This window comes from Streptomyces sp. A01 (assembly GCF_059026195.1).
In genome coordinates this window covers 171,654-229,324 of the sequence record NZ_JBWLKN010000001.1, presented here as the reverse complement: position 1 = coordinate 229,324, position 57,671 = coordinate 171,654, and the positions used below count along the sequence as shown (strand labels likewise).

The following is a 57,671-nucleotide window of genomic DNA, read 5'->3' as shown; positions in this document are numbered from 1 at the left end:
TACCTGAGTACGTGCCTGAGCGACGGAACAGCTGCCGACGCCCTGTTCGACCTCACCCCGCCCGCCCAGGTCACCGACATCCTCCAAGAGCTCGGCCTCCGCGGCCTCACCGTCCGGCACTGTGTGCATGAGCTGTCCGACACCCCCGTGGAACGCTTCGGCGCCGCCCAGGCCCATCTCGCCCACGCCCTCGCCATCGACGCCGGCACCAGCGGCCGCGGACACCGGGTGCCCCAACTCGACACCACCCGCGCCAACACCGGCAGCGCACGCGCCTGCGTCGAACTGCTCCAGGCCCTGTGGACCCCCTCGAAGATCCACCCCGAAGTGGCCGAGCGCGTGCGCGGCCTCATGGCCCACAACGTGCTCCGGCACCGGCTCGCCCCTGACTTCAGCTCCGACGCCACCACCTGGTCCTCAAAGACCGGCACCCTCCTCAACCTCCGCCACGAAATGGGAGTCGTCGAGCACTCCGACGGCCAGACCTTCGCCATCGCCGTCCTGACCGAGTCCCTCGTTCCCGCCAGCACCCAACCCGGCGCCGACGCCCTCATGGCCCACATAGCCCGCATCCTGCGCGACCACCTCCGCCAGCTCTGACAGCTCTGACAGCCGGAGCCTTGTCCCCCGGTCCGCTCAACCACCATGAGGCGGGCCGGAACTGGGCCACGTCCGGGCCCAGCCCCCAAGGCCGCTCGCCAACGAATCCCGGGAGAGCCCTCGTCTCGGAGAAGATGTTCGGGGAGGGTGTCGATCTGGCCGCGTCCCGATCGTCGTCATGGTGTACGGCGACCCGCCGCACGAGGAAAAGATCAGGACCTGACAGGAGTCGGACCATGAAGTACATGCTGCTGATCAACGCTGGTGCGATCGACGAGAAGGGCGCGGCCGCCGAGTGCGGCGTCGAGGACTGGATGGTCTACGACAAGGAGGTGAAGGACGCGGGAATCTGGGTCTCCGGGGAGTCCCTGGCCGATCTGGTCACCGCCACGGCCGTGCGGGTCGGCCAGGATGGCAGGCGGACCGTCACGGACGGGCCGTTCGCCGAGAGCCGGGAGGTCCTCGGCGGGTTCTACGTCATCGACGTGCCGGACCTGGATGTCGCGCTCGACTGGGCCGCCCGCTGTCCCGGCGCCCGCGGCAGCGGATCGGTCGTGGTGCGTCCGATCGCCGAGTTCGGGGTCTGACCGTGCCGGACGAGGGAGTCTCCGGGCCGGGCGTGCCCATCGAGTCGTCCGGCCGGTTGTCCGCGGAGTCGTCGGTGGAAGCGGTGTTCCGTGAGGAACGCGGTCGGCTGCTCGCCTCCCTCGTCCGCCGCTTCGGTGATCTCGACCTGGCCGAGGAGGTCACCTCCGAGGCCGTCGAGGCCGCTCTGGTGCACTGGCCGGCCGAGGGGGTGCCGGCCAAGCCCGGGGCCTGGCTGCTGACCACCGCGCGACGCCGGGCCGTCGACCGCCTGCGGCGGGACCAGGCATACGCCGCCCGCCTCGCCGTCCTCCAGGTAGAGGCGGACCGTGCCGATCCCGCCCCGCCCGCGGACGCCGACGACGACTTGCCTGACGACCGGCTTCGGATGTTCTTCACCTGCGCCCATCCCGCTCTCGCGGCCGAGGACCGTGCGGCACTGACTCTGCGCTGCCTGGCCGGTCTGACAACGCCCGAGGTGGCGCGGGCATTTCTGGTCCCGTCCACGACGATGGCCCAGCGGATCGTGCGGGCGAAGAAGAAGATCCGCCAGGCTCGTATCCCGTTCCGCGTGCCCGGCACCGACGAGTTGCCGGAGCGCCTGCCCGGAGTGCTCCAGGTCATCTATTCGATCTTCACCGAGGGTTACGCGGCCAGCTCCGGCCCGCGGCTGCAACGGCTCGACCTCGCCGAAGAGGCCATCCGCCTGGCGCGGATACCGCGTCGGCTGATGCCCGCCGAGCGGGAGGTCACCGGGCTGCTCGCCCTGATGCTGCTGGTCTACGCCCGACGGGATGCCAGGACCGGCCCGGACGGTGAGCTCGTACTGCTCGATGACCAGGACCGCGGCCGCTGGGACCGCACGATGATCGAGGAAGGCCGCGGCCTCGTGGTCTCCGCGCTGACCGGCGGGCCACCCGGCCCGTACGGGGTGCAGGCCGCGATCGCCGCTCTCCACGACGAGGCCACCGATGTCGCGACCACCGACTGGCCGCAGATCGTAGCGCTCTACGACGTGCTGCTCGCGCTCACCCCGTCCCCCGTCGTCAGCCTGAACCGAGCGGTGGCCGTGGCGATGCGCGACGGCCCGCAGGCGGGCCTGTCACTGCTCGACGCACTGGCCGACGAACCGTCACTGCGCCGCTACCACCCCTACCCGGCCGCCCGGGCTGACCTGCTCCACCGGCTCGGCCGGTTCCCCGAGGCCGCGGCGGCCTACCGGCAAGCGCTCGACTTGGCGGGCACCGAGCCGGAACGGGCTCACCTGAGGCGCCGCCTCCGTAGCCAATCCGGCCGGTGACCGCCACCGTGTGGGCGGGCTCCGTCCACACGGTGGCGGGCCTCGCCCTGTGGGCGGGCACCTCTTGAGCAGTCTGGGAAGCCCGGACGCGCGCCAACGGGCATAAGGGCCGATGAGAGTGGACGACAGTCACCGGTGAACCCGCGCCCGGCACCATGCCCCCAGTACTCAAGCCAGCACTCAAGCGCGGCCGTACCGTTCCTTGACCTGTTGCCGCACGGGCTTCCCCGTAGCGGTATGGGGAAGTTCCGCCGCGAGCACGGCGGAGCGGGGGATCTTGTACCCGGCCAGTCGGCCGGCCAGGGAGGCGAGGACCTCGTCCGCGTCGAGGGACACGCCGGGTGCCGCCACCAGGACCGCGCGGCCGACCTCGCCCCAGGCGGTGTCGGGCACCGGGACCACCACGCACTCGGCGACACCGGGGTGGGCCAGCAGCGCGTGCTCGACCTCGGAGGGGTAGATGTTCTCGCCGCCTGAAATGATCACTTCCTTGACGCGGTCCACGATGGTCACACAGCCGTCGGCGTCGATGCGGGCCGCGTCTCCCGTACGCAGCCAGCCGTCCGCGAACGCGGCCTCGGTCTCCTCCGGCCGGTTCCAGTACCCGGCCATGACGTTCGGACCGCGCACAAGTAGTTCGCCGGTCTCCCCTGTGGCGGCGTCGGCGGCGGTCCCGGTGGGGCCGGGGCGCGCGACGCGTACGTCGGTGAACAGGTGCGGCACCCCGGCGGCGCCCGGTCCGGCGTCGGTGTGCCCCTCGTGTGTCAGCAGGACGCCGGGGGCCGCCTCCGTCATGCCGTAACCCCGGCGCAGGACGAGCCCCCGCCGCGCGTACGCGGTCACCAGGGACGCGGGCACCGGGGCGCCACCGCAGACGACGGTGTGCAGGGTGGAGAGGTCGGCGCGGTGCCAGCGGGGGTGGTCGGCGATCCGCCGGAGCATCGTGGGCACACCGAACATGGACGTGACGCGATGCCGTTCGACCGCTGCGAGCGCCGCGCCCGCGTCGAAGGATTCCATGAGCACGCAGGTGCCGCCCTTCAGCAGGACCGGGAGGGCCTGCATGCCCAGCGCCGCGGCGTGGTACAGCGGTGCGGCGACCAAGGCGACCTCGTCGGACGTCAGGTCCTCGTCGACCAGGACGTTGACCGCGTTCCAGGTGAGGTTGGCGTGGGTCAGCACGGCTCCCTTGGGGCGCCCGGTCGTGCCCGAGGTGTAGAGGATCACGCAGGGGTCGTCCGGCGCCACCGGCTCGGCGGGCGGCTCGGCCGGCCCGGCCGTGGGCGTGTCGTACGCCGCTCCGCCCACCTCGATCCGCGGCACACCGGTGACGGTCGGCGGGACCGGGCGGGGCCCCGCGTGCAGCAGCAGCCGGGCCTCGCAGTCCGCCAGCTGGTAGGCGAGCTCCGGAGCCGCGAGCCGCGTGTTGAACGGCACGAACACCGCGCCCAGCAGACCGGTGGCGAACAAGGACGCCAGGAAGTCGGGGTGGTTGGGGCCGAGGAATCCCACCCGGTCGCCCCTGCGCACACCGCTGTCCCGCAGGACCTGGGCGAGCCGGGAGGCGCGCCCGCACAGACCGCCGTACGTGATCCGCTCCTCGTCACACACCACCGCGGTGCGGTGCGGGGTGCGCCGGGCCCGCCGCGCGGGCCAGGAGCCGATGCCTTCGTTGCGCATGCGCTGCCCCCTGCGCGGTCCGCCTCGGTGGTGCGGGGCATCGCGCTGCCGCACGGGTGAAGAGGAGACGGAATAGGACGGTGAGTGTGAAGAAGGAGTAGAAAGGGTGAGCATGCGACGATTTGTTACTAATGGTAGTATATGAGTAACGCAAGGTGTTCAGCAAGTGGGGAGTCGCGGTGATCGCTGGTCCAGGCACGACGCTTCTCATGGACGTGCGGGTGCGCCACAGCCCTGCGGCCGAGCGCATCGACACCCGCGGCGAACCCCCGGTGTGGCGCACAGCCCTGCCCGACGGCTCCTCGGCCTGGGTCGTGACCGGGTACGACGCCGCGCGCCACGTCGTGACGGAGGCGACCTTCGTCAAGCCGGTCGTGCAGGGCGGCGAGCGCTGGAAGCGCTACCTCGGCTTCACCGGGCCGCAGGTCACCGACAGCATCATCCGCAGCATGCTCAACACCGACGGGGACCTGCACCGGAGGCTGCGCGGCCTGGGCGCGCTGGCTCTCTCACCCGAGCGCGTACAGACCGCCGCCGCCCGCGCGGAGCCCCTCGCCGAGGCCCTGCTCGACGGGATCGCCGACCACGGCCACGCCGACCTCGTCCACGACTTCGCCCACCCCTTCGCCGTCAGGTCGATCACCGAACTGCTGGGCTACCCGCCCGACTTCGTCCAGCGCGCGCTGGACCTGCCGCGCTGGGGCCCGTCGCCGCTCTTCGATCCGCCCGGCTCACCGGCGCGCGAGCGCTACGCCGCCGAGCGGGAGGCCATGAGCGAGCTGATGCACGACCTCGTCGCGTACAGACGGGGCCACCCGGGGCCTGACGCCGTCAGCGAGATGATCGCGCACGCCGACGCCACCGGCCTGGACGAGGGGCAGCTGACCTCCACCCTCTTCCTCCTGCTCGTCTCCGCCTACGAGCCCGTCACCGACTTCCTCACCGCCAGCCTGTACGCGCTCTGGCAGCGCCCGGACCTCCTGGCCGATCACGACCTCGTGACCGCGGGCATGGACGAACTCCTGCGCTACACCTCGCCGTTGGCGGCCACCATGCCGCGCTTCGCGACCCGGCCGACCGAGTTGCACGGCGTGGGGATCGAACCGGGTGACGCGATGATCGTCCACATCGCCCTCGCCAACCGCGACCCGGACCGTTTCACCGACCCCAACCGCCTCGACCTGAACCGGCGCGTCGGCCAGGACCTCACCTTCGCCCACGGGCACCACTTCTGCCTCGGCAGCCACCTCGCCGTGCGGCTGTGCCGCACGGCCCTCGGCGCGGTCCTGCGCCGCCTGCCCGGGATCGCCGCGGCCCAGCCGCTCGACACGCTGCCCTGGCAGCGCGGCTCGACCGGTGACATCACCCACCTGCACGTCACCGCGGGCCTGACGGCGCTGCCCGTCACGTTCGAGCCTCAGCCCGTGGCGGTCTCCTGATGGCCCGCGTCACCGGCCTGTCGGTCCTCACCGCGTACGGCCGCGGCCACGAGGCGCTCTGGGAGGGCCTGGCGTCCGGCACACCGGCCACCACACCGGTCACCCGCTTCGACACCGCGCGGCACCGGGCGCACCACGCCGCCACTCTCCCCGGCACCCCCGATCCGTACGCGGAACTGGAACACCTCATCAACGAGGCCTGCGACCAAGCCGGGCTGTCACCCGCCGACCGGGCCACCACCCCTGCCGTCCTCGCCCTGCACGCTGGTCCGGACACGACCGGCCTGGCCGCCGCGCTGGCGGACGCCTGCGGTCTGCGCGAGGTGCTCACCGTCCATACCGCCGCCTGCGCGGCCTCCACCACCGCCGTCTCCGAAGCGACCCACCTCATCGGCACGGAGGCCGAACCGCGGGTCGTCGTCGCCGGCGCCAGCTTCGTCGACGCGAGCATGTTCGCCGCCTTCGACAGCGCGGGCATTCTCGCCCCGGGGGGCGTCTGCCGCCCGTTCAGCGCCGGGCGCGACGGGCCCGTACTGGGCGACGGCGCCGCCGCCGTGGTCCTCGAACGGACCGGCACCGCACGGCCATGGGCGGACATCCGGGGCTGGGGCAACGCCGCCGAAGCCCACCACGTCTGCCGGCCCCACCCCGAGGGGCGCGGTCCCGCCGCCGCCGTCGCCACCGCCCTGCGCCGGGCCGGCATCGAGAGCCATCAGGTCGGCTACGTCAACGCCCACGCGACCGCCACTCCCGCCTTCGACACCGGCGAGGCCGCCGCCATCCTGAGCGCGCTCTCCCCGCACGGCGCGCGGGTTCCCGTCAGCTCCACCAAGGCCCTGCACGGTCACTGCCTGGAAGCCTCCGGCCTGGTCGAACTGGCTGTCTGCGCCCTCGCCTTCCGCCACCAGGAACTGCCCGTCAACGCCAACTACCTCGCCCCCGACGAGGACTGCCCCCTCGACCTCGTACTCGATACGGGCCGCGCCCCGCAGTCCCGCTACGCGCTGAGCCTCAGCACCGGTTTCGGCGGCGTCTGCACGGCCCTCCTCCTGGCGATGCCGTAGAACCGACCGCCCCCGTGCCCACAACGCCCTGAGTGCGGGACGGGCCTCATGGAGGACGCCATGGAACTGATAGTCCACACCCAGGCCCAGTGGCCGCCCCCGGACGACCCCTCGGCGAGTCTGCCGGAGGTCCCGCGCTTCGACACCTCGGCCTTCGCGCCCCTGCTGGTGGCCGTCGGCGAACGGTGCCTGACCGCGCGCTACGGCGCACCCCCGCTGCCACCGGCGCTCGGCCCGCGTACCGCCCTCGTCCTGGCGGCCACGCGGGGCGACGTGGTCACGCAGACCGCCATCGACGACGCGGTGGCCGGTCAGCGACCGGTGCCCAAACCGCTGCTCTTCCAGAACGTCCCCTCCACGGCGCTCGGCCACCTGAGCGCCGTCTGGGGCCTGGCGGGTCCGCTCATCACCACCCTCGCCATCCGCGACCTGCTGGCCACGGCACACACCACCGCGGCCCGCGTCATCGCCACCGGCGATGCCGATCAGGTCCTGGCCATCGGCGCCGACCCGGGCGACAGCCCGGCGTCACCGGGCACGGCCTGGGCCCACCTGCTCACGGCCGCCACGTCCTGACCGCCGTGTTCCGACGGCCACCGGACCGGCACCGACGGCCCTGCCGCCCGCCCCTCACGGTGGCCGCCCAAACCCCACCCCCTCGACATCCCACCCAAGGAACCCGATGCCCTCGAACCTGAGGCACCCCGCGGCCGAGCTGCTGTTCCCCTCGAAGCTGACCCCCGAGACCCTCGAAACAGCCGCGCGGCCCGTCACCGTACGCCTCGACGACGCCGCGCGCGCGGCCGTCGCACGCTGCCATGACTACCTCCACATCTGCATCAGCGAAGGCCGCGACATCTACGGCACCACCACCGGCTTCGGGCCCCTGGTCGGCTACGCGGGGCGGGAGGACGAGGCGGACCAGTGCGAGAACGTGCTCAGCCACCTCGAAGTCGGCCAGGGCCAGGACCTCGATCCCCCGATCGCCAGGGCCGCGATGCTCGTCCGCCTGTGGAGCCTCGCCCGGGGCCGGTCGGGGGTGGCTCCCACCGCCGTCGACGCCCTCACCGCGATGCTCGCCACTCCCTTCGCACCGGCGATGCCCGAGTACGGCTCGGTCGGCGCCAGCGGTGACCTCGCACCGCTGGCACACGCCATCAGATCCCTCCAGGGGCGCGGTCAGGCGTACTTCCACACCACCCGCATGCCCGCCGCCGAAGCCCTCGCGAACTCCGGGCTGCGTCCGCTGGAGCTCAGCGGCCGGGACGCGCTCGGCCTGGTCAACGGGACATCCGTCAGCGCCGCCGTCGCCGGCCTCGCGCTCGCCGCCCTGAACCGCTCGCTCAACGTCGGCACCGCGCTGACGGCCCTGCTCGCCGACATCCTCGGCTGCCGCCCCGACTTCGCCGCCCCCGAGATCTTCGAGGCACTGGGCCACGACGACACGGCCGACCGCGCGGCGGACCTCCGCAAACAGCTCGCCGGCCACGAGCCCAGCGGCACCCGCGCCCTCCAGGAGCCCTACACCCTGCGCTGCGCGCCGCACCTCCTCGGCGCGGCCGCGACGAGCTTGCGCCATGCCCGCCAGGTCGTCACCGACGACCTCAACGGCATCAGCGACAACCCCCTCTTCTTCCCGGAGCGCGACGTCATCGCGCACGGCGGCAACTTCTTCGGTCAGCAGGTCGCCTTCGCGGCCGACCTGATGTCCATCACCGCCGCACAACTGGCCAACCTCGCCGAGCGCCAGCTCGACCTGCTGATCGATCCCCGGCGCAACGGCGGCCTCAACCCCGTCCTGGCCAAGGACCCCGGCCGCGACCACGGCGTCCAGGGCGTCCAGCTCGCCGCGACCTCCCTCGCCGTCGCCGCTCGCCGCGCCGCCACCCCCGCCTCCATGCAGAGCGTTCCCACCAACTACCACAACCAGGACATCGTCCCGTTCAGCACGCAGGCCGCGTTCTCCGCGCTCCGGCAGTCCCGGTCGCTGCGTCTCCTGCACGGCTCCCTCGCCGTCGCCCTGCGCCAGGCCGTCCACGTGGGCGCACGCCGTCCCACCGCCGACGCCTGCGCCCGCGTCCTGGACGCCCTCGAACCGACCGTGGCGCAGGGCAGGTCCTGGGCCGAATCGGTGCGCGCCGCCGCCGACGCGCTCGACCACACCTGCTGACCCGCACCTGCTGACCCGGCGATGGCACGGCAGGCCGGGTGAGCCGCCCTGCCGCTCCGCCGAGGGCGTGACCCGGCGGCTCGCGTGCTCAGCGGCTGGCGACCAGCGCGGCCGTGACGGCGTTGCTCAAGCGGGTGACGTAGGCGTCGTCGGTCGGCCCGCCGACGGCGAGCACCCGGAAGTACAGCGGCGCGCCGAAGATGTCAATGGCGAGGCTGGCGTCGATGTCGGGCGGCAGCTCGCCGCGCTCGATCGCCCGGCGCAGCAGGGTGGCGACCGCGCTGCGCCGGGGCGTCAGGACCGTCTGGTGCAGCGCCGCGCTCAGCGCGCTGTTGCGGGCCGACTCGGCCACCAGGTCGGGGATGATCCTGCCGACGAGCGGATGCCGGAGAGCCGTCATGGTCTCCCTGATGAACCGCTCGACGTCGCCGCGCAGTGACCCGGAGTCGGTCGTGGTGGGGAGATGTTCACGGGCGGCCTCCGATACCAGGCTGACGACCATGGCCTCCTTGGAGGGCCAGCGGCGGTACAGGGCGGCCTTTCCGACGCCCGCGCGCCGGGTGACGGACTCCATCGACATGCGCGTGTATCCCGCGCCCGCCAGTTCCTCGAACGCCGCCCGCCTGATGGTCTCGGTCACCGAGTCCCGGAGCAGAGCGGCGCCGGCGGGCGCGCGGCCGAGATCGGTGTCACTGGTCGAGGTCATGATCCAACATTAGCAGGGAACGGAACGGTTGCGTTCCATTATGGCCCGGGTGTTAACTACCGACGAGGGTCGGAACGGGCCCGTTCCGTTCCGGGCGAGAGGCGGCCGCGATGAGGTTCCTGTTCGACGACAAGGCATTCTCGTTTCAGGCGCTGCGGACAGCGGGCCACGCCGCGTACGGCGGCGCCGATCTCGGGGAGGTGCTGGTCACCTGCCGCAACATCCCCGCCGGCGATGAGGCGGCGTGGTACCGCGAATGGGCGGCCAGCGCCGAGCGGATACACCGGGCCGGGGTCGACTCACTCGCCGCCGGCCACCCGGTGAGCGCGCGCGACGCCTTGTTGCGCGCCTCGAACTACTACCGCAGCGCCGACTTCTTCCGCGTCCTGGAACGGGACGAGGACGAGGAGTCGGCCCGGCTCGCCTGGCTGTCACGGCAGACGTTCGCCACGGCGGCCACGCTGTTCGACCCTCCGGCGCGACCCCAGCGCATCCCGTACGAGGACACCGAGTTGCCGGGATATCTCTTCCTCGCCGACGCGTCGGGCGAGCCCCGCCCCACCGTGATCCACCACGGTGGCTACGACTCCACCCTGGAGGAGCTGTACTTCATGGCGGGGGCGGGCGCGCTGCGCCGTGGCTACCACGTACTCGCCTTCGAGGGGCCGGGACAGCAGTCCGTACGGCGTGACCAGGGGCTGGTCTTCCGTCCTGACTGGGAGAAGGTGGTCACGCCGGTGGTGGACCACGCGCTGACGCTGCCCGAGGTCGACGCCGGGCGTCTGGTGCTGCTCGGCACCAGCCTCGGTGGCGCTCTCGCCGCCCGCGCCGCGGCCTTCGAGCACCGCTTCGCCGCCTGCGTCCTGCACAACGGGATCTTCGATTTCTACCAGGTCCCGCTGACGGGCGTGCCCCCGTTCCTGGCCGAATGGGTCGCCGAGGGCCGTGATGACGTGGCGGAACCCGTGCTGCGGGCCCGGATGGCCGACGACACGCAGGCGCGTTGGTTTGTACGGCACGGCATGTGGGTCTTCGGCGCCGAGTCCGCGGCCGAGGCGCTGCGCGCCTGCGCCCCGTACCACCTCGACGGCATCGCCGACCGGATCACCTGCCCAACCCTGGTGCTGGAAGCCGAGAACGACACCGTCTTCCGCGGCCAGGCCCAGCGCGTCCACACCGCGCTGCGCTGCGAGAAGGAACTGCTGGTGTTTCCCGAGGCGCACGGCTGCGGTGAGCACTGCCAGGAAGGGGCGGCGCTCCACTTCCATCAACAGGTCTTCGACTGGCTGGACGAGCGACTGGCCGCGTGATGGGAAGCGAACGACGCCGCCTGACAGGCGTACGACACAGCGAACTGCCACCGGACGCGTCAGCCGACGCCGTGCGCCGGCGCGCCCGCACCATCCTGGTCATCCTGGCCCTCTTCATCGTGATCAACGCCGCCGACAAGGCCGTGCTCGGCCTCACCGCCGGCCCGATCAAGGAGGATCTCGATCTCACCGCCACCGAGTTCGGGACCATCGCCAGCAGCTTCTACCTGCTGTTCAGCGTGTCGGCCGTCGCCGTCGGCTTTCTCGGCGACCGGATACGCGCCCGGCCGCTGCTCGCCGTGCTCGCCCTGGTCTGGGCGGCGGCGCAGCTGTCGATCCTGGTTCCGGCGGCGGGATTCGGCGCGCTCGTCGCCACCCGGGTGGCTCTCGGCGCGGGCGAGGGGCCGGGACTCCCGCTCGCCAACTACACCGCCTTCACCTGGTTTCCGGACAAGGAACGGTCCCTGCCCGCCGCGGTGGTACTGGCAGGCGCGGCGTGCGGCACGGTGGTGGCCGCCCCGCTGGTCATCCTGGTCAGCAACACCCTCGGCTGGCGTGCCGCGTTCGGCCTGCTCGGTGCCGTCGGAATCCTGTGGGTGGTCATCTGGCTGCGGCTCGGCGGCGGCAGCGGCCCCTACGCCGCACGCGTCGGCGCCGTCGACATGGCTGCGGACGGCACGGCGGGCAACGGGCCGAAGGCGGCCGAGGGTGACGTCGCGTGGTGGCGCATCACCGCCACCGGCACCTGGCTGGGCGCCACGTGTTCCACGTTCACCGTGATGTGGACCTTGGCCATGGCCTTCGCCTGGCTGCCGTTGTATCTGGAGGAGCAGGCCGGATTCAGCGACACGGCGGTGGGCGGCATCGTCGGCCTGCCCGCGCTGTCCATGGCCGTCATCGTCATCACCGCGGGGACCATCGCACAGCGGTTGCTCCGGCGCGGCGCCAGCGCCCGGGTCGCCCAGGGCCTGGTGGGGGCCACGCTCCCGCTCCTGGCGGGTGTCTGCATGCTGCTGGCGACCCGCGTCGGACCGGTCGCGCTGATGCTGCCGCTGCTGGTCATCGCGTTCTCCGCGGGCAACGGGCAGACACCGCTGACCAATTCGGCGATCGCGGACATCTGCCCGCCCGGGCGGCGAAGCGCCGCCTTGAGCCTGTCGTACGCGCTCGCCGCACTCTCCAGCCTGCTCGCCCCGTACGTCACCGGCCGGATCATCGACGCCGCGCCGAGCGAGGCGGTGGGGTACACCCGGGCCTTCGACCTCGCCGGCGGGCTGCTCATCGCGGGCGGGCTCCTGTCGTTGCTGCTGATCCGGCCGGACCGGGACGCCGTCGCCCTGCGACGGGCGGCCTCGGACCTCCCTCCCCCTGGCACGTCGCCTCCCTCCCTACCTGAAGAAAGGAGTTCGGTCTGATGCTCCCCGACATCGCGATCATCCAGGGGGCCCGTACGCCCATCGGGCGGTTCAACGGCGCACTGCGCTCCGTCCCCGCCCACCAGCTGGGCGCGCTGGCCATCCGGGAAGCGGTCGCGCGTGCGGCGGTCCGGCCGCACGCCATCGACGAGGTCGTTCTCGGATGTGTGGGGCAGGTCGGCCCCGACGCGTTCAATGCCCGGCGCGCGGCTCTGGTCGCCGGACTGCCCGTCCAGGTCCGCGCCCACAACGTCAACCGGCTGTGCGGCTCGGGCCTGGAGGCGGTCAGGACCGCGGCGCAGACACTCGCGGTCGGGCACGCCGACCTCGTGGTGGCCGGGGGCAATGAGTCGATGACCCGTCAGCCGCTGCTCGACTACAGCGAGCGGGCCGCCGACGAAGTGGGCGCAGACGGCCGGATCGACGGCACCATCTCACTGGTCACCGACCCCTTCGGCGGCTACTCGATGGGCATCACGGGCGAGCGCGTGGCCAGCCGCTTCGGCATCTCCCGGGAGCGCCAGGACCAGTGGGCCGCGGAGAGCCAGCGCCGGGCCGCCGTCGCGCTCACGCAAGGACGGTTCACGGACCAGATCGTCGCGGTGGACACTCCGGACGGGCCGGTCGAGCGGGATGAGCACCCCCGCCCCGGCACGACGGTGCAGAAGCTCGCGTCCCTCGCCCCCGCCTTCGACGAGACCGGCACGATCACCGCGGGCAACTCGGCAGGCATCAACGACGGTGGCGCCGCGGTGGTCATGGCGCGCGGCGCCGACCTGGGTTCCGCCGGCCCACCGCTGTGCTGGCTGCGGGACACGGTCATCACCGCACTCGAACCGGAGATCATGGGCTTCGCCCCCGCCGGGGCGATCGGGAAACTGCTGGAACGGACCGGTCTCACCGTCGGCGACATCGCGGTGGTCGAACTCAACGAGGCCTTCGCCGCACAAGTGCTCGCCGTCGTCGACGACGTCAAGCTCGACCCGGAACGCGTCAACCCCAACGGGGGCGCGATCGCGCTCGGCCATCCCATCGGCGCCACCGGCACGATCCTGCTGCTGAAGGCCGCGTACGAGCTGCGCCGCACCGGGCAGCGATACGCGGTGGTCGCCCTGTGCATCGGCGGCGGCCAGGGCATCGCGTCCCTGATCGAGAACCCGATGGACATCTGATGGGCGGCTACGCGTGGCACCCGACGCCCGATCTCCTTCAGCACAGCAACGTCGCCGCGTTCTGCCGCGCCCACGACATCCGCGGCTACCGTGAGCTCCAGCGCCGGTCCATCGCCGATCCGGAGTGGTTCTGGTCCCAGGCCGCCCGGGACATCGGCATCACCTGGCACGTCCCGCCCCGCCGGGTCCGCGACGACCGCGCCGGAATCGCGGCGACGCGCTGGTTCTCCGGCGGGCGCACCAACCTCGTGGACTCGTGCCTGGAGCGCCACCTGCGCCAAGGCCGCGGCGGCGCGCTCGCGCTGCGCTGGGAACGCGAGGACGGGGCCAGCGGCCGGCTCAGCTACGCCGAGCTGGCCGATCTCAGCGCCCGCGTCGCCAGCGGGCTGCGGAGCCTGAACGTCGAGGCCGGGGACCGGGTGGCGGCCTATCTGCCGCCGGGCCCCGAGGCGTTCGCGCTGCTCTTCGCCTGCGCCCGGATCGGAGCCGTCCTGGTCCCCATGTTCTCCGGCTTCGGCCCGGGGGCGCTCGCCGTACGCCTGGTCGACGCCGAGGCGCGCGTGCTGGTCACGGCGCACGCCACCACACGGCGCGGCAAACACCACACCATGGAGACCATCGCCCGTACCGCTGTGGACAAAGCACCCTCCGTGCACCACCTGGTCGTGGTGGGGACCGACGACCAGGTGGACGGCCACGTGGACGAACCGGGCTCGTCCCGGCCGGTGACCACACCGTGGAAGTGGCTGGCGACGGCGGAGCGGGCCAAGACCGTGCCGCTGCCCAGCAGCGCTCCCTTCCTTCTGCTGCACACCTCGGGCACCACCGGCCGTCCCAAGGGCGCCATCCACACGCACGGCGGGTTCCCCCTCCAGGTGGGCTCGGAAGTCCGCTACAACTTCGACGCACGGCCCGACGATGTGGCCTTCTGGGTCACCGACCCCGGCTGGGTGATGTTCCCGCTGGTCGCCATCGGCTGCACGCTCGCCGGAGCCTGCGTCCTGACGTACGACGGCGCGATCGACCACCCGGACCACGGCCGTCTGTGGCGGCTGCTCGACGAGCACCGGGTGACGGTCTTCGGCAGCTCCCCCAGCCTGTCCAGGACCCTGATGGCGCGCGACCTGCCGGTCACGGCGGCCCCCTCTCGGCTACGCGTCCTCGGCTCCACCGGGGAACCATGGACCGAGGAGGCCTGGCACTGGTACTTCGCCGAGTTCGGTGGCGCCCGCTGTCCTGTCATCAACATCAGCGGCGGTACGGAGGTCGGCGGATCGCTGCTGGCCTCCTCCCCGACGCTGCCCCAGTCGCCGTGCGGCTTCTCCGGCCCCTGCCTCGGCATCGACGCCGACATCGTGGACGACTCGGGCGAAGCGGTGCCCGACGGAACACTCGGCGAACTGGTCGTCCGGCACTCCTGGCCCGGCATGACACAGGGGCTGTGGCGGGCACCGGGACGGTTCGCGCGGACCTACTTCCACCGGCACAAGGACCTGTGGGCGCACGGCGACCTCGCCTCACGCGTCGGCGACGAGTGGTTCCTGCACGGTCGGCTGGACGACGTCATCAAGGTGGCGGGCAAACGGCTCGGACCGGCCGAGGTCGAAGATGTCGTGCTCACGCATCCGGCCGTCACCGAGGCGGCTGCCATCGGCGTGCCGCACCGCCTCAAGGGCGAAACGCTCTGGTGCTTCGTGGTGACCTCCCACCACGCGCTGGGGGGCTACGGCACGGCGCAGATCAGCGACCAGGTGGCGGACGCCCTGGGACACAGCTTCCGGCCGAGCCGTGTGATCGCCGTCCCCGAACTGCCCAAGACCCGCAACGGCAAGGTGATGCGGCGGCTGATCCGCAATCTCGTCACCGGCGCGCCGCCCGGCGACCTGTCCACCCTCGTGAACCCTCGTAGCCTCGAAGCCCTCCGCGGCGCCCTTCGTCACGCCGAATGACACCGCCTGACGCGAATGACACCGAATGACACCGAATGACACCGAATGACACCGCATCCCCCCGCACGGCGCAGGAGACGGCTGACAGCTGACAGCTGGCTCCTGACGCCTGAACACCTGACCACCTGAACCCTGTCCATCGACGCAGACACCGACCAGGGAGATCCATGGCGACGATCGAAATCCTCCTGCCCGGCTTCGCCATCGACACCGACCAGGGATACCCCGCGTTCTGCGGTGTGTTCCTGATCCGCGGCCGGGACGCCGGCGGGCGCCTCCGGCACATCCTCGTGGACGCGGCCCACGTCGGGCGGCGGCCCTTCCTGTGGAACGCCCTCGCCGCGCGGGGACTCACCGCCCACGACATCGACACCGTGGTGCTCACGCACGCCCACTGGGACCACGTGCAGAACATCGACCTGTTCCCGCAGGCCACCCTGCTGATCCACGCCGACGAGCGGAGGTACGCCCACACACCCCACTCCAACGACTGGGCCACCCCGTCCTGGACCGGGCTGATCCTGGAACAGCTGCCCATCCGCGAGGTCGAGGACGGTCAGGAGATCATCCCCGGCGTCTCCGTCATCGGCCTGCCCGGGCACTCCCCCGGCAGCATCGGGATTCTGGTGGACACCCCGGAGGGGCGAGCCGCGATCACCGGCGACGCACTGCACTTCGCGTACGTCGCGCAGACCCGGCGCAACCCTCTCGTCTTCTGGGACGCCGACCAGGCCACGCGCAGCATCGAACGCGTCGTCGAGCAGGCCGACGTCATCTACCCCGGCCACGACCGCCCGTTCCGCCTCACCTCCCGCAACGAGATCGACTACCTCGAACCGTTCGCGCTGTCCCTCACCGGGGTGCGGCCCGACACCGAGGGGCTGACCTTCGCGGAGAGCTCAGAACGCCCGGTATGGGTCATGCCCGGTATCCAGGAGCAGCGGGCGCGCTACGAGAAGAACGCCGAGGAGATCGCGGGGCGGATGGCCCAGGTGCCCCGCGTCATCCGCCCCGGCTGAGCACGGGCTTGGGGCGGGGCGTACGGGCGGTCGAGCGCACGGCGGCACGCACGTACGGCACTACGGCAGTACAGCGAGCGGCGGTACGGCGTTCAGTGCCGCCGCTCCGCGATGAGCGTGCGCAGTGAGCTGTTGAGTTCGCGGAAGAACGGTCCGGGCTCCTCCCTCGGGAAGAAGTGGCCGCCGGGCACCGTGGTCATACGGAAGCGCGACGCGTAGCACTCCCAGGCCCGTACCGCCGAGTGGGGCACCAGCTCGTCGTGCGCGCCCGCGAACGCCTGGACGTCGAGCGGCAGTCGGGCCTGACTGCCGCTCGGGTCCGGCAGACCCGCCCGCTGATGGCTGGCACAGATCCGCAGATCGTCCCGGACGGTCGGCAGCAGCGCGCGCAGCCACTCGTCCTGGCCGAGGAACCGCGGGTTCAGGCCGCCGATGTCCACCAGGAAGCGGGCGAGGTCCTCGTCGGAGTACTGGTCGGGCGGCGGCAGCGGCGGCGCGAGGTGCGGTGCGCCGTAGGCGCCGACGTACAGGACCAGTGGTGGCCGACGGCCACCGCGGACCCTGGCGGCCACCAGCGCGGACGCCACCAGGGCTCCCATGCTGTGCCCGTAGAAGGCGTACGGACCCTCCAGCCAGGGGTCGAGGTCCCGGTCGAGGGCCTCAGCCAGCGTCCCGACATCGTGGAAGCGGGGTTCGCCATAGCGGGACTCACGGCCTGGCAGCTGCACCGGCAGGACATCGACGCCCGACGCGACCTGGTCGGGCCATCCGGCGAAGAACGAGGCGCCGCCGCCCGCGTGGTGGAAGCAGAACAGCCGGAGGGCGGCGTCCCCGCGGGGTGTCCGGGTGAGGCCGGCGGCCACCGGTGTCGTGGTGTCCGGGGTGGTGTTCACCGGCGGCTTCCCTCCGCCACGCGAGCGTCGGCGCGACCCATCCGCAGGGCACGGGCGGTGGCCGCCGCGACGCGCCGTACTCCGCTCGCGACCCCGATCATCCGCAGGGCCTGCGAGAGGACCCACAGCCGCGTCTCGTTCACGTGGTCGGTCGATCCGTGCGCCACGTCGTTCTCCACCAGCCGCAGATCCGGCACGGTCCGCTCCAGCAGACCCACTTCCGAGTAGGGGACGATCTCGTCGGCCCGGCTGGTGACATACGCGAGGGGAATCCGCGTCCGGGTGAGCTGGTGGTCGGCCAGGCCCCACTGGCCGAGCGCTTCTGGCAGCCTGGCCGTCGGGATTTTGGTGAGGCGGGCCAGGGTGTGGGCGGCGATGTCCGGCAGCGCCGGGCCGCCGACGGTGCGGCTGAAGAAGTCGCGCACGGGTGCCCCGACCGTGGCCAGGCCCTTGATGCGCTCGTCCTCCAGCGCGCGGCGCAGCGCCATGTGCCCGCTGAAGCTGAGGCCGATGACGCAGGTGCGGGAGGTGTCGGCGACCCGGTCGACGAGGTCGAGGAGGTGGGAGAGCATCCGAGGGCTGTCCGTTCCGTAGGTGAGGGTGTTCTCGCCGACTCCGGGCATCTCGGTGACCACGACCGCGGTCTCATAGCGGCGCGCTTCGGCGAGCAGCGGGGCCCACTGTTCCTTGGTGCTGAAGATGCCGCCCATGACGATCAGGAGCGGCAGCCTGCGCGCCGCGGAGAGACCGGCTGCCCAGCAGGCGAAGGTGCTGCCGTCGAGCTGGGTTTCCAGCCGCTCGATGCCGCCGGCGCGTGAGCGCCACCGGTCGAAGGCGGCCACGGCGGCGCCCTGGGCGTCGGCCCTGGCCTGGTCGTCCGGGTAGGGGAAGCGGGCCATGGTGTAGTAGCGGGCGGCGTGCAGGTCGCGGCCGCGCGCCTCAGCCGCCGCGGCGAGCGAGGACCACTCGTGCGTCCAGCTGCCGGGGCCGTCGCCGTGGGCGTCGCGGAGGCGTCGCATGAGCCGGCGGGTCTGTTCGCCGGGGATGTTCTGGGCGGTGGCGTGCGGCAGCGCGAACCGGCGCAACTCCGGCAGCGGGATGTCGTGGGCAGTCGTCATCATCCCCGCACCGCCACCTGGTGTATCTGCCGGAAAGTGGTCGCTTCCAGTAGGTCGGCCACCGGAACCCGCCGCCCCGTGATGCTCTCCACGACGGTGATCAGGCGCAGCAGGTGCACCGAGTCCCAGCTGGGGAAGTCGTCCAGGGGCCGGTCGAGGTCGCCGGGCTCCAGGGGGAAGCCCAGCTCGTCCGCGAGCAGTTGGAGGAAGTCGGTGGTGTCCAGGGTCACGGTGCTCATGCGCGGTTTCCTTTCCGCTCTGTCTCCGGGGAGTCCAGCTCTGTCTCAGCGGGGTGCCGCTCCGTCTCAGCGGGGTGGCTGCGGTCTGTCTCCGGGGAGGCTTGCGGCCCGTTCCCGAAGGAGCTGTCCAGCCGCAGGTGGGCGGGGGCGCGCTCGATGGTGCGCAGATCGTGCCGGTGGAGTACGTCGAAGCCTTCTCCCGCGCCCAGTTCCGCCGCGTTGAAGCCGTGCCGTACGTAGAAACCGGCGAAGGCGGCGTTCCTGGCCGCCGGCCGGTAGCGTCCGACGGCGCATCGGGCGCCGGTGGTACGGGCGTGTTCGAGCACCGCGTTCAGGCACGCGCTCTCGATGCCACGGGAGAAGACCCGGCAGCTGAGCACGAAGTTCTCGATGAGCAGTTCGTCACCGTCCCGGCGCAGGAACAGGGCACCGACCAGGCCGTGGTCACCGAACCTGTCGTGGGCGCGGACCGCCAGCACGCTGTGGCCCGGGCGTTCGCCCCACTCCCGCACCTCCTCCGTTTGGAGCCGCTGGGTGGCGAGGTGGAACTGGTTGGTGCGCAGGGTCAGTTGCGCGACGCGCGGCAGCTCGGCCTCGTCCGGCGGCCGCAGGGTGACCTCAATGCCGAGGCCGTGCAGATACTCGGTGTAGGAGCCCGCGTCCTCGCGGAAACCGTGCCGCTGTGCCTCGGTGCGGTAGAGCCCCGCGCGCCGGCGGTCCTCCTCGGTGAGTTCGGGCAGGTCGAACCAGCCGTCGGTGAGCAGCGCCGACGGGTGCAGGGCGGGTTCCTCGTCGACACGGACCACGGCGACCTCGGGCAGTTGCTCCCTGACCAGGCCGCACTCGAAGAGGCTGTCGTCGACGAACACGAAGCTGTCCAGGCCGAGGTTGACGCGCTCGGCGATGTCGCGCAGGTTGTCGTGCTTGGCCGACCAGTTGGCGTTGACGGTGACGAAGTCCGTCTCGCGCAGCACCATCGCGGGGTGATCGCGCAGCGTGTCCTGGACGTCGCGCGGATCGTTCTTGCTGCTCACCGCGAGCAGTACGCCCTGGGAGGCGAGTTGCTGGAGGACGCGCTGGAACTCGACGTAGGCCTCCCCGCGCAGACCGCCGCCGACCTCGATGCCGTCGGGGCCCTTCTCACCGAGGACTCCGCCCCACAGCGTGCCGTCGAGGTCGAGTACCAGGCATTTGCGGGTCCGGCCCAGCCGGTTGCGGACGAGGTGGCCGACCTCGCGGGCGTAGCAGGCGAGCAGCCCGTCGGCGAGCCTGGCCTTGGCGTAGAGGCCGGTGCGCGGCTCGTACGCGGGGACGCCCTCGCTCAGCAGCGGGTCGAGGTCGATGGTGGTCACCTGCGGGTACTGCCCGGCGAGTGACAGCAGCCCGGTGTTGAACTCGCGCCACACCGCGCCCAGCCGGGAGCGCGAGTGCAGGTCGATGAGCTGGTGGGTGTACCGCCGCAGCAGCGGCACGGTGTTGAGTACCAGGGCTCCACCCTCGTTGTTCTGGTGGGCGCGGACGGCCTGGCCGATGAGGGCGAGCCGGTCCCGGGCGGCGGTTTCGACGTCTTCCACCCGCCAGGGCGCGGGCACCTCCTCGAAGACCGTGTGGGCGTCGAGGAGGCACAGGGTCAGTGGCGGCCGGTCGGTCGGGGTGGGGAGGGGTTCCAGCAGGTCGCGCAGGTACGAGCCGTAGGTCGAGACCACCGGGTCGAGCAGCAGGCCGTGCCGGGCGAGCTCGGCGGTGAGGGGCGCGACGAGCGGGGCGACGGTGGACTGTCCGGTGATGGCCGTGGTGACGACGGGCACCTCGGGGTGGGCGCTGCGGATCGCGTCGCGGTCCAGGCGGGACAGCAGCTGTCCCGCGGCCGGCAGGTCGCCGTCGGGCACTCGGGCCAGCAGCGTACGGACGGAGCCGTACCGCTCCTCCAGGCGGCCCGCGGCGTACGCGGCGCGCAGTTCGCGCAGGGCTCCGGGGTCCTGCCAGCCGCCGAGCTCAACGGCGTCGGGGGCGTGGGTGGCCCCGGCCTCCCTGGGCGGGGTGGTCGGGGTGCTGTGCTCGGTCGTGGTCATCGGCGCTCCAGGGCGATACCGGACTTGATCCACTTGCTGGACTCCACGGCGACGGCGATCGCGCGCCCCGGCCCCTCCCACCGCTCCAGGAGCTCGGCGAGCTGGAGGAACGGCAGGGCGTTGCCGTTGTTGCCGACCGTGCGCACCACGTGGATCTGCTGGGCTTCCGGGACCGGCATGGCGGCGCCGATGCGGTCGCTCATCCGGCCGGAGAGCTGGGGCGGGAGCAGGTAGTCCACCTGGTCGGCGGTCCAGCCCAGGTCCTCAAGCAGTTCCCAGAACATCTGCTGGGCGAGGACCGGCACCGCCTGCTCGATGGCCTTGTAGTCCTCGGACAGCGCGGGCTTGTCGCTGTACCGGTCGCGGAGGCCGAACCAGTCGATGACCTGGCCTGGTTTCTTCCCCATGCCCACCAGCCGGTTGAGGACCTGGGGGACCTCGATGCCGTGGCCGAAGGACTCGTTGCTGAGCACCGCCGCGCCGGCCCCGTCGCCGAACAGCACGTAGTTGACGAGTTCGGCGGAGGTGACGTCGCTGGTGTCGAGGTTGGTCTCCAGGTGCTTGGTGCACACGTCGCCGCCGATGACCAGCACCGTCCCGCAGCGCCCGGCGAGCAGCAGACTGCGGGCCACGTCCAGGGCCTGGACCGCTCCGGAACAGCCGGACTGGAGCTGGTAGGTGGGGACGTTGTCGATGCCGAGCCGGTCGGCCACCAGGTTGACGGTGGCCGGCATCAGCTGGTCGGGAGTGGCCGTGCCCATGACGACGCAGTCGATGTCGGCGGGCTCAAGGGCCGCTTCCGACAGCGCGCGGTCGGCGGCGGTGGCGGCGATGTCGGCGAGGGAGAACCGGGCCTGCCCGGTCGCGAGATCGACGGCGAAATAGCGGCTGGTGTTGCCGATGAACATCTCGGCCCACTGCTCATCGACGCCGACGAGCTTGGACAAGGTCGCGTTGTCCACCGGTTCGCCGGGCAGGCAGGTGCCGACCGAGGCCAGATGCACGGTAGGGAGGGTCATGCGGCAGGTCCTTTCATCGCGAAGGCCGGTACCAGCGCCGAGGCGCGGTCGCGCAGATACCGGCCGAGGTCGCCGACGGTCTCCAGGCTGGCGAGCAGCTCTTCGACGGGGAGGCTGCCGAGCTCCGGCAGCTCGTTCTCGATGCGGGTCTTGAGCTCCATCACTCGGATCGAGTCGAAGCCCAGGTCCTCGTGCAGCCGGGAGGCATCGTGCACCTGGGACGGTTCCTGTCCGCCGACCTGGCACACCAGGCGGCGTGTCAGCACGGCGAACGGGTCGGCCGGTTCGCCACCGCCGGGCGGCTGGAGGGCGTCGCCGCCGCCGGTGCGCGGTGCTCCCGCGGCCGCCGCGCCCTCGGCGCGGGAAGCGGGCACGGCCGGTTGCTGGGCGGACCCGGAGCACCAGGCGCGGAACGAGTCGTCGAACACGTAGGGCGGCAGGCGCCTGGGGACCCGGTCGGCTTCGCCGTAGAGGGCGTCCCAGTCCGGGGCGAGACCGGCGCACCACAGCTCGCCCAGCAACTCGTACGGGCGGAGTGGTCCCGCGCGGTTCCCCGGGTGCGCCGTGTGGCAGCTCGCCTTGCTCGACGACGGCCTGAGCCGGGCGAGCAAGGGGGTGAGGGTGCCGCGCGGGCCGATCTCCACAATGTGCGTCGCACCGGCGCTGAACAGCTCCTCCGCGGCGTCCGCGAAGCGCACGGGCGCGGTGATCTGCTCGGCCCAGTAGTCCGCGTCCATCAGCTCGTCGTCGGCCAGCCGCCGGCCGTGCCGGGTGGAGAAGACGGGCGTGCTGATGCCGCGCACCGGCACGTCCGCCGCCGCACGGCGGAACTCCTCGACGACGGGCCGCATCAGCGGCGAATGGAAGGCGTGCGAGACGGTGAGCGGGCGCAGGGTCACGCCCCGGTCCGCCAGCTCGGCCCGCAACTCCTCCAGTTGGGCGAGGTCACCGGAGACGGCTGTGGCGTCGGGGCCGTTGATCGCGGCGATGCCGAGCAGCGGCCGGTCCGCCAGCAGCGCGCGCACCTCGTCGGCGGCCAGCGGGACGGAGGCCATGCCGCCGCCGTCGGGCAGCGCTCGCATCAGGGCGCCGCGCCGTGCGACGAGCCGGGCGGCGGAGGCCGGATCGAGGGCTCCCGCCACGCACGCGGCGGCGAACTCGCCGATGCTGTGCCCGATGACGAGGGAGGGTTTGATCCCGGCTTCGATGAGCGTGCCCGCCATCGCGTACTCCAGCGCGAACAGCGCGGGCTGCGCCAGGTCCGTACTGTCCACGCGCTCGTCGCCGTCGAGCACAGCGTCGCGTACGGACAGCCCCAGGTGGGCGGAGAGCAGCTTGTCGATCTCGTCGAACAGCCGGGCGTAGACGGGCGAGGTGGCGTACCAGGAGGCGGCCATGCGCGGGTGCTGCGCGCCCTGCCCGGTGAAGGCGAAGGCCACCACGGGGGCGGTACGCGCCACCCCCGGCCCTTCGGTACGCTCCGCCGCCTCGCGCAGCCCCGCCACCAGCTCGGGCAGGTCCTTGGCGGCGACCGAAGCGCGGTGCGGCAGCCGGGACTTGACCCGGTTGCTGGTCCAGCACAGCTGGGTGAGGCGGTCGGCGGGCTGCCGGGCCAGCGCGTCGGCCTGCGCCAGGAGGTTGCGGCGCAGCAGCTCCGGTGAGCGTGCGGAGACGGTGAACACGCCCGGCGCCCCGGCTTTGGCCTTGCGGACCGTGCGGGGCGCGGAGGACAGCACCACGTGGGCGTTGGTGCCGCCCATGCCGAAGCTGCTGACGGCGGCGTGCACGGTGCCGGAGGGCAGTCGCCGCGGGGACCTGAGCAGCGACATCCGGCGCTCGGCCAGCCTCAGCTTCGGGTTCTCGTCCTCGGCGAACCTGCTCGGCGGCACCGTCTTGTGGTGCAGCGCGAGGACCGCCTTGATGAGTCCGGCGATACCGGCCGCGCCCTCCGCGTGCCCGAAGTTGCTCTTGACCGAGCCGAGCGCGATGGTGCCCCGGGGCCGGTCGCCCGTCAGATGGCCGAGGGCCTGCGTCTCGATCATGTCGCCGAGGAGGGTGCCCGTGCCGTGTCCCTCGACGAAGCCGATGTCGTCGGCGGTGACCCCGGCGGACCGCCATACGCTCGCTACGAGTTCCTGCTGGGCCCAGCGGTTGGGTGCGGTGATGCCGTTGCTGCGCCCGTCCTGGCCGACTCCACTGCCGTTGAGCACGGCGTATACGGGCTGCCGGTCGGCGAGGGCGTCGGCGAGGCGGCGCAGGACGAGTACGGCGACGCCTTCGGCGCGGCCGATGCCGTCGGCGGAGGCGCTGAACGGCTTGCACCGTCCGTCGGGCGCCGACAGGCCCGCCTGGGTGTAGAAGATGTTGATGACCGGGGTCATGATCAGGTTGGTGCCGCCCGCCAGGGCGTAGCCGCATTCGCCCGCGCGCAGGGCGCCGATGGCCAGATGGACGGCGACGAGCGAGGAGGAGCAGGCGGTGTCCACGGCCAGGCTGGGGCCCTTGAGGTCGAGGTGGTACGAGACCCGGTTGGCGCCCATGAAGTAGCCGTTGCCGGAGCCGTGGCCCGCGGTGATGCCGTCGTAGTCGGCCAGTTGCAAGAAGGCCCACTCGTTGGCCATCACCCCGACGAACACCCCGGTCGGGGTGCCGGCCAGGTCCTGCGGGGCGACGGCCGCGTCCTCGATCGCGCGCCAGGAGCACTGAAGCAGCAGCCGCTGCTGCGGGTCCATGGCGGCGGCCTCGCGCGGAGAGATCCCGAAGAAGCCCGGGTCGAAGGCGTCGGGGTCGTCGATGAAGCCGCCGCGCAGGGTGTTGCTGCGGCCGGGCGTCCCGGCCGGGGACGGACCGGCCGCGGGGTCCTGGGGCGGGGCGTGGTACCGGGCCGCGTCCCAGCGCTGCTCGGGGACGGGGCCGGTACCGTCCCTGCCGTCCATGAGGAGTTCCCAGTACTCCTTGGGGTCGCGGGCGCCGGGGAAGCGGCAGTCGAGCCCGACGACAGCGATCGGTTCAGGCTCGGTCATGCGGCTCCTCCGGCGCTGGCGGCGTGCGCCCCGTTCAGCTGCTCGGTGAGGTGGGTGGCGAGCGCGTGCACCGTGGGGTAGTCGAAGGCGATGGTCGGGGAGACCGCCAGCAGATAGCGCTGCTCGATCTCGCCGCAGATGCTGATCGCCGCTACCGAGTCCATGCCGTAGTCGGCGAGCGGCGTGTGCGGGTCGATATCCTCCGGCGCCCGGTCCAGGTGGAGGGCCACCCGGTCGATGAGCCAGAGTTCGAGGTGCGGAGCGGTCCGCTCGGACAATGGGATTCCCAGTGCGTCGACGGGGGTGGCGTACAGGGTGGCGGTCTCGGAGCTGCGCATGAGGTGGATCTCCCTTCTGCGTACGGATGGGCTGATCACGGGTGGCTGGGGGCGGCGGCGGGCCCGGCGGCGGCGACATCCTCGTCGCCGTCTGCCTCGTCGCCGTCTGCGAACAGGGCGGCGACCTGGGGTTCCAGCCGCTGGTACAGGACGGGCAGCGCACCGTCGAGAAAGAGCTGCCGCATGAGCGTGCGCTGAGTTTTGCCGCTGGTCGTCTTGCGGATCACCCCGGGGCGCACGAGCACGACGCTCACGGAGGGAAGCTGGAACTGGCGGCTGAGCAGCCCCTGGACGTCCGCGGCCAGCCCGGCCGGCTCCCCCTCCTCGTAGCCCTGGGGGCGCAGCTCCTGCACGACGACCACGCGGTCACTCGCGCCGTCGAAGACGCTGAACACCGCTCCGCCGCCGTGCCGGTAGGCCGGTCCCGACTCCTGCACGGCCTGTTCGATGTCCTGGGGGTAGAGGTTGCGTCCGCGGTGGATCAGCATTTCCTTGATCCGCCCGGTGACGTACAGCTCTTCGTCGAGCAGGGCACCGAGGTCGCCGGTGCGGAACCAGCCCTCGCGCCCGTCCGCGGTCGTCGCCCGGAACATCTCGGCGGTGAGCTCGGGGCGGTTCCAGTACCCGGAGCACACCGAGGGCCCGCGCAGCCAGATCTCCCCCACCCGCCCGTCGGGCAGCACCTGGCGGGTCATCGGGTCCACGATCAGGATGTCGGTGCCCTGGGCCCGGCCGCTGCTGACCAGCTTCCTGGTCCCGCGGTCGGTCCGCGCGGGCAGCAGATCGTCCTGCTCCAGCGCGTGGGTGTCCACGGTCAGCTCGACGTGCGTCTTCTCGGTGTCGCCACCACTGACCAGCAGGGTGTTCTCCGCCAGGCCGTATACGGGGAGCAGGGTCTGGGGACGCAGCCCGTGGGCGGCGAACCGCTCGGTGAAGGCGCGGAGCGTGTCGGCGCGCACCGGCTCGGCTCCGTTGAGGGCCACGCGCAGGCACGACAGGTCGAGTCCCGCCGCCTGTTCCTCGGTGACCCGGCGGGTGCACAGCTCGTAGCCGAAGTTGGGCGACGCGGTGCCCTCGACCCGGTAGTCGTGGATCATGCGCAGCCAGCGGTGCGGCTGCTTGATGAACGAGATGGGCGACATCTGCACACTCGTGCCGCCCACCCACAGCGGCTGCATGGTCATCCCGATGAGCCCCATGTCGTGGTAGAGCGGCAGCCAGCTGCCCGCGACGACGCCCTCCGGGGTGATCAGGGCCTTGCGGATGGCCTCCTGATTGGCCGCCAGGTTGGCGTGGGTGACCATGACGCCCTTGGGCTCGCTGGTGGAGCCCGAGCTGTACTGCAAGAAGGCCACATCCGTGTCGCTGACCTCGGGCATGAGCCAGTCGCCGGGGTCACCCGTGTCCTCGCCGCTCGCCGCGAGGCACGCCACCTGCTGCTGCCCGGAGGAGGCGAGCCAGGCCGCGATGGCCTGCTGGTACTGAGGCTGTGTCAGGACCGTCCCCACCGAGGCGTCGCGCAGAATGCCGCCGACCCGGGCCAGCCGCTCCCCGGGCTCGTCGGGGAGCGGCGCGGGAATGGCCGTACGCCCGGCGTAGAAGCAGCCCAGGAAGGCCGTGACGAATTCCAGTGTGGGCGGGTAGAGCAGCAGCACGGGGCGCGTGGGGTCGCCCCCGGCCTCCTCGCGCAGCCGGCCGGCCACGACACGGGCCCGGCGATCGAGCTCTCGGTAGGTGAGTTCCTCGGGCCGCATGCGCGGGCCGTCCTCATGCAGGTATACGAACGCCGCGCGGTCGGGGTGGCGCTCCACCCCGACGCGTACGGCTTCGGCCATGGTCTGGTGCTGCGGTTGCTGCGGCACGAAAAGTCCTTTCCGCTGTCATATACGCGGCTCCGCTGTCGGATGCGCGGGTTCTGCTGCGGCACCGGGTGCCACTCGCCTCCACATCGTGGGAGACCGCTGAAAAGGACCCCTAAAGATGTCCTTGCAGCGCACGTCGCAGGTGGGGCGTTTGACGGACAGGCCGGGGCCGGGCCGACTACAACAGTGTGTGTTCAAGCGCAAACACGGCGTGCTGGCACGGCGTGCCTGATGCCGCCCGTGCGGCGTCGGCGACAACGAGAGGGCTGCGGTGCGGGATACGAGGACGGGGACGGCTTCGGGTCAGGCGCCCGCCGGGGCGCGACCGCCGGTCGGCCCGTGGCCGCCGGGCGACGGGACCGGGGCGGCGTCGGCGCCGGGGCGGCGCCTCCGCGTCGACCTGCGGCACCACGGGTACGCGGTGCGCCACGGCCGGACATCCGACTGGGCGTCCTGGGCGGCGCGCACCGGGCAGGACGCGCGCGAACTCCTCGGCGCGGACTGGCCCCGGTACCAGGCGGCGACGGAACCAGCCGTGCGGGCCAGGCTGTTGGGCTCCCGCACGCTGCTGCGCCACGCCGTGGCAGCGGCGGGCGACCTCGACCCGGCGCGGGTGGTGACCCGGCGCGGCCCCTTCGGGCGTCCGGTGGTCCGCGAGCCCGCCGGTCTTGAGGTGAGCCTCAGCCACACCGCCGATCTGCTGGTGGTGGCCGTCGCCCGGGCGCGCAGGACCGGGGTGGACATCGAGGCGGTGGACCGGCCGCTGATGACACCGGGGCTGCCGGAGAAGGTCTGCCATCCCGAAGAGCTCGCCGCGCTGCGGGAGTTGCCGGTGGACGCACGCGACCGTGCGCTGCTGGGCGTGTGGACGCTCAAGGAGGCGTACGCGAAGGCGCTCGGCGTCGGGCTCCGGCTGGACTTCTCCAGCGTGCGCTTCCGGCTCCGGCGCGCGGGCCCGACCGGAAGCCTGTGGCACTCCCCCGAGGCGCCCGGCTGGCGGCTGCACAGCGGCATCGTCGCGGAACGGTTCCTGCTCAGCCACGCGGTAGGGCCGCTGCCGTGACGCGCGTCGCGCCCGGCGCCAACTGGCCGGTTCTCCATGTGAATTACGAGTCAACATTGTTTCGATACAGTGTTGACTCGATTAAGCCATGGGCTTAACGTAGTCCATGGATTCACTCGGCATCGCACGGCTGTTCACGCACACCTCTCCCTTCCGAGGAGTGGAGTATGCGAACCCTCAGCTCCATCCTCCGCATCGCCGAGCAGGTCCGGTCACCCGAGCGCCGCACGGCCATCGGCGCCCGCGCCTGCCCCGCCTGCCGCCCACGCCTCCCCGCGGACGCAGGCCGCACGGCCGCGGAGGCCGTGAGCACCAGAGGACATCCCCACATCACGGAGGCCAGAGGTGACGGAACCCGCGAGCCCGCCGGAGGACGGCACAGCCTCCGGCGGCCGGCCCGAGTCCGCGGGCCGCCAGGACCGGATGATCGCCCCGGGGCGCGTTCCCCGGGGCGGCCGCAAACGTGATCCGGCCGCGGACCGGGCCATCTTGCACAGCACCCTCGCGCTCCTCGGTGAGGGATGCGGCTTCAGCGCGCTGTCCATGGACCTGGTGGCCCAGCGGGCCGGGGTCGCCCGCGCCACCATCTACCGCCGCTGGCCCAACAAGGAAGAACTCGTCCTCGCCGCCCTGGCCGAACTGGACCTCCCCGTACCGCCGCTGGAGGGCCTGCCCCTGCGGGACAAGCTGGTGGTACTGGTCGACCAGATCCGGCACCGCGGCCAGGACACCAACCTCCACCGGCTCCTCGCCGGCCTCCTCAGTGAAGCCGTGCGCCGTCCGCAACTCATCGAGCGATTCGAGAACACGGTGGTCGCCGGGCGGCGGGACGCGATCCAGCAGGCGCTGCGCGAGGCAACCGACAACGGCGAGCTGCGCCCCGGACTTGACATGGACCAGGCAGTGGAACTGCTCACCGGTCCCATGCTCTCCCGGCTGATCCTCCGGCAGCGGCCGGTCGAGACGGCCGCCTTCGCCGAGAACACCGTCGACACCTTCCTCAACGGCACCCGCGTCCAACCCTGTTCGCCATAGGACCGGCCAGCACGTCAACTCCCCCCACACCTTCGTACGGTTCGGCCGCGCCGACGCGAGCCGACGCACACCCACGGAGCATCCCGCCACACACAGGAGCCGCAGCCATGAGATTCCTCTTCGACGATCCAGCCTTCGACTACGAGGCCTTGCGGGCCGCCGGCTACGCGGACTTCGGCGGCGCCCAGCTCGGCGAGGTCATCGCGGTCGCCTCACGTATCCCGGACGGCGACACCGGCGCCTGGCACCGCGAGTGGGCCACCCTGGCCGAGCGCGTACACAAGCTCGCCGCCGAGGCGCTGGGCCAGGGACGGACCGTCGACGCCCGCGGGGCACTGCTGCGCGCCCACAACTACTACAGGACGGCCGAGTTCTTCCTCCGCGACGATCCGGCCCACGACCCCGAGGCCGCCCGGCTGATGCGCCTCTCGCAGGACACCTTCGGGGAGGCCGCCCGGCTGATGGACCGCCCGCCGCGGCCTGTCCGGATACCGTACGAGGACGGCACGCTGCCCGGCTACTTCTACCGGGCCGACGACTCTCACGGACCACGGCCGACGATCATCCACCACGGCGGCATCGACTCCACGCTCGAAGAGGGGTTCTTCTTCGTCGCGGCCGCCGCCGCGGCCCGCGGATATCACTGCCTGTGCTTCGAGGGGCCGGGCCAGGGCTCGGTGCTGCGCGAGCAGGGGCTGACCTTCCGGCCCGACTGGGAGCGCGTGGTCTCCCCCGTCGTGGATTTCGCTCTCGCCCAGGACGGTGTGGACCCCTCCCGGCTGGTGCTGATGGGCACCAGCCTGGGAGGTCTGCTGGCCGTGCGCGCCGCGGCGTTCGAGGACCGGCTGGCCGCCTGCGTCGCGCATGACGCCGTCTGGCAGCTCGGTGATGTCGTCGCGCTGCCGCCGTTCGTCCTGGACTGGGTCGCGCGAGGCCGCGACGAGTTCGCCAATCCGGTGATGTACGGCATCGCGGCCCAGCAGACGTTCACCCGCTGGCTGTTACGGCAGGCACTGTGGACCTTCGGCGCCGAGACGCCCGCCGATCTGCTGCGGCGGATGCCCGCGTTCGCTCTCGCCGACGTCATCGGCCAGGTGCGCTGCCCGGTGCTCGTGCTGGACGCCGAGGAGGACGTGTTCTTCGCCGGTCTCGAACACGCGAAGAAGGTCCACACCGGGCTCGACTCCCCCAAGACACTCCATGTCTTCTCCTCGGACGACGGCGGCGGCGCCCACTGCCATTCGGGCGCCATGGGCCTCTTCCACGACCGGCTGTTCGGATGGCTGGCCGACACCGTGGCGCCCACCCCGGCGGTGGCCGTCGACTGACGGCTTGACTGGCCCGACTCGCCTGGCCCGACTTGCCTGATGAGACGTGCCCGCGGCTCCGGGCGGCAGGGCGGCTCCGGACCCGTCAGCGATAGACGCTTCCCGGACCGCGCGCTTCGAGCCGCGCCACGTCCTCCCGGAGGATCGCCTCCTGAGCCCCGCGCAGCGAAGGCCCCGGTTCCACGCCAAGCTCCTCTCTGATCACCCGGCGGGCCCTGCGGTACACCCCCAGAGCGTCGCCTTGCCTCCCCGCCCGGTACAAGGCCACCATCAGCTGCCGGTAGAACGGTTCATGCAGCCGGTGCTGGACGACGAGCCCCTTGAGTTCCTCAACGACCTGATGGTGTCTGCCGAGCGCCAGGCCGGATTCAATCGCCAGCTCAATGCAATTGAGCTGTTTTTCCTCCAGGACCGCTGCGAATGAGTCAATCTCCACGGAACCGGAAACGCCGTCCAGCACGGGACCGCGCCATACGCCGAGGGCCTTACCAAGGCACTCGGACGCGGCCGCGAAGTCGGCCGCGCGGTACCACGCTCTGCCTCTTTCGTAGAGCCTCTCAAATTCCCTCACGTCAAGCTCGGCCCCGCCAAGCTCCAAGGTATATCCGGCCGAGGACGTAATGATCGGCGAGCCCGCACCGGAGCGGTGCAGAAGTTTCCGGAGCTGGGAGACATGGACATGTAAACTCGCGATGGCGGACCGCGGCGGATGCTGCCCCCACAGCTCCGTGATGAGTTTGTCGGCCGGCACAGGCTCCCCGGCCCGCACGATCAGCAGGGCGAGCAGCTTGGCGACCTTGGGTGGCCGCGGCGACACATCGACACCGCCGCGGACCACCTGCAGCCTCCCTAGCACTCCATATAACAATCGATGTCCTGACGGCGCAGAAGGCATGGACACGTTTTACCCCCGAATGCGCTACAGCGACGCATTCAACTATTGGCCCAATTCCCCGTGTAGCGGCCACTGTAGACCCGACGGGCGAAGACCGCAGCCGGGCCCGGGTACAGCAAGAGACCGCATGCTCGACCGTGCGTGACCATTATAGGTGGAGGTCGTTACGCCGCTATTAAGCTGAGGCAAATAGAGACACGGGCCGGACCATAGGGAATAGACAGCGTTTCAACTGTTGCATTCGGTACGCCCGGCTGGGAAAACAGGCGCCGGATCAGCGGTGCGCCGTAGCGAGTTCACCGTACCCACCCGGTCCGGCAGGGCGGCTCCGCCGCACCGGAGGGCCGTACACCACCGCACGGCCTGTGTACGCCTGGTCAGCCATTCGCCTACCGCATACCTCGACAGAAACGACCAGTGGCATACGCCGATGTCCCCCGCCGCGGCCGTCGGCCGTCCCGTTCCACATCAGCCGGGAGCAGGACAACGACCCACGGCCGACCGTCGGTTCTGCCACCGTCAGCCCAAACGCCCCGCCTGGCGGACCCCTTCGTGGTCGGCTGCCGCGGGTCCCCTCCCGCCGACCGAAGCGGCGCGCCGCCGCTTCGTCAGGCGATGAACCCCCGGTGAACAAGTGGTGTGCGCGCACAACGGTGGCCGGTGTGAACGGTCTCACCGAGTGAGGTGGGGCCGCCACCGACCGCGCCTGACGGCCCCGACCACACCGAACCGGACTGACCGCACCACGGACCTCCTGGGGAGATACGACCATGCCCGCTCAACCGTTACGGACACGCCGCCTTCGCCCGCTCGCCCTCGCCGCCGCCGTCGCCTGCTCGGCGGCGGTCACCGGCCTCACCGGCACGCCGTCCCTGGCCGACGACACCGCGGCCGCGACCGCACACGTCGTCTCAGGGTCGCAGATGCGCTACGACGCCGCCGCGGGCCAGGTCAACGCGGTGACCATCACGGTCCGGTACCGCGACGCCGACGAGTGGGACGGCGTGTACGACCTCACCATCGACGATCGCGTCGCCATCACCGCCGGGGCCGGCTGTGCCCATCCGGACCCGGCCGACCGCACCGTCGTGGCCTGCACGGTCTCGACGCCGGGCGACAGCGCGTCCGACCTGACCACCCTCGTGGCGTCCGTCGGCGACATGGACGACACCGTCACCGTGGCCCCGGGGAACAGCGCCTACCTGGAGTTCCGCGGCGGCCTGGGCGACGACACCCTCAAAGGCGACGGCCATATCTCCCAGTACGGCGAGGACGGCTCCGACCGCCTTGAGTCGGGCGGCGGGGTGTACGGCGAGGGCTCCTACGGCGGTCGGGGCAACGACACACTGACCCGCTGCGCCCACGACTGCGACGGCGGCCCGGGCAACGACACCGTATACGGCACCAGCGGCGAGAACGAGCCCCGGACCCTGACCGGAGGTGACGGCAACGACACCGTGCACGGCTCACAGGACAGGGACACGATCCTGGGCGGGCGCGGCAACGACAAGCTGTACGGCGGCGCGGACGACGACACGATCTACGGCAACAGCGGTGACGACCTGCTGCGTGGCGGCGCCGGCAAGGACACCCTGTCCGGCGGCCCCGGCACGGACCGGGTGTGCCAGGACTGAGCCGTGTCCGGCGGATCGGCTTCGCGACGGCGCTCGGCATCATGCTCTCCGCGTTCGTCCTCTCCCTCGTGCTGGTGCCCGCGCTCGCCGCGCTCCTCGGCCGGGGCACCTGGTGGCCGGTCCGCCCGGGCCGCGCCAGGGCCGCCACCACGCGGAGCCCCCGGCACCCCACCAGCACCACGACAGCGTCTCCGTCCACTGACCCGCGTGGCCGCACCAGAGTGCCCCGGCCCCGGTGGCTGCCACTAGGTGGCATAAGCTTGCAGGCGGCGTTTACCCCTCGGGTACGCTGACGCCATGGAGGACGCCATGACGCATGCGCTGCCGGGGCCGGAAGGCGAGGACCGCCTGCCACTGCGCGAACGGAAGAAGCTGCGCACACGGCAGACCTTGATCGACACATCCCTGGAGCTCTTCGGCGAGCGAGGCTTCGGCGGAGTGACCCTCGACGAGCTCTGTGACGCGGTGGAGGTCTCCAAGCGCACGTTCTTCCGGTACTTCACCAGCAAGGAAGACGTGGCCATGGCGCCCACGCAGGATCTGTGGCTCGCCTTCCTCGACGACCTGGAGACCCGCGACCCCCGGGGCAGCACCGTGCTGGACATGCTGGAGGGGTCCCTGCTCGCCGGGGTGGACCGTATGACGGCGGTGGAGGGCTGGACGCGCCGCCTGCGGCTCAGCCGCCAACTGGCCGAGCAGACCCCGTCGATGGACGCGCACGGTCTGCATTTCTGTCACCGCACCACGCGCACCGCACAAGCCACCCTCCACCGCCGCCTGGATTTCCACGACCCGGACGACCTGCGGCCCCGGCTGGCCCTGGACATGCTGGTGTCCGCCTTCCACCGCGCTCTGGACTCGTGGATGTCCCCCGCCTCGACGGCGCCGCCCGCCCGGGACACCCTGGCCGGGCATGTGCGCGTCGCCTGCGAGGCCCTTCCCGGCAGCCTGACCATGACCGTCCACCTGCGCGCGGCCTACTGAGCTGTTCGTGGCGTTGTCGGAGAGGGTGACGGCCAGCGATCCCTGCGGTAGGCCGGTGTAGGGCTACGCCCAATGAGCGGTTCGCCGAGTTGGAGAGGGAACTGGCCAAAGGCCCGGCCGTATACGGCCGGGAAGACCAGCGCTGGCCCCTGGCCCGAATCCGGGCAGTGATCTCCCTGAAGTTCGACGTCGACTGCTCACCGGCGGCGGTATGGCGGTTGCCGCACCGGCATGGCTGGGCCTGGAACTGCCCGGTCGGGCTGGCCACGACCTGCACGTTCACGCCGTGGCGGCGGTGCTTGTTCGAGTAGTCGGCCCGGCCGTTTCCCCCGCGGCGCACTCGGCGAGCGTCCCGTCGAGCAGTACGTACTCCGTGTCGTGCTCGCGCAGACCTTGAGCAGGCCGGGTGCCCGGGCGGCCAGGAGGTCGATCACCGCGGTGGTGTAGGCGTGGGTGGTGCCGACCGAGATGCCGAAACCGGCGGCCGTCCGGGCAAGGGAGTCGTGCCGGCGCAGGCACACCAGAGCGGCGCGCGTTGGTGCGGCGGGAGCTTGCGGCGACGCTCACCCTCGCGCGTGACGATGAGCATGGTGGCCCACTCGACCAGCGCATGAGGCAGGACGAGTGCAGCAGGACAGGAGACCAACGAGGTACCCCAAGTTGATGAGTTGCAACGTCGAACACCTCTCTCGACGGCGCGGGTGCCTCGCGCATTGTGCTCTCACCGCCGCCTATCGGTGGCCACTCTGAAACGCTCAGCGCCTCCCTGTCACACCTCTTTCGCTGCATCAATCGGCGGCGCGCCAACGCGCCGTCAGCAGGTGGTGGGCAGGGGGCGGTCCGGGGAGGCCGGCGTGCGGTGCAGCGGCGAGGCCGCCCAGGGCGATCGCGATCAGGCGGCGCCGGGCGGCCCGTGCCTCCGCGGTGAGCGCGGCCTCGCCCAGCTCCTCGATCTGTTCGACCAGGGGAGACCGGCCCAGCTGCTCGATGAGGAGAAGGATGTCGGTGGCCGTCGCGTCCCGGCGGAGTCCGCCACACGCGTGCGCGCGGTCCACAAGTGCGGCGAAGTCCCGGTCCACCGCGGACGCCAGGTCGGCCGTGGGCGGGGGCAGTGAGGTCAGCTTCCTCAGCGGGGCGAGTGTGCCCTGGCCGTACTCGACACTCTCGATCACCAGGTCCTGCAGTCCCTGCCAAGGGTCGGGGTGGTCGGCGGCCGTACGCACGGCCGCGTTCCACTGCTGGTTCGACAGCACCAGCAGCCGCTCGTACAGGGCTGCCTTGCTGTTGTAGCGGCGGTAGAGCGTGCCCATGCCGACGCCGGCGGCCTCGGCGATCGCGTTGACGGAGGCGCGCTCGCCGTCGCGGGCGAAGACCCGGCGGGCGGCCCGGAGGAGGGCTTCGTCGTTGCGGGCGACCTCGGCCTGCCGGGCCAGCTGCCGTCTGGAGACGTTCATGCCCGCCATTCTAGACCTTGCGGAGTGATTTGCTCCGCAGTACTGTCACCGGTGTGCGGAGCAAATTGCTCCGCACTAAGAGGGAGCGAGGAATCCTATGGACTCGAACAAGACAGTGCTGGTCGCTGGAGCGACCGGACACCAGGGCGGCGCCGCCGCCCTGGCGCTGCTCGCTGACGGCTGGAACGTGCGGGCCCTGATACGCGACGCGGACGCGGCCCCCGCCCGCGCCCTGGCACAGGCCGGGGCGACCTTGGTGCGCGGCGATCTCGATGACGCGGAGTCACTTGCCCGGGCTGCCGCCGGCGCCCACGGCGTGTTCAGTGTCCAGCCGCTGGCCGTCACCGAGGAAGAGCTGGCCACCGAGGTCCGCCGCGGCATCGCCGTGGCGGACGCCGCCCGGGCCGCAGGGGTCGCGCACTTGGTCTACAGCTCCGTCGACGGCGCCGAACGGGCCACCGGCATCGACCACTTCGAATCCAAGGCCCGCATCGAGGAGCACGTCGCCGCCACCTTCCCGATGGCGACGATCCTGCGGCCGGTGTTCTTCATGGACAACCTGCTGTGGTACGCCGACGCCGCCGACGAACGCGTCCTGGAGCTGCCGGTGATTCCCGGCCGCCCCATGCAGATGATCGCCGCCTCGGATATCGGCCGGATTGCCGCCGCGGTGTTCGCCAAGCCCGAGGAATACCTCGGCGCCCGGCTGGCGATCGCCGGAGACGCAATCAGCTTCGAGCAGGTGGCGGCCACTTACCAACAGGTCACCGGTGTCCCCACGCGTCTGGTGGCCAAGCCGATCCAGGAACGGATGTACGAGTGGTTCGCCAAGGACGGCTACCGAGCCGACATCCCCACCCTGCGCGCCGATTTCCCCTGGCTCCAGTGCTTCGACGCCTTTCTGCGTGAGGCCCTCGCCCCAGCTCATGCCCGCACCTGATCCCCACTTCCAGGACCGGAAAGCGAGATCGTCGTGAACACCGAATACGCTCCACCCGGCGACGTCAGCGCCGTCGCGCAGGTCGCGGCCGCCGTCGAGGGCACCCAGAGGGCCAAGGACGCCGAGGGCTTCCTGTCCCTGTTCCACCCCGACGCACTGTGGACGACCGCCCACGGCAAGGTCCTGGTCGGTCTCGACGCCATCGCCGAATTCACCCGCGCCGTGCTACCGAAGGCCGACTGGGACGGAGACGTCACCTACGAGGTCGTCCACACCAGGTTCCTGCGACCGGACGTGGCGGCCGTCAAAGTCAGGCAGGTCTACCACGCGCCCGGCGGTGAGTCGGAGGGCGCCCCGCTGTACGTCATGACCAAGCAGGGCGACGGGGCCTGGCTGCTGCACGCCTGCCAGAACACCCCGGTCCGAGCCGACTGAGCATCACCACCGCGCCGCGTCATGGTGCGGCGACAACCACAGCGATCACCACGATGAGGAGTGCACTATGTCCGCGCGCGTGAATCTCATGGGCGACAAGATCGCCGGCAAGGCCATGAAGGGCATCAACACGGCGAGCATGGCCGTGATCAACAGCGGCCTGCTGCCCAGGACCACGATCGACCTGGTGCTGTTGCGCGTGAGCCAGGTCAACGGTTGTGGATTCTGCACCGACATCCACGGCAAGGATCTGGCGCACGCCGGGCAGAGCGCCACCCGGGTGAACCTGGTTGCGGTCTGGCGCGAGACCACGGTCTTCACCGACGAGGAACGGGCGGCCCTTGAAGTGGCCGAGCAGGGAACCCGGATTGCCGACGCTGCCGGTGGTGTGCCGGACGATGTGTGGGCGAACGCCGCCAAGTACTACAGCGAGGAACAGCTGGCCGCGCTGACCTGCCTGATCGCGCTGATCAACGCCAGCAACCGGCTCGGTGTCATCGCCGCTGTGCCAGGTGGCGACTACACGCCCGGCCAGTTCAGCGGATAGACGGTGTGAGGCCGGCCGCCCCGGCCAGGGTGTCTCCGTCGATCCGCGGAGACACCCCAAGCACCGATGCCCTGGAGCAATTGATGAATCTGAGACATGTCACAGCCCGGAGAGCCGGGCAAGCAGTGACCCAGGGCGCAGACCTGCTGAGCGGTGCCCGCGGGCTGCAGGTCTGTCCACGAGCGCAGGGACGCCGGCCGCGCCGAATCAGATATACGGGCAGAGACAGGACATCCTCCAGCGCGTCGAACCCGCCGGCCGCGAAGCGGTGGACCGCACCCCGCGGGCACCGCGGCTGTGTCTCTCCGGGGCTGTCGCTAGGCGGCACCCGCCACGCTCAGGGCCGCGACCGGCAGGAGGAGAAGCCACTGCGGCAGCCGAAGCAGTGGCTTCGGCCAGCCGACCGACAGCGTGACGACCAGGAAGGCGACTGCGTACGCCGCGAAGTGCGCGGCCACGAACCACGCCATCAGCCCGGTCGCTGACGTGTCGTCCGCCAGCGCGAGGTAGACCAAGGCGGCCGCGGAGAGCACCAGGTCAACGCTCACCATGTGCCACACGGCGTGAAGGCAGCGCTTGGGTTCGTCGGCGAGTCCGCAGGACAGCAGCGGGCGCACCGTATCCCGGTGCCCGCCGACGATGTGCGCCACGGCCACACCGGACGCGGTGATGCCCGCTGCGAGAAGCCAGCCGTTCATCGGAGCTCGATTCCTTTGGCTATGACAGCAGCCAGCCGGTCGGCCAGCTGAGGGTCGGGGTGTTCCCCGACCAGACCGACGTGGAAGAGCACGGCTCCTGCCAGCGTGTCCAGGACCAGATCCACGGGCGTGCCGACCGCGATCTCCCCGCGCTCCACGGCGCGCTCGAAGACGATCAGCAGCCGTTCCTTCGAGGGGGCCAGGAAGTCGCTGCGAATGCGCGTCTTCAGTACCGGATCGGCGGCGAAGTCAGCGAGCAGCCCCGGGAGCGCCGCTGCGGCGGCGGGTGCCTGGAACTCGTCGACCAGGCCCCGCAGCAGTACGGTCAGGTCCCCGGCCAGCGTTCCGGTGTCCGGGGTCGGGGCATGGTCGGTGGTCGTGAACACGGCCTCGAAGACCAGCTCCGGCTTGCCCCGCCACCGCCGGTAGACCGTGTCCTTGCCGACACCGGCACGGGCGGCCACCGCCCCGATCGATGTCGCGGCGTAGCCGACCTCGGTCACCAGCTCTGTGGCCGCGCTGACGATCGCCTCGTGCGAGCGGGGGTCCCTGGGACGTCCCCTGGAGGACGGAAAGGAGCTCATACGATTTACCATACGGGTCGACCCGTTTGACAACAACCTCGGTCGACGCCACGCGGACATCCCCCCGTCGCGACCGCGCCCGCTCGGCTCGCGGCCGCACGACCACCGCCGCGGTCCGCGGAACGGACCCGGAGATCAACGCGAGGGGAACTCGGCCAGGGAGCGGTCCCACTCGTCGGCCGCCCGGTGCAGCCCGGCGGCGGTGACCCGCAGCTCGACCACGAACTCGTCCATCCGCTCATGGTCGTACCGCCACGGCGGGGCGACCTCCTGCGAGAAGCGCACCTCTACCACCCCGGCGTCGTCGTTCCAGCTGCTGACGCTGAAGGACAGCGCGGGCTCAAGGAAGGACAGGTCCTCCGGCGGCTCGCTGTCTCCATCCGGCTGGTCCGTGACGGACCCCGCTACGGAGCGTAGCCAGGGAGACACCTCTCGGGCCTCGTCCGTCAGCAGACAGGGGTCGGTGAAGGACCACGTGCCCTCGGGCGTGGTCACCTCGCCCTCAATGGCCAGCCAGTTGTCGTCATATCGGTCACCGCTGGGCGAGGGGTACTGATATCCGAGCGGACGCAGTTCGATGCTGTGGTCGTTGTCTGTGAGGAGCACCGTCTAAGGATGTCACGCAGTGCCACATCCCTTGACCGCGAAGGACCACGGGCCCTGCCCCGGGCCGGCGGGTCGGCGCTCAGGCAGGGTCAGCTCGCCGTGCGGACGCGTTCCACGGTGCGCGCGGCGGCGGGCGAGATGTGCTCGCTGAACAGCTTGGCGACCAGTTCGCCCCGGCTGGTGACACCCACCTTGGCCAGCACCGACTTGACGTGGTCGCGGACGGTGTGGCCGGTGATCCGCAGCTGCCGCGCGATGTCGGCGGTCGCCATGCCGCCCGCGACCAGCCGGGTGACCTCCCTCTCGCGCGCGGTCAGCTCGTAGGTCTCCACGATGATCGCGGCCACCTCGGACACCGGCGCGGGTTCGATCATCACCACGGTGAAGGCGTCATCACCGCTCAGCCGCGAGGCGTGGCACGCCAGCCAGTGCCCGTGCCGGGTGCGCACCCGCACCCGGCCCGTACCGGCCGCGGCCAGCGTGTTGATCCAAACCGGCATGGATGACGGCGTGGAACCTTCGGGATACCCGCCGCGGACCTGCGCGATCCGCTCCCGGGCCTGCTCGTTGGCCGACACCAGCCGCCCGGACCTGTCGAAGAGCAGCACCCCCGTCGCCTCGCCCAGTCGGTGCGGGTCGTCCACCGGGCCCGGCCGCAGGAAGCCGCGCAGCCGCGCGGCGAGCGGCGCTGACAGTCCCGCGACCAGGTCGGTGTCTGCGCTGGTGAACGCCGGTCGGCTCTCCTCCCGGAACAGGCTGACACTGCCCCATGGCCGCCCCGCGACCCGCAGCACCGCGCGCAGTTCGTCACCGAAGCGGCGCGGGCGCAGGTACGCGCCGTAGAGCGGGCTGAGTTCGGGGCGGTCACCGGTGCTGGCGCGCAGCGCGGCCGCCGGGACTTGGGCACCCACGAGGATGCGGAAGGGGTTGACCGTGTCCGGGTGGGACTCGCTGGTCCAGAACACGGCACAGCCGCCCTCGTCGATGTTCTCCACGCGGACCGGCGCGGCCATCAGCCCGGTGAGCGGGTCCGTCGCGCGCCACACCGCCGCGTCGTACTGGACGAGCCGGGACAGCCGGGTGGAGACGGTCGCGAACAGGGTGAGTGCGTCGGGTGCCTCCACCGCGCGGGCGAGCAGTTCGTCACGCTTCCACGTGGCGGGGTGAGGTGTCACGGCCGTGTCGCTCCCTGTCCGGTCGTACGGAGCCACTGCCGGTGGGCGGGGTCCGCGTCAGCGGCGTCAACCTAGGGGATGAGCAGAAGCTTCCCGGTGGTCCGCCGGGACTGGAGGTCCTCGTGCGCGCGGCGCGCCTCGCTGAGCGCGTACCGCCCGCCGATGTGCACCCGCAGCTCGCCGCTGACGGTCCGGGCGAACACGTCCCGTGCACGGTCCAGCATCTCCGCCGGGTCCTGGGTGTAGTGCGCGATGCCGGGCCGGGTGAGGAACAGCGAACCGCCACTCAGCAGGCGCCCGGTGTCGAACGCCTCGACGGGTCCGCCGGCACCGCCCTGGAGCACCATCGTGCCGCGCGTGCGCAGGCTCGCGAGGCTGCCGTCGAAGGTGGCGGCGCCGATGCCGTCGTAGACGGCCGCGACGCCCTGGCCGCCCGTCAGGTCCCGCACCTGCTCGGCGAACGCCTCATAGCCGACAACGGCGTCGGCTCCGGCGTCCCGGGCCACCGCCTCCTTGGCCGGGGAGGAGACGGTCGCGATGACCCGGGCGCCCCGCGCCACGGCGTACTGCGTGAGCATGCGCCCCAAGCCGCCCGCACCGGCGTGGACGAGGACGGTGTCACCGGCCTCGACGCGGTAGGTGTCGTGGGTGAGGTAGTGCGCGGTCATGCCGTGCATCAGCACCGCCGCCGCGTCCTCGGTGCCCAGGGCGTCGGGAATCGGCACCAGGCGGTTGGCGGTGACCACGGCGCGCTCCGCGTAGGCACCGTGGGCGGTACTGACGGAACCGTCCATGGCCCAGGCCACCCGGTCTCCCACCGCCACCCCCGACACATCCGGGCCGAGGGCGGCGACCGTACCGGCTCCCTCAACGCCCGGGACGAACGGTGTGGGCGTCGCGAAGACGCCGCTGCGCTGGCTGACGTCGATGAAGTTGACCCCGCTCACGGCGAGGTCCACCAGAACCTGACCTGCGGCGGGGCGGGGGTCGGGGTGAGCGGTGACGGACTCAAGGACCTCGGGTCCTCCGTGCCGGGTGGCGATGACGGCGTGCATGGGTGGGTGACTCCTTGGCAGTGGTCGTGGCTGGGCGGGCAGGTCGCCCGGACACGTGTGATCCTGTGCGGACCACGGACCGATGCCCATCCCCCAGTTGCGGGATGGGCGCCGCCGGAGTCGCGTGCCACCGCGCCTCCGGCCACCACGTGATGCACGGCGCCCCGCTGACCCCTGTCCCCTGTCCCCTGACGCTCCGCTGAAGGTCTCCTGGCGGTCGAGCAGACTCGGAGACAGTCCCCAGGGCGAGGCTCGTCGGTCAGCCGTGCCGGCTTCCTTCTCCGCCTTCCTTTTTCGCCACGTAGACGGTGTTGGCGGCAGTTCCCCCTTGCAGGGGGTTGTCGAAGTTGACGACGTGGGCTTCCTCTTCCGCGAAGACCTCTGCGAGCACGGACCTGAACGGTGCGTCGGGCGGGTCGTTGGACCACAGGGCGAAGACGCCGCCCGGGTGGAGAAGCCGGGCGAGAGCGCGCATTCCGGCGGGCTGGTAGAGCGCCGCGTGACGCGGGTGCAGCACGTGGCGTGGGGAGTGGTCGACGTCCAGGAGGATGGCGTGGAAACGGCGGTCCGGCGCCTGGGGGTCCAGGCCGCCCGGATCGGCGGCCATCGCGAAGAAATCGCCGTGGAGCAGTCGGCAGCGGGCATCCGAGGTCAGGCGCGTACCCAGCGGTACGAGTCCGCGTTCGTGCCAGTCGATCACCTCGGCGAGCGCGTCGACCACGAGCAGCGAGCGCACTCGCGGGTCCTCCAGCGCCTCCTGCGCGGTGTACCCGAGACCGAGCCCGCCCACGGCGACGTCCAGGTCGGCGTCCGGCAGCTTCGCCAGGCCGAGCCGGGTGAGCGCGATCTCTCCCGCCGTGAAGAGGCTGGACATGAGGAACTCGTCGCCGAGCTTCACCTCGTACACGTCGTCGCCGGACACCGGGTCCCGCCGGCGCCGCAGGCTGATGTCGCCCATCGGTGTCGGGCGCCAGTCGATCTCCTCGAAGCGCGCGCTCATCCGTTCACCCTGCTCATGCGTTCACCCTTCTGATGCCATCGGTCCCCGCAGTGTGCACGTCCCGGCCGCCGTGCTCCGCCCGGCTCGGAGTGCGGCCGGTACGGAAAGGCCCCGCCCCGGCGTCGCAGGGACGCCGGGGCGGGGCGGCTTATCGAGGCCGGGGCGCCTCAGGAGTGGGGGTGGCCGAGCCAGTCGCGGACCGACCGGGCCGCCGCACCGGCGTGCTCCTCCATCATGGTCCAGTGGTTCCCCGGCACGTCGACCGCCGTGTGCGGCAGCTGCCAGGAGGCCCGCAGGGCGGGGGCGCCGGGCTGGTCCTCCTTGACGATCTGCTCACCGGCGCGGACGAACAGGGTGGGGGCGGCGATGCCGGTCGGCTTCCAGTCCGCGAAGAGCCGGAAGTAGCCGCCCATGCCGGTCAGCCTGGCGAAGTTCACGCCGTCCACCACCCCCTCCCGGTCGAACATGCTGTCCATGAAGACCGACGCGAAGCCGCGGGTGGCGTCGTTGCCGGGCAGATAGGTGTCCAGCAGCACGACACCGGCGAGCGCCACCCCCAGATTCTCCAGCCGAGCGGCCACGGCGTGGGCGAGCCAGCCGCCGGAGGAGTGCCCGGCCAGGACGACGGGCCCTCCTTCGGCGCAGGCCAGCACCGTGTCCGCCTGAGTGGCGATGACCGCCTCGACCGACCGCGGCAGCGCTTCCCCTTCGGTGAAGCCGGGGGGCACCAGCACCGAGACGTCGGCGGTGCCGTGGAAGGCCGCCGCGAAGCGGGCGTACTGGTGGGCGCTGGACAGGGCCACCGGGGCGGCGAAGCAGACCAGTGACGGCCGCCTCGGGCCACGGGAGAGCCGGACCGGTTTCGGGGCGTGCCTGGCCCCGTCCTCGGCGTCGAAGGCGGGGCGTATCCGGGACGCCGCCATCAGGAGTTCCACGCCGTCCTCGTACTGTCCGGCGGCGCATGCCTGGCGGAACAGAGCCTCGATGGAACCGGCCCGCTCCGGGCCGGAGGAGGTGCCGGTCACCGGCTCGCCCTGCTCGGCGGCGTCCTTGTCGTCGGCTTCCGCCAGCAGCATCTCGCGCAGGTGCGTGGCGACCGCGCCCGGCGTCGGATGGTCGAAGATCAGCGTCGCCGACAGCCGGAACCCGCCCGCCGCGGTGAGCCGGTTGCGCAGCTCGATGGCGGCCAGCGAATCGAACCCCATGTCCGTGAAGGGCTGGTCGCTGTCGATCGCCGCACCCGACGGGTGGCCGAGCACAGCCGCCACCTGGTCACGTACCGCCGCATCGAGGACCTGGTCCCACTCGGCCTCCGGCAGCTCCAGCAGTGCGCGCCGCAGGGCGCCGGTGTCGGCGACGGCGGCGGCGACGGGCTGACTACGGCGCGCCGGGGAACGTACCAGGTCCCGCAGCAGTGGCGGCACCAGGTCGCCCGCCGCCTCGCCTGGTTCGAGCCGCATCGGGACCAGCGTGGCTTCCTCGCCCGCGGTCGCCGCGTCGAAGAGTGCCAGGCCCTCCTGGTCGGACAGCGCCCCGAGGCCCGCCCGGCGCAGCCGTCGCAGTTCGGCCGGGCTGAGTCCCCCGGTCATGCCGCTGAGCCTGGCCCACATGCCCCACGCCAGGGAGACCGCGGGACGGCCGGCCGCCCGCCGGTGGTGGGCCAGCGCGTCCAGGAACGCGTTCGCCGCCGCGTAGTTGCCCTGACCGGCTCCGCCCAGGGTGCCCGCCAGCGACGAGAACAGGACGAACATGGACAGGTCCGCTTCCGCGGTCAGCTCATGGAGATGCCAGGCCCCGTCCACCTTGGGGCGGAGCACCTCGGCCATCCCCTCCGAGGTCAGCGAGCCGATCACCCCGTCCGCCACCACTCCCGCGGTGTGCACCACCCCGGTCAGCGGGTGAGCGGCCGGGATGGCGGCCAGTGCCTCCGCCAGCGCGTCCCGGTCGGCGACGTCGACCGCGGCGATCGTCACGGACGCGCCCAGCTCGGCCAGCTCCGCGGTCAGTTCGGCGGCGCCGGGCGCGGCGGCGCCCTGCCTGCTGGTGAGCACCAGGTGCCGCACGCCGCGCGCGGCGACCAGGTGCCGGGCCACCAGTGCGCCCAGCGCCCCGGTGCCACCGGTGACGAGTACGGTGCCGTGAGCCCCGTTCTCGTTCTCGGTGGTCCCGTCCCCCTCCTCGTCCTCACGCGCAGCGGGCTCGGAGCCGGGCGGCGTCACCGCTGCCCGTACGAGCCGGGCGGCGGACACCGCACCCTGACGGATGACCAGCTGCGGCTCGTCCGTACCGAGGGCGGAAGGCACCGCGGCGCGGGACTCCTCCGCACCGTCCAGGTCCAGCAGGACGAAGCGGCCGGGGTGTTCGGCCTGCGCGGAACGCACCAGGCCCCACGCGGTGGCCGCCGCCGGGTCCACCACGGCCGGAGCCGCCGCGCCCTGGGTGACCACCACCAGCCGCGCTGAGGCGAACCGCTCGTCCGCCAGCCAGGACTGCGACAGGCTCAGAACGGTACGGGCCACCTGATGCGCGCGGTCCACCGGACTCGCGGCGTCAGCGGGCCCAGGCACACCCGCCAGCACCAGGTCCGGAACCGTGCCGCCGGACTCCCGTACGGAATCCGACAGCGCCGCCAGGTCCTGGTGGCCGACGGCGGTGACGCCCGCGTCCGCGAACGTCTGACGCAGCCCGCGATGGTCGGGGCCCACCAGGGCGCACCGGTCGGTGCGTTGGTGGCCGGTGGCCGGTACGGACACCGGCGTCCACTCCAGCTGGAACAGCGACCGCTGGTGGGCCCCTGCCCGCAACTGCCCGGCGCTGACCGGCCGCAGCACCAGGGACGCCACGGACACCACCGGAGTACCCGAGATGTCGACGGCCGCGAGGGAGACGGCATCCGTCCCGGCCGAGGCCAGCCGCACCCGCAGCGTGGCGGCGCCAGTGGAGTGCAGCCGCACCCCGCTCCAGGAGAACGGCAGCCGTCCCTGGCCGGTGTCGGCCAGCAGGCCGCCCAGGTTCAGCCCGTGCATGGCCGCGTCCAGCAGGGCCGGGTGGATACCGAAGCCGTCGGCCGCGTCGCGCACCTGGTCCGGCGGTTCCACCTCGGCGAAGACCTCGTCGCCGAGCCGCCAGGCTGCCCGCAGGCCCTGGAAGGCCGGTCCGTAGGCGAACCCGGCGTCGGCCAGCCGCTCGTAGAAGCCGTCCAGGGGCACCGGTTCGGCTCCGGTGGGCGGCCAGACCTGCGGGGTCCACAGGGGCGTGGGGTCCGGCGCGGTGGCGGCGAGCACGCCCTCGGCGTTGAGGGTCCACTCCGGGTCGGTGCCGGCACCCGCCGGGCGGGAGTACACCCGCACCGTGCGCTGCCCGTCCTCGTCGGCCGCGCCCACCACCACCTGTAGGGCGACAGAGCCCTGTTCGGACAGGATCAGCGGGGCCCGCAGCGTCAGCTCGATCAGCCGGTCGCAGCCCAGCCGGTCCCCGGCCCGCCCGACCAGGTCCACCAGGGCCGTACCAGGGAGCAGCACCACACCGGCTACGGCGTGGTCGGCGAGCCAGGGGTGGGTGTCCAGCGACAGCCGTCCGGTGAGCAGCAGCCCACCGGTGTCCGGCAGTTCCACGGCAGCGCCCAGCAACGGGTGGTCCCCCGCTCCCAGACCGGCGAACTCGACATCCCCCGCCGGAACGCCGCTGTCCAGCCAGTACCGCTCGCGCTGGAAGGCGTACGTCGGCAAGTCCACCCGACGGGCGCCCCGGCCCGCGAAGAACCGGTCCCAGTCCACCACCGTGCCGCGTGCGTGGGCCTGCGCGACCGCGAGAGTGAGAGTCTGCGGCTCGGAACGCTCGGCACGCAGTACCGGCACGAACACCGCGCCGGAATCAGCCGCGCTGTCCTGCCCCATCGCCGACAGCACCCCGTCAGGACCCAGCTCGATAAAGGTGGTCACGCCCTGCTCGGCGAGGGTACGGACGCCGTCAGTGAACCGGACCGCTTCCCGGACATGCCGCACCCAGTACTCCGGGGCGCACAGGTCCTCGGACGCTGCGAGCTCGCCCGTCACATTCGATACGACCGGTATACGCGGGACGCTGTACGTCAGGCCCTCGGCGACCTTGCGGAAGTCGGCCAGCATCGGCTCCATCAGCGGCGAGTGGAACGCGTGGGAGACCGTCAGCCGCTTGGTCTTACGACCCTGGCCCCGGAAACCCTCCGCGATCTCGGTGACCGCGTCCTCACCGCCCGAAACCACCACCGACGACGGACCGTTGACGGCGGCGATCGACACCCGGTCCGTACGGTCGACGAGTACCGCCGCCACCTCGGCCTCGGTCGCCCGCACCGCCACCATCGCACCACCGGACGGCAGCGCCTGCATCAACCGGCCTCGCGCCGCCACCAGCACACACGCATCCGCCAGCGACCACACACCCGCCACAAACGCGGCGCTCAACTCACCAATGGAATGACCCGCCAGGTAATCCGGCGCCAATCCCCACGACTCGACCAGCCGGAACAACGCCACCTCAAGCGCGAACAACCCCGCCTGGGCATAGACGGTCTGGTCGATCAGCTCGGTGTCACCGAAGACCACCTCACGCAGGGGCCGGTCCAACTCGGCATCGAACCCCGCGCACACCGCGTCGAACGCCTCGGCGAACACCGGGAACGCCTCGTGCAGTTCCCGACCCATCCCGGCCCGCTGCGCGCCCTGTCCCGTGAAGAGCAGGGCCAGCTTGCTGCGGCGGGAAGCGACGCCTCGTACCACGCCGGGCGCGTCCCGGCCTTCGGCGAGCGCGGCCAGTCCGGCGGCGAAGGCGTCCCGGTCCGCTGCCACCACCGCGGCGCGGTGGTCCATGAGCGCGCGGGAGGTCACCAGGGACAGGCCGACGTTCCGGGGGTCGGTGTCCGGGTTGACGTCCTGGTCGGTGTCCGGGTTGGTGTCGAGGTGGGTGCGGAGCCGGAGTGCCTGGGCGCGCAGGGCGCTTTCGGACTTGCCGGTCAGGACCCATGGCACCGTGTCGGCCCGTACGGTGGGCTCCGGTGAGGCGCCGGGGTCCGCGGCCGGTGGCTGCTCCGCCGGTATCCGCTCGGCCGGTGCCTGTTCCACGATGGCGTGCGCGTTGGTGCCGCTGATGCCGAACGAGGAGACGCCCGCGCGGCGCGGCCGGCCGGTCTCCGGCCACTGCTGGGCCTCCGTCAGCAGCGACACCTGGCCTGCGGACCAGTCGACCTGCGGCGAGGGCTCGTCGATGTGCAGGGTGCGCGGCAACGCGCCGTGCCGCATCGCCATCACCATCTTGATCACACCGCCCACCCCGGCGGCGGCCTGGGCGTGCCCGATGTTGGACTTCAGCGATCCGAGCCACAGCGGACGGTCCACCGGGCGCTCCTGGCCGTAGGTGGCCAGCAGCGCCTGGGCCTCGATCGGGTCGCCCAGCCTGGTGCCGGTGCCGTGTGCCTCCACGGCGTCGATCTCGTCGGCGGACAGCCGGGCGTCGGCCAGGGCCTGCCGGATCACCCGCTGCTGCGAGGGCCCGTTAGGCGCCGTCATGCCGTTGGACGCGCCGTCCTGGTTGACCGCTGAGCCGCGCACCACGGCCAGTACCGGGCGGCCGTCGCGCTGGGCGTCGGACAGCCGCTCCAGCAGGAGCATGCCGGCGCCTTCGGCCAGTCCTGTGCCGTCCGCGGCGGCGGCGAACGCCTTGCACCGGCCGTCCGCCGCCAGCCCCCGCTGCCGGGAGAACTCCACCAGCGTGCCCGGGGACGACATCACCGAGACCCCGCCGGCCAGCGCCATCGAGCACTCTCCGGAGCGCAGCGCCTGGACGGCGAGGTGGAGGGCGACCAGCGACGACGAACAGGCGGTGTCGAGGGTGACGGCGGGGCCTTCAAGACCGTAGGTGTAGGCCACCCGGCCCGAGGCGATGCTGCCCGAGTTGCCGTTGCCGATGTACCCGGCCACATCGGCGGGTACGGCGCGCAGCCTGGCGGCGTAGTCGTGGTACATCACCCCGGCGAACACGCCGGTACGGCTGCCCTTCATCGAGGACGGGGCGAGACCGGCCCGCTCGAACACCTCCCAGGAGGTCTCCAGCAACAGACGGTGCTGCGGGTCGGTGGCCAGCGCCTCACGCGGGGAGATCCCGAAGGGGGTGGGGTCGAACTCCCCCGCGTCGTAGAGGAAGCCGCCCTCCCGCGCGTAGGAGGTGCCGAGGTGTTCCGGGTCCGGGTTGTAGAGGTTCTCCGTATCCCAGCCGCGGTTCTCCGGGAGTGCGGACACCGCGTCGGTGCCCGCGGACACCAGCTGCCACAGGTCCTCCGGCGAGCTGACGCCGCCGGGGTAGCGGCAGGCCATGCCCACGATGGCGATCGGCTCCTGGTGACCGGCCTCAAGGTCGCGCAGTCGCAGCCGCGCCTCTTGCAGGTCGGCGGTCACCCGCCGGAGATAGCCGAGGAGCTTTTCCTCATTCATCACAGACTCGTCGCTCCTCGCGCGTTGTCATCAAGGTTGCAGGGCATGTCGTCACAGCTCCCCGAGTTCGCCGTCGATGAAGTCGAAGAGCTCATCGGCGGTGGCCTTTTCGAGGTCGCGTGCGGGTTCCGGGGCGTCCGGCTCGGTGCGGAAGCGGCCCCACTTGGCGAGCAGGGTCTGGAGCCGCACCGTGACCTCCTCGTACGCGGTGTCGTCCGGGGCGAGTTCAGCCAGTCCCTCCGGGGTGATCGACGAGAGGGCCGACTCCATCCGGGCCAGTTCCGCCAGCAGCGGTGCCGACACCGCGGGCTCCTCGACGTCCAGGTCCGTCAGCAGGTGTGCCGCCAGCCGACCGGGGGTCGGGTGGTCGAAGACCAGCGTGGCGGTGAGCCGGAGGCCGGTGGCGTGGCTGAGCCGGTTACGCAGCTCCACCGCGGTCAGCGAGTCGAATCCGAGCTCGTTGAACGCCTGGTCGGGTTCGATGGCGTCCGGCGAGGCGTGTCCCAGGACGTCGGCGACCTGGCCGCGGATCATGTCCAGCAGCACCGTGGCGCGGTCCGCCGCCGGCACGCTCAGCAGACGGTTCCGCAGCGGCGTGGAGTCCGTCTCGGCCTGCGCCTGTGCGGTACGCCGTACGGGCCCGCGGACCAGATCGCGCAGCAGCGGTGGCACCGCTGCCGCGCCGCCCGGCGCCAGGTCGAGACGGGTCGGCACCAGCAGTGCCTCATCCGCCGCTTCCGCGATGTCCAGCAGCGCCAGGCCCTCGGGGGTCGACAGACCCGTCATGCCGGACCTGGCTATCCGCCGCACATCGACTTCGCCGACGTTGTCGGCCATGCCGCTGTTGATACCGGCGTCGTCCGCCCACAGGCCCCAAGCCAGGGAGGTGGCCGCGAGGCCCCGCGCCCTGCGGTGGTGGGCCAGGCCGTCCAGGAAGGCGTTGGCCGCCGCGTAGTTGGCCTGGCCCGGGCCGCCGAAGACACCGGCCGCCGAGGAGAACAGGACGAACGCCGACAGCTCCAGCTCCCGGGTGAGCTCGTGCAGGTTCCATGCCGCGTCCACCTTGGGGCGCAGCACCCGGTCCACCCGCTCCGGGGTGAGCGAGCCGATCACACCGTCGTCCAGCACACCGGCGGCGTGCACCACGGCCGTCAGCGGGTGCTCCTGCGGGACTCCCGCCAGCAGCTCGGCGAGCGCGTCCCGGTCGGCCGCGTCGCAGGCGGCGATCCGTACGGCCGCGCCCAGGCCGGTGAGTTCCGCCGCCAGCTCGGCGGCGCCTTCCGCGGCTGGTCCGCGCCTGCTGGTGAGCAGCAGGCTGCGTACGCCGCGAGTGGTCACCAGGTGGCGGGCGACCAGGCTGCCGAGGGCTCCGGTGCCTCCGGTGATCAGGACGGTGCCGTCGCGCTGTGCCGACTGGACGGCCTCGGACTCGCCCCTTTCTGTGACCGGTTCATCTCCCCCAGCGTGTCCGCTGGGAGGTGCCCCCACGGCGGCGGTGACCGGTGCCGCGACGGCGACCCTGCCCAGGCGGGCGGCGTGCACGGTGCCGTCGCGCAGCGCCAGTTGGGGTTCACCGCTCGCGACCGCCGCGGGCAGCGCACGCCAGGACGGGTCCCGGTCGTCGATGTCCAGCAGGGTGAACCGGTCCGGGTTCTCGGTCTGTGCGGACCGGATGAGCCCCCAGACCGCGGCGCCGGACAGATCCGGAACGGTGTCATCGGCGTGCGCGGCCACCGCCCCCCGGGTCACCACCACCAGCCGGGCGGTGTCGAAGCGGGTGTCCGCCAGCCAGGCCTGGACCAGCCCCAGCACGCTGTGCGTGGCCGTACGTACCGCTTCCGGCAGTCGCTGCCCACCCGCGCACACCAGCACCACGTCCGGTACGGGGGTGCCCGCCGCGATGGCTTCGCCGAGCGAGGCCAGGTCCGGGAAGGAACCGGGCGCGTCGCCCGCGGCCTTGAGCCCCTCGGCCAGACCGAGCTGGTCGGAGCCCAGGACGGCCCAGGAACCGGGCGCGACGGTCTGCGGCGCGGACGGCTCGGGCAGGGTGGCCCAGTTCAGCCGGTACAGCTTGTCGTGGTGCCCGCCACGGGCGCCCGCGAACGCCTCGGCCGATACGGGCCGCAGCACCAGCGACTCCACCGAGGCGACCGGTGCGCCCGAGCCGTCGGCGACGGTGAGGGACACCGCGTCCGGGCCCGCGGGTGACAGGCGGACCCGCAGGGCGGTGGCGCCGGTCGCGTACAGCGACACGCCGGACCAGGCGAACGGCAGCCGGACCCGGCCGGTCTCGGCCACCAGGTTGCCCAGTCCGATCGCGTGCAGCGCCGCGTCCAGCAGCGCGGGGTGCAGACCGAACAGCCCGGCGTCGCCGGCGGTCTCCTGGTCCAGCGCCACCTCGGCGTACACGTCCTGGCCGCCCTGGCCGTCCTGCCATACGGCTCGCAGGCCCTGGAATACCGGGCCGTAGCCGACGCCGGTGAGCGCCAGCCGCTCGTACAGGTCGTCCACCGGGACGGGGACGGCACCGGCGGGAGGCCAGCTGCCCGTTCCGGCCGGGACCGCTGCGTCGCCGACGGCCAGCAGACCGGTGGCGTGGCGGACCCAGGGTCCGGTGTCCGAGGTGGCCGCGGTGTCCGAGACGACCGCGGGCCGGGAGTGGACGCTCAGTGGCCGCCGCCCCGAGGAGTCGGCTTCCGCGACGGTGAGTTGCACCTGGACGGCGCCCCGCTCGGGGAGCATCAGCGGGCTCTCCAGGGTCAGTTCCTCCACCCGGTCGCAGCCCGCGTGGTCACCGGCCCGTATCGCCAGCTCCACGAAGGCGGTCCCCGGCAGGAGCGCCACACCGGCGACGGCGTGGTCGGCGAGCCAGGGGTGGGTGTCCAGCGAGAGGCGGCCGGTGAACAGCAGGCTGCCGGAGCCGGGCAGTTCCACGGTGGCGCCCAGCAGCGGGTGGCCGGCCGCCGCAAGTCCGGCCGAGGTGACATCGCCGACGCCGGACGGGCGCAGCCGCGGCCAGTACGGCTGGCGCTGGAAGGCGTAGGTGGGCAGGGCCACCTGCCGGACGCCCAGGTTGGCGAACGCCGGTTCCCAGTCGACGGGAACGCCACCGACATGGGCCTCGGCCAGCGAGGTCAGGAACCGGGTGGGTCCTCCCTCGTCGCGGCGGAGCGAACCGACCGCGGTCACCTCGGTGTCGGCCTGCTCCGCGATCTGCTGCACGGCGACGGTCAGCACCGGATGCGGGCTGGCCTCCACGAACGCCCGCTGCCCGTCCGCCAGCAGGCGGCGGACGGTGGGCTCGAACAGCACCGTGCCGCGCATGTTGCTGTACCAGTACTCGGCGTTCAACTCGGCGGTGTCGATGGCCTCGCCGGTCACCGTCGAGTAGAACGGGACATCGCTCGGCCTGGGTGACACCAGGGCGAGCAGCTCCAGCAGTTCCTCCCGGAGCGGTTCGACCTGGGGGCAGTGGCTGGGCACGGTCGCGGCGATGACCCGTACGCGGATTCCGTCCGCCTCGCATTCGGCGACGAACTCCGCCAGCGGGTCCTCCTCGCCCGCCAGGGTGACCGCCGTGGGGCCGTTGATTCCGGCGACCGACAGCGCCCCGTCCCAGCGGGCGATGCGCTTGGCCGCCTCCTCGGCGGAGAGCATGGCGGAGGCGACGGCGCCCTTGCCCGCCAGCCGCGCCAGCAGGCCGCTGCGCAGCGCCACCACGCGGGCCGCGTCCTCAAGCGACAGCGCGCCCGCGACGCAGGCGGCGGCGATCTCTCCCTGGGAGTGGCCGACGACCGCCGAGGGCCGCACCCCGTAGGAGCGCCACAGTTCGGCCAGCGAGACCATCACGGAGAACAGCACCGGCTGGATGATCTCCACCCGGTCGGTGCTCGGTGCTCCGGGCGCACCGCGCAGCACCTCCATGACCGACCAGTCGAGGAACGGTGCGAAGGCGGCGGCGCACTCCGTCATCCGCTCGGCGAACACCGGGGAGGTGTCCATCAGTTCCAGGCCCATGCCCAGCCACTGGGAGCCCTGGCCGGGGAAGACGAACACCGGACCGTTGCGGGTCGCGGCCCCGGGGCCGCCCCGGACCAGACCGGGCAGCTCCCTGTCATCGGCGAGCGCGGCCAACTGATCGAGGAACTCGCCCTGTTCACCGGCCACCAGGACCGCCCGGTGGTCGAAGACCGTCCGGGTCGTGAGCAGCGAGTGGCCCAGGTCCGGCAGACGGGTGTCCGGGTGTAGCTCCAGGTGGGCCCGCAGCCGGGAGGCCTGGGCGCGTACGCCCGCCGCGGTCCTCGCGGACAGCAGCCAGGGCACCACCGGTGCCACGCCGTCGTGAACAGTGTCCTCATAGGCGGTGCCATCGTGGACAGCGCCCTCGTGGACAGCGCCGTCGTGGACAGCGCCGTCGACCCGGCGCTGATCCGCCGCTTCCGGCTGTTCCAGGATGACGTGCGCGTTGGTGCCGCTGATCCCGAAGGAGGAGACCGCCGCTCGGCGCGGCCGGTCAAGGGCGGGCCACTCGCGCGCCTCGGTGAGCAGTTCCACCGCTCCCGAGTCCCAGTCGACCTGCGACGACGGCTCATCGACATGCAGCGTCTGGGGCAGCACACCGTGCCGGATCGCCATCACCATCTTGATCACGCCTGCCGCGCCAGCGGCCGCCTGCGCGTGTCCGATGTTGGACTTGATCGAGCCGAGGAACAGCGGCTCGGCGTCCGCCTCGCGCCGCCCGTACGTGGCCAGCAGCGCCTGCGCCTCGATCGGGTCACCCAGCTTCGTACCGGTGCCGTGGGCCTCCACCACATCGACGTCCGCCGTGGACAGCCCGGCGCTGTCCAGCGCCTGCCGGATCACCCGCTGCTGGGCCGGGCCGTTCGGTGCGGTGAGCCCGTTGGAGGCACCGTCCTGGTTGACCGCGCTGCCGCGCATGATCGCCAGCACCTGGTGACCGTTGCGGCGGGCATCGGACAGCCGCTCCACCAGCAGCATGCCGACGCCCTCGCCCCAGCCGGTGCCGTTGGCGGCGTCGGAGAACGCCTTGCTCCGCCCGTCCGGGGACAGCGCGCGCTGCCGGGAGAACTCCACGAACGTACCGGGCGTGGACATCACCGTCACCCCGCCCGCCAGCGCCATCGAGCACTCCCCCGACCGCAGTGCCTGCGCGGCCAGATGCAGGGTCACCAACGACGACGAGCACGCCGTGTCCACCGTCACCGCCGGGCCTTCGAGTCCGAGGACGTACGAGACCCGGCCGGAGGCGACACTGCCCGAGCTGCCGGTGCCCGCGCCGTCGGCTTCGGAGTCCTCGCCCGCGGCCTGCGTCACGAGCACGCCGTAGTCGTGGTACATCACTCCGGCGAACACCCCGGTCCGGCTGCCCTTGAGCGAGGTCGGGTCGATCCCCGCGTGCTCGATGGCCTCCCAGGAGGTCTCCAGGAGCAGCCGCTGGTGGGGGTCCATCACCAGCGCCTCACGCGGGCTGATGCCGAAGAACGCCGGGTCGAACTGGGCGGCGTCGTAGAGGAAACCGCCCTCGTTGGTGTACGAGGTGCCGGGGCGCGACAGCTCCGGGTCGTACAGCGACTCGACGTCCCAGCCACGGTCGGTGGGGAAGACGCCGACCCCGTCGGTGCCGGTGGCGACCAACTGCCACAGATCGTCGGGCGAACTCACCCCGCCCGGGTAGTGGCAGGCCATGCCGACGATCGCGATCGGCTCCTCGGAGGCGAGGACCGTGGCGGATGCCGCCACCTCGGGCTCCGTACCGACCAGTTCGTCGCGCAACTGGCGCGCCAGCACCTGGGGGGTGGGGTAGTCGAAGACGAGGGTGGCAGGCAGCCGCAGTCCGGTGGCCTTGTTGAGCCTGTTCCGCAGCTCGACGGCGGTCAAGGAGTCGAATCCGGCTTCCCGGAACGCCTGGTCGGCGTCGACCGCGTCCGCGGAGGCGTGGCCCAGTACCGCGGCCACATGGGTGCACACCAGCTCCAGCAGTCGCTGCTCCTGGTCGGCCGGTGTGAGCCCGGCCAGCAGCCGCGCCAGTCCCGTTTCCGGGGCGGCCGCCGCCCCGCTGGTCAGCAGGCGCCGGGCGGGCGCCCGTACGAGGCCGCGCAGCAGAGCCGGGATCGCCGTGGCGTCCGGCTGGCTGCGCGGTGTGCCGAGGTCCAGGCGCATGGGCACCAGGACGGCCTCGCCGACCGTGGCCGCGCTGTCGAACAGCGCCGTGCCCTGTTCCGCGGACAGCCCGAGCATGCCCGAACGGGCAAGCCGCTGCCGGTCGGTCTCGGTCAGCGCGTCGGCCATACCGCCGGTCTGGTCCCACGGCCCCCAGGCCAGCGACTGGGCGGGCAGGCCGGATGCCGTGCGGTGGTGGGCCAGCCCGTCCAGGAACGCGTTCGCCGCCGCGTAGTTGCCCTGTCCGGCACCGCCCATGACACCCGCGACGGAGGAGAACATCACGAAGGAGGAGAGGTTCAGCTCCCGGGTCAGCTCGTGCAGGTTCCAGGCCCCGTCCACCTTGGGACGCAGCACAGCGGCCAGCCGCTCCGGCGTCAGCGAACCCACCACACCGTCGTCGGTGATTCCGGCCGCGTGCACGACAGCGGTCAGCGGATGCGCGGCCGGTATCGACGCGAGGACCGCCGCCAGTGCTTCCCGGTCGGCGACATCCACGGCGGCCACCCGCACCGACGCACCCAGCGCCGTCAGTTCGGCCGTCAGCTCCGCCGCACCAGGCGACGCCTCACCGCGGCGGCTGGTCAGCAGCAGATGGCGGACCCCGCGCTCAGTCACCAGGTGCCGGGCCAGCACCGCGCCCAGCGCACCCGAACCGCCGGTGATCAGCACCGTGCCGTCCGTCTCCGGCGCCTGTGACGCCTCCGCCCGCTCCGGCCCCTCTGGCCTTTCCGGGGCGGCGGCTGCCGCCGCATGGGCCAGCCTGGGCACCCGGACACCGCCTTGGCGCACCGCCAGCTGTGGTTCGTCAGCGGCGAGCGCGTCGGTCAGCAACCCGTCCGGGACGGGCTCCTCGTCCAGGTCCAGCAGGACGAACCGGCCGGGGTTCTCCGTCTGCGCCGAGCGCACCAGGCCCCACACCGCCGCACCCGCCAGATCCGGCACCCCGTCCCCGGCGTTGGCGGCCACCGCGCCCCGTGTCACCAGCACCAGACGCGAGGAAGCGAACCGCTCATCGGCCAACCACGACTGCGCCAACTCCAGTACGGCGGCCGCGCTCTCGTGTACGGGCCCGGCCGCCACGCCGGTACCGGCGACACACGCGAACACCACGTCAGGCACCGGGCCGTCCAGCGCGGACAGGTCCGCGTGGGCGCGGACGCCCTGCCCTGCCGAGCCGAGCACCGTACCGATCCCGAACACATCGGCGCCCACCAGCGCCCAGGAACCGACCGGCGCACCCGTACCCCGCTCGGGCAGCGGGGACCACTCCAGCCGGAACAGGGAGTCCTGGGCACCGCCCCGGGCCGCCTCCAGCTGCCCGGCGCTCACCGGTCGCAGCGACAGCGACTCGACAGCGGCCACCGGCACGCCAGCGGTGTCGGTGACCGTCAGCGACACCGTGTCCGCGCCCACACCGGAGCGGGACAGCCGTACCCGCACCGCCCGCGCGCCCGCGGCGTGCAGGCTCACACCCGACCAGGCGAAGGGCAGCCGGGCCTGGCCGGTGGCCTCGATCAGGTCGCCGAGACCGACCGCGTGCAACGCCGCGTCCAGCAGCGCCGGATGCAGCCCGAACTGCCCGGCGACCTCCGCGACGTCCTCGTCCAGCGCGACCTCGGCGAACACCTCACCGGCACGCACCCACACCGCGCGTACGCCCTGGAAAGCCGGTCCGTAGACCAGGCCCGCGGCGGCGAACCCGTCGTACAGGCCCTCGATCGGCACCGGGACCGCGTCCGGCGGCGGCCAGGCCGCCGTCGGCTCGGTCAGCGGTACCGGACCGGCGGCCGGGGCCAGCAGGCCGCTGGCGTGGCGCGTCCACGGCTGCCCCACCGTCCGGGAGTGGATGCTCAGCGCGCGGCGGCCCGAGGTGTCCGCGTCGCCGACCGCCAACTGCACCTGTACCGCGCCCCGTTCGGGGAACAGTAGCGGTGCTTCCAGCGTCAGTTCCTCCAGATACCCGCAGTCGACCTGGTCACCGGCCCGGATGGCCAGCTCCACGAAGGCCGTGCCAGGCAGCAGCACCGAGCCGAGCACCCCGTGGTCGGCAAGCCACGGGTGGGTGTCAAGCGACAGCCGGCCGGTCAGCAACAGCCCACCGGTGCCGGGGATCTCGACAGCGGCACCCAGCAGCGGGTGGTCCGCCGCGCTCAGGCCCGCCAGTTCGACGTCGCCCGCCGACACACCGGCCTCCAGCCAGTACCGCTGGTGCTGGAAGGCGTACGTCGGCAACTCGACCCGCTTGCCGCCCCGGCCCGCGAAGAACTCCGCCCAGTCCAGCGGCACCCCACGGGCGTGGGCCTGGGCGACCGCGGCGGTCAGGCTCTCGGCCTCCGGCCGCGCACCGCGCAGCAGCGGCACGCTCAGCGCGTCGAGGTCGTCGGGCAGGGACTCCTGGCTCATCGCCGAGAGCACGCCGTCGGGACCCAGCTCGATCAGCGTCCGTACGCCGTACTCGGCGAGGGTACGGACGCCGTCGGCGAACCGGACCGCCGCACGGACATGCCGCACCCAGTACTCCGGGGAGCACAGGTCCTCGGCGGTGGCCAGCTCACCCGTCACATTCGATACGACCGGGATACGCGGCGCGCTGTAGGACAGCCCCTCGGCGACCC

Annotated in this window: 41 protein-coding genes and 1 pseudogene (2 of these 42 cut by a window edge); 21 read left to right on the top strand and 21 right to left on the bottom strand. The window is 72.1% G+C overall.

Features of this window, described 5'->3' with window-relative positions; translation table 11 throughout:
• The 3 genes from AC5P1B_RS00760 to AC5P1B_RS00750 all read left to right on the top strand — a co-directional run.
• Positions 1-600 carry the 3' portion of a serine hydrolase gene (locus AC5P1B_RS00760; RefSeq protein WP_493884148.1) on the top strand. Its footprint begins 303 nt before the window's first position, so the window shows 600 of its 903 coding nt (coding positions 304-903); its start codon lies beyond the left edge, outside the window; it ends in the stop codon at positions 598-600.
• A gap of 236 nt (positions 601-836) precedes the next feature.
• Positions 837-1,187: a YciI family protein gene (locus AC5P1B_RS00755; RefSeq protein WP_493884147.1), complete on the top strand. Its 351-nt coding sequence runs from the start codon at positions 837-839 to the stop codon at positions 1,185-1,187.
• A gap of 2 nt (positions 1,188-1,189) precedes the next feature.
• Positions 1,190-2,485: an RNA polymerase sigma factor gene (locus AC5P1B_RS00750; RefSeq protein ID WP_493884146.1), complete on the top strand. Its 1,296-nt coding sequence runs from the start codon at positions 1,190-1,192 to the stop codon at positions 2,483-2,485.
• Between the two features lie 180 nt (positions 2,486-2,665).
• Here the strand turns inward: AC5P1B_RS00750 and AC5P1B_RS00745 are convergent, their stop codons facing one another.
• Positions 2,666-4,165: an acyl-CoA synthetase gene (locus AC5P1B_RS00745; RefSeq protein WP_493884145.1), complete on the bottom strand. Its 1,500-nt coding sequence runs from the start codon at positions 4,163-4,165 to the stop codon at positions 2,666-2,668.
• 179 nt (positions 4,166-4,344) lie between these two features.
• On the opposite strand from AC5P1B_RS00745, the gene AC5P1B_RS00740 reads away from it, so the two are divergent.
• From AC5P1B_RS00740 to AC5P1B_RS00725, 4 genes are all read left to right on the top strand, one after another.
• Entirely contained in the window at positions 4,345-5,604 is a 1,260-nt protein-coding gene (locus AC5P1B_RS00740; protein ID WP_493884144.1) for a cytochrome P450, read from the top strand.
• A complete protein-coding gene (locus AC5P1B_RS00735) occupies positions 5,604-6,668 on the top strand; it encodes a beta-ketoacyl-[acyl-carrier-protein] synthase family protein (RefSeq protein WP_493884143.1) in 1,065 nt (354 codons plus the stop codon). Before AC5P1B_RS00740 ends, AC5P1B_RS00735 begins: the two co-directional genes overlap by 1 nt.
• A gap of 60 nt (positions 6,669-6,728) precedes the next feature.
• Positions 6,729-7,244 carry a hypothetical protein gene (locus tag AC5P1B_RS00730; protein WP_493884142.1) on the top strand — a complete coding sequence of 172 codons (516 nt, stop codon included), beginning with the start codon at positions 6,729-6,731 and terminating at the stop codon, positions 7,242-7,244.
• A 106-nt stretch (positions 7,245-7,350) separates the two neighbouring features.
• Positions 7,351-8,838, top strand: coding sequence for an aromatic amino acid ammonia-lyase (locus tag AC5P1B_RS00725; RefSeq protein ID WP_493884141.1), 1,488 nt, complete (start codon positions 7,351-7,353; stop codon positions 8,836-8,838).
• 88 nt (positions 8,839-8,926) lie between these two features.
• Here AC5P1B_RS00725 and AC5P1B_RS00720 read toward each other — a convergent pair whose 3' ends face one another.
• On the bottom strand, positions 8,927-9,544 hold the full coding sequence (locus AC5P1B_RS00720) for a TetR/AcrR family transcriptional regulator (protein WP_493884140.1): 618 nt from the start codon (positions 9,542-9,544) through the stop codon (positions 8,927-8,929).
• Positions 9,545-9,654: 110 nt separating this feature from the next.
• Here AC5P1B_RS00720 and AC5P1B_RS00715 point away from each other — a divergent pair, with 110 nt between their 5' ends.
• The 5 genes from AC5P1B_RS00715 (at position 9,655) to AC5P1B_RS00695 (ending at position 16,409) form a co-directional block, all read left to right on the top strand.
• Complete coding sequence (locus AC5P1B_RS00715; protein WP_493884139.1) at positions 9,655-10,854, top strand: alpha/beta hydrolase family protein; 1,200 nt, start codon at positions 9,655-9,657, stop codon at positions 10,852-10,854.
• Entirely contained in the window at positions 10,854-12,269 is a 1,416-nt protein-coding gene (locus AC5P1B_RS00710; protein ID WP_493884138.1) for an MFS transporter, read from the top strand. Before AC5P1B_RS00715 ends, AC5P1B_RS00710 begins: the two co-directional genes overlap by 1 nt.
• Positions 12,269-13,441: a thiolase family protein gene (locus AC5P1B_RS00705; protein WP_493884137.1), complete on the top strand. Its 1,173-nt coding sequence runs from the start codon at positions 12,269-12,271 to the stop codon at positions 13,439-13,441. Before AC5P1B_RS00710 ends, AC5P1B_RS00705 begins: the two co-directional genes overlap by 1 nt.
• A complete protein-coding gene (locus AC5P1B_RS00700) occupies positions 13,441-15,390 on the top strand; it encodes an AMP-binding protein (protein ID WP_493884136.1) in 1,950 nt (649 codons plus the stop codon). Before AC5P1B_RS00705 ends, AC5P1B_RS00700 begins: the two co-directional genes overlap by 1 nt.
• A 167-nt stretch (positions 15,391-15,557) precedes the next feature.
• Positions 15,558-16,409, top strand: coding sequence for an MBL fold metallo-hydrolase (locus AC5P1B_RS00695; protein WP_493884135.1), 852 nt, complete (start codon positions 15,558-15,560; stop codon positions 16,407-16,409).
• A 92-nt stretch (positions 16,410-16,501) separates the two neighbouring features.
• Here AC5P1B_RS00695 and AC5P1B_RS00690 read toward each other — a convergent pair whose 3' ends face one another.
• From AC5P1B_RS00690 to AC5P1B_RS00655, 8 genes are read right to left on the bottom strand one after another with little or no spacing between them, the layout of a single operon-like run.
• Entirely contained in the window at positions 16,502-17,302 is an 801-nt protein-coding gene (locus tag AC5P1B_RS00690) for a thioesterase II family protein (protein WP_493884134.1), read from the bottom strand.
• Positions 17,299-18,423, bottom strand: coding sequence for an alpha/beta hydrolase (locus AC5P1B_RS00685; protein ID WP_493884133.1), 1,125 nt, complete (start codon positions 18,421-18,423; stop codon positions 17,299-17,301). The genes AC5P1B_RS00690 and AC5P1B_RS00685 overlap by 4 nt, the downstream gene beginning before the upstream one ends.
• A complete protein-coding gene (locus tag AC5P1B_RS00680; protein ID WP_493884132.1) occupies positions 18,420-18,659 on the bottom strand; it encodes an acyl carrier protein in 240 nt (79 codons plus the stop codon). The genes AC5P1B_RS00685 and AC5P1B_RS00680 overlap by 4 nt, the downstream gene beginning before the upstream one ends.
• On the bottom strand, positions 18,656-20,731 hold the full coding sequence (locus tag AC5P1B_RS00675; RefSeq protein ID WP_493884131.1) for an HAD-IIIC family phosphatase: 2,076 nt from the start codon (positions 20,729-20,731) through the stop codon (positions 18,656-18,658). The genes AC5P1B_RS00680 and AC5P1B_RS00675 overlap by 4 nt, the downstream gene beginning before the upstream one ends.
• A complete protein-coding gene (locus AC5P1B_RS00670) occupies positions 20,728-21,750 on the bottom strand; it encodes a 3-oxoacyl-ACP synthase III family protein (RefSeq protein ID WP_493884130.1) in 1,023 nt (340 codons plus the stop codon). The genes AC5P1B_RS00675 and AC5P1B_RS00670 overlap by 4 nt, the downstream gene beginning before the upstream one ends.
• On the bottom strand, positions 21,747-24,773 hold the full coding sequence (locus tag AC5P1B_RS00665; protein WP_493884129.1) for a type I polyketide synthase: 3,027 nt from the start codon (positions 24,771-24,773) through the stop codon (positions 21,747-21,749). Before AC5P1B_RS00665 ends, AC5P1B_RS00670 begins: the two co-directional genes overlap by 4 nt.
• Positions 24,770-25,111: an acyl carrier protein gene (locus AC5P1B_RS00660; protein ID WP_493884128.1), complete on the bottom strand. Its 342-nt coding sequence runs from the start codon at positions 25,109-25,111 to the stop codon at positions 24,770-24,772. The genes AC5P1B_RS00665 and AC5P1B_RS00660 overlap by 4 nt, the downstream gene beginning before the upstream one ends.
• Positions 25,112-25,146: 35 nt before the next feature.
• A complete protein-coding gene (locus AC5P1B_RS00655) occupies positions 25,147-26,973 on the bottom strand; it encodes a fatty acyl-AMP ligase (protein ID WP_493884127.1) in 1,827 nt (608 codons plus the stop codon).
• A 271-nt stretch (positions 26,974-27,244) separates the two neighbouring features.
• Here AC5P1B_RS00655 and AC5P1B_RS00650 point away from each other — a divergent pair, with 271 nt between their 5' ends.
• The 3 genes from AC5P1B_RS00650 to AC5P1B_RS00640 all read left to right on the top strand — a co-directional run bounded on the left by AC5P1B_RS00650 (position 27,245) and on the right by AC5P1B_RS00640 (position 30,399).
• Entirely contained in the window at positions 27,245-28,036 is a 792-nt protein-coding gene (locus AC5P1B_RS00650) for a 4'-phosphopantetheinyl transferase family protein (protein ID WP_493884126.1), read from the top strand.
• Positions 28,037-28,381: 345 nt separating this feature from the next.
• Positions 28,382-29,071: a TetR/AcrR family transcriptional regulator gene (locus AC5P1B_RS00645; protein WP_493884125.1), complete on the top strand. Its 690-nt coding sequence runs from the start codon at positions 28,382-28,384 to the stop codon at positions 29,069-29,071.
• A gap of 107 nt (positions 29,072-29,178) precedes the next feature.
• On the top strand, positions 29,179-30,399 hold the full coding sequence (locus tag AC5P1B_RS00640) for an alpha/beta hydrolase family protein (RefSeq protein WP_493884124.1): 1,221 nt from the start codon (positions 29,179-29,181) through the stop codon (positions 30,397-30,399).
• 85 nt (positions 30,400-30,484) lie between these two features.
• Here the strand turns inward: AC5P1B_RS00640 and AC5P1B_RS00635 are convergent, their stop codons facing one another.
• A complete protein-coding gene (locus tag AC5P1B_RS00635; RefSeq protein WP_493884123.1) occupies positions 30,485-31,237 on the bottom strand; it encodes an AfsR/SARP family transcriptional regulator in 753 nt (250 codons plus the stop codon).
• An 827-nt stretch (positions 31,238-32,064) separates the two neighbouring features.
• Here AC5P1B_RS00635 and AC5P1B_RS00630 point away from each other — a divergent pair.
• The 3 genes from AC5P1B_RS00630 (at position 32,065) to AC5P1B_RS00620 (ending at position 34,223) form a co-directional block, all read left to right on the top strand.
• Entirely contained in the window at positions 32,065-32,928 is an 864-nt protein-coding gene (locus tag AC5P1B_RS00630; RefSeq protein ID WP_493884122.1) for a calcium-binding protein, read from the top strand.
• A 297-nt stretch (positions 32,929-33,225) separates the two neighbouring features.
• Positions 33,226-33,912, top strand: coding sequence for a TetR/AcrR family transcriptional regulator (locus tag AC5P1B_RS00625; protein WP_493884121.1), 687 nt, complete (start codon positions 33,226-33,228; stop codon positions 33,910-33,912).
• 167 nt (positions 33,913-34,079) lie between these two features.
• On the top strand, positions 34,080-34,223 hold the full coding sequence (locus AC5P1B_RS00620) for a helix-turn-helix domain-containing protein (protein ID WP_493884120.1): 144 nt from the start codon (positions 34,080-34,082) through the stop codon (positions 34,221-34,223).
• On the opposite strand, the pseudogene AC5P1B_RS00615 reads toward AC5P1B_RS00620, so the two are convergent.
• A pseudogene (locus AC5P1B_RS00615) lies at positions 34,160-34,558 on the bottom strand (helix-turn-helix domain-containing protein); the annotation flags it as partial. The gene AC5P1B_RS00620 and the pseudogene AC5P1B_RS00615 overlap by 64 nt on opposite strands.
• 142 nt (positions 34,559-34,700) lie before the next feature.
• The gene (locus tag AC5P1B_RS00610) at positions 34,701-35,366 is read right to left on the bottom strand and encodes a TetR/AcrR family transcriptional regulator (RefSeq protein WP_493884119.1); all 666 of its coding nucleotides are present in this window, start codon (positions 35,364-35,366) and stop codon (positions 34,701-34,703) included.
• Between the two features lie 97 nt (positions 35,367-35,463).
• Here AC5P1B_RS00610 and AC5P1B_RS00605 point away from each other — a divergent pair, with 97 nt between their 5' ends.
• The 3 genes from AC5P1B_RS00605 to AC5P1B_RS00595 all read left to right on the top strand — a co-directional run bounded on the left by AC5P1B_RS00605 (position 35,464) and on the right by AC5P1B_RS00595 (position 37,288).
• Positions 35,464-36,306 carry an NmrA family NAD(P)-binding protein gene (locus AC5P1B_RS00605; RefSeq protein WP_493884118.1) on the top strand — a complete coding sequence of 281 codons (843 nt, stop codon included), beginning with the start codon at positions 35,464-35,466 and terminating at the stop codon, positions 36,304-36,306.
• A 33-nt stretch (positions 36,307-36,339) separates the two neighbouring features.
• Positions 36,340-36,741 carry an SgcJ/EcaC family oxidoreductase gene (locus AC5P1B_RS00600; protein ID WP_493884117.1) on the top strand — a complete coding sequence of 134 codons (402 nt, stop codon included), beginning with the start codon at positions 36,340-36,342 and terminating at the stop codon, positions 36,739-36,741.
• A gap of 67 nt (positions 36,742-36,808) precedes the next feature.
• Positions 36,809-37,288, top strand: a complete 480-nt coding sequence (locus AC5P1B_RS00595; RefSeq protein ID WP_493884116.1) for a carboxymuconolactone decarboxylase family protein — start codon at positions 36,809-36,811, stop codon at positions 37,286-37,288.
• A gap of 317 nt (positions 37,289-37,605) precedes the next feature.
• On the opposite strand, the gene AC5P1B_RS00590 is transcribed toward AC5P1B_RS00595, so the two are convergent.
• The 8 genes from AC5P1B_RS00590 to AC5P1B_RS00555 form a co-directional block, all read right to left on the bottom strand.
• Positions 37,606-37,986, bottom strand: a complete 381-nt coding sequence (locus AC5P1B_RS00590) for a hypothetical protein (protein WP_493884115.1) — start codon at positions 37,984-37,986, stop codon at positions 37,606-37,608.
• The gene (locus AC5P1B_RS00585) at positions 37,983-38,570 is read right to left on the bottom strand and encodes a TetR/AcrR family transcriptional regulator (RefSeq protein ID WP_493884114.1); all 588 of its coding nucleotides are present in this window, start codon (positions 38,568-38,570) and stop codon (positions 37,983-37,985) included. Before AC5P1B_RS00585 ends, AC5P1B_RS00590 begins: the two co-directional genes overlap by 4 nt.
• Positions 38,571-38,705: 135 nt before the next feature.
• Positions 38,706-39,176, bottom strand: a complete 471-nt coding sequence (locus AC5P1B_RS00580) for a WapI family immunity protein (RefSeq protein WP_493884113.1) — start codon at positions 39,174-39,176, stop codon at positions 38,706-38,708.
• Between the two features lie 89 nt (positions 39,177-39,265).
• On the bottom strand, positions 39,266-40,351 hold the full coding sequence (locus tag AC5P1B_RS00575; protein ID WP_493884112.1) for a helix-turn-helix transcriptional regulator: 1,086 nt from the start codon (positions 40,349-40,351) through the stop codon (positions 39,266-39,268).
• Between the two features lie 71 nt (positions 40,352-40,422).
• Positions 40,423-41,406, bottom strand: coding sequence for a quinone oxidoreductase family protein (locus AC5P1B_RS00570; protein ID WP_493884111.1), 984 nt, complete (start codon positions 41,404-41,406; stop codon positions 40,423-40,425).
• 259 nt (positions 41,407-41,665) lie between these two features.
• Entirely contained in the window at positions 41,666-42,406 is a 741-nt protein-coding gene (locus AC5P1B_RS00565; RefSeq protein WP_493884110.1) for a spermidine synthase, read from the bottom strand.
• A gap of 167 nt (positions 42,407-42,573) precedes the next feature.
• Positions 42,574-48,876 carry a type I polyketide synthase gene (locus AC5P1B_RS00560; RefSeq protein WP_493884109.1) on the bottom strand — a complete coding sequence of 2,101 codons (6,303 nt, stop codon included), beginning with the start codon at positions 48,874-48,876 and terminating at the stop codon, positions 42,574-42,576.
• Positions 48,877-48,924: 48 nt separating this feature from the next.
• A protein-coding gene (locus tag AC5P1B_RS00555) for a type I polyketide synthase (RefSeq protein ID WP_493884108.1) crosses the window boundary here: on the bottom strand, positions 48,925-57,671 show its end. 11,554 nt of this gene lie beyond the right edge of the window; 8,747 of the gene's 20,301 nt are visible here — the last part of the coding sequence; the start codon falls outside the window, past its right edge; its stop codon occupies positions 48,925-48,927.

What these genes read in the sequence shown, in the direction of transcription:
- AC5P1B_RS00675 (WP_493884131.1), bottom strand. Translation starts at nt 20,731, where the DNA reads ATGACCACGACCGAGCACAGCACCCCGACCACCCCGCCCAGGGAGGCC.
- AC5P1B_RS00715 (WP_493884139.1), top strand. Translation starts at nt 9,655, where the DNA reads ATGAGGTTCCTGTTCGACGACAAGGCATTCTCGTTTCAGGCGCTGCGG.
- AC5P1B_RS00565 (WP_493884110.1), bottom strand. Translation starts at nt 42,406, where the DNA reads ATGAGCGCGCGCTTCGAGGAGATCGACTGGCGCCCGACACCGATGGGC.
- AC5P1B_RS00730 (WP_493884142.1), top strand. Translation starts at nt 6,729, where the DNA reads ATGGAACTGATAGTCCACACCCAGGCCCAGTGGCCGCCCCCGGACGAC.
- AC5P1B_RS00660 (WP_493884128.1), bottom strand. Translation starts at nt 25,111, where the DNA reads ATGCGCAGCTCCGAGACCGCCACCCTGTACGCCACCCCCGTCGACGCA.
- AC5P1B_RS00605 (WP_493884118.1), top strand. Translation starts at nt 35,464, where the DNA reads ATGGACTCGAACAAGACAGTGCTGGTCGCTGGAGCGACCGGACACCAG.
- AC5P1B_RS00590 (WP_493884115.1), bottom strand. Translation starts at nt 37,986, where the DNA reads ATGAACGGCTGGCTTCTCGCAGCGGGCATCACCGCGTCCGGTGTGGCC.
- AC5P1B_RS00710 (WP_493884138.1), top strand. Translation starts at nt 10,854, where the DNA reads ATGGGAAGCGAACGACGCCGCCTGACAGGCGTACGACACAGCGAACTG.
- AC5P1B_RS00720 (WP_493884140.1), bottom strand. Translation starts at nt 9,544, where the DNA reads ATGACCTCGACCAGTGACACCGATCTCGGCCGCGCGCCCGCCGGCGCC.
- AC5P1B_RS00755 (WP_493884147.1), top strand. Translation starts at nt 837, where the DNA reads ATGAAGTACATGCTGCTGATCAACGCTGGTGCGATCGACGAGAAGGGC.
- AC5P1B_RS00700 (WP_493884136.1), top strand. Translation starts at nt 13,441, where the DNA reads ATGGGCGGCTACGCGTGGCACCCGACGCCCGATCTCCTTCAGCACAGC.
- AC5P1B_RS00570 (WP_493884111.1), bottom strand. Translation starts at nt 41,406, where the DNA reads ATGCACGCCGTCATCGCCACCCGGCACGGAGGACCCGAGGTCCTTGAG.
- AC5P1B_RS00625 (WP_493884121.1), top strand. Translation starts at nt 33,226, where the DNA reads ATGGAGGACGCCATGACGCATGCGCTGCCGGGGCCGGAAGGCGAGGAC.
- AC5P1B_RS00595 (WP_493884116.1), top strand. Translation starts at nt 36,809, where the DNA reads ATGTCCGCGCGCGTGAATCTCATGGGCGACAAGATCGCCGGCAAGGCC.
- AC5P1B_RS00745 (WP_493884145.1), bottom strand. Translation starts at nt 4,165, where the DNA reads ATGCGCAACGAAGGCATCGGCTCCTGGCCCGCGCGGCGGGCCCGGCGC.
- AC5P1B_RS00725 (WP_493884141.1), top strand. Translation starts at nt 7,351, where the DNA reads ATGCCCTCGAACCTGAGGCACCCCGCGGCCGAGCTGCTGTTCCCCTCG.
- AC5P1B_RS00640 (WP_493884124.1), top strand. Translation starts at nt 29,179, where the DNA reads ATGAGATTCCTCTTCGACGATCCAGCCTTCGACTACGAGGCCTTGCGG.
- AC5P1B_RS00630 (WP_493884122.1), top strand. Translation starts at nt 32,065, where the DNA reads ATGCCCGCTCAACCGTTACGGACACGCCGCCTTCGCCCGCTCGCCCTC.
- AC5P1B_RS00685 (WP_493884133.1), bottom strand. Translation starts at nt 18,423, where the DNA reads ATGATGACGACTGCCCACGACATCCCGCTGCCGGAGTTGCGCCGGTTC.
- AC5P1B_RS00610 (WP_493884119.1), bottom strand. Translation starts at nt 35,366, where the DNA reads ATGAACGTCTCCAGACGGCAGCTGGCCCGGCAGGCCGAGGTCGCCCGC.
- AC5P1B_RS00670 (WP_493884130.1), bottom strand. Translation starts at nt 21,750, where the DNA reads ATGACCCTCCCTACCGTGCATCTGGCCTCGGTCGGCACCTGCCTGCCC.
- AC5P1B_RS00705 (WP_493884137.1), top strand. Translation starts at nt 12,269, where the DNA reads ATGCTCCCCGACATCGCGATCATCCAGGGGGCCCGTACGCCCATCGGG.
- AC5P1B_RS00695 (WP_493884135.1), top strand. Translation starts at nt 15,558, where the DNA reads ATGGCGACGATCGAAATCCTCCTGCCCGGCTTCGCCATCGACACCGAC.
- AC5P1B_RS00665 (WP_493884129.1), bottom strand. Translation starts at nt 24,773, where the DNA reads ATGACCGAGCCTGAACCGATCGCTGTCGTCGGGCTCGACTGCCGCTTC.
- AC5P1B_RS00680 (WP_493884132.1), bottom strand. Translation starts at nt 18,659, where the DNA reads ATGAGCACCGTGACCCTGGACACCACCGACTTCCTCCAACTGCTCGCG.
- AC5P1B_RS00585 (WP_493884114.1), bottom strand. Translation starts at nt 38,570, where the DNA reads ATGAGCTCCTTTCCGTCCTCCAGGGGACGTCCCAGGGACCCCCGCTCG.
- AC5P1B_RS00735 (WP_493884143.1), top strand. Translation starts at nt 5,604, where the DNA reads ATGGCCCGCGTCACCGGCCTGTCGGTCCTCACCGCGTACGGCCGCGGC.